Here is a 54,531-nt window from a genome sequence, read left to right as displayed (position 1 = left end):
CCTGGACTTGGCATGACCTTTTAACCTATCCCACCCTTGTCTGATGCACAACCAAGTTTTGCATTTGATGATACTAGAAGGACATCAGGTTATGTGGGTTTTAAGTATAAGAAGCAAATTGAAGATCTTTTGACAGCATCAATTCACAGGCACCATAACCAACGAATTAAAAAAAGATGAAGAGGAAAAGAGCAGAGTACGATCGCGGCTCTTATAGGGTTCTTTAATGAAATGTGACACAACAACTCTTTGTTTATTTCTGGTCTGCTACCTACTCTGAGTAACGAAAGATTAAGCAGGTTGCCAAGAACAATTTAAGCTCAAACGGCTGAAGCATGATCAGCTTTCTCTAAACAAGCATTCAATTTTTCTGCTAACACTCGGATGTGAGGTTCGCAATGCATCGTAAAGTGATTGCCTGGAACATTGTGTAGGTTAATTCCATTTGCGATCAGGCTGTTCCAGCCCTGCGGTTGCATGGGGTCGAAGTGAAATCCTTCTGTCATACTCTTCTCGGCTGCCAAGTAAACAACCTGCCCGTAATAGACTTTCGGCGAGTGGTTAATTACGGCTTCAAGAGTTGCGTTAGAAAGCTTGGACAGAAGTTCAACATGATTCAGTCGCCAGAGTTCATCAACTTCTTTTGCCCAATCGGGGATTTGGAGCGCTACCTGTTTACGTAGTGTGTTTATCTCATGTTTTGTCAGGTACGGATTGGGAGTATCAACCATAACTAACAGTTGAACTTTTTGACCTTGCCTTTGTAACTGCTGCGCTACTTCAAAGGCGATGCTTCCTCCCGCACTGATACCTCCTACAAGATACGGATCTTCTGGCTGAACAGTCTGTATTTCTTGGATATAGTGAGATACCATCTCTTGCATGTCAGTGTGTGGAGTTTTTTGTGGGTCTACTCCGATTGCTTGTACGCCGTACATGGGACGATCTGAATCGATATGACGTGCTAGTGCAAAATTCACATCTGAATTGTAACCAAGTAAACCGTGTATATAAAAGAAAGGTCGCTTAGATCCACCAGGTTTAACTGGGACAAGAGATCTGATGCCTACGTTCTTGTTTTTCTGACACAGTAGGAATGCTAATTGTTCAATCGTCGGTACGGTTGCTAAAAGCGCTAAAGGCATCTCCTGCTTCAATAACATTTCGACTTCAGCCGTCACAACTGCCGCTTTGAGCGAATCTCCTCCTAGCTCAAAGAAGTTATCTTTAGTGCTGATAGATGAAACACCTAAAACTCGTTGCCAAATTTGCACTAACTGAGCTTCTATCTGATTCTGCGGAATAATTCCCCTTTGAATTGATGCACGATTGAGCTTCCAAATCGCAAGACTAGCCAAACTACCATTTAGAAACGCAGTTCGACAGGCTTGCCGCTGAATTTTGCCGCTCGAAGTCTTGAGGATGCTGCCTCGTTTGAGCAGCACGATGCCATAAATCGGTAACTCATAGTTTTCTGCGACGGCATTGCGAATTGCAGCAACTACTTCATCAATATTTAAATTCTTGCTGGCAGTGCGATCGACCTCAAACGCAATCACCACTTGTTCAACGCCATCAACTTCTACAGCAAATGAGGCCCCATAGCTCGATCGCAAAGCCGGATGGCTCTTTTCCACCACCCACTCAATATCCTGCGGATAGTAGTTCTCGCCCCGAATAACAATCAAATCCTTCAGCCGACCCGTCACAAACAACTCCCCATCTTTGAGGAAGCCTAAATCCCCCGTTCGCAGAAATGGACCTTCCCCCGTATCCGCTAAAGCAGCGCAAAATGTCTCCTGCGTGGCATCGGGACGCTGCCAGTAGCCTCGCGCCACTCCCACACTCGCTACCCAAATCTCGCCAACCTCAACAGGGGCACAACGAGTCAAGGTTTCGGGATGGACAATCACCACCTGGGTTTCTGCCAACAGCCGCCCCGATCCCGCCAATCGGTGTCCCGTTGGTGTCTCAACCAGCCGATTTTGTGCTGTCGCTTCTACATCAACCGTACAAAAAACCGGAGCATCTAATTTTCGGCTTGTCGTCACTAACAACGTGGCTTCTGCCAAGCCATAGGCTGGAGCAAACGCAGATTGACGAAACCCACACGGTTCAAACGTTTGGCAGAACTCTTCCATCACCTCTGGGTTAATCGGTTCAGCCGCATTTCCCGCTGCTTGCCAACGGCTGAGGTCGAGCGTATCTCGCTCTGCGGTTGTGATCCGTTTCAAGCAATAAGCATAGGCAAAATTCGGTGCTTGGCTATGGGTCGCGCCATAGTGGGCAATGGCTTTGAGCCAGCGCAACGGTTGCTTGATAAAAGCAGTGGGCGACATCAAGTAACAGGGCGTGCCGTTATACAGCGGTTCCAGAATGCCCTCCACCAGTCCGTAATCGTGGAAATAAGGCATCCAGGTAACGGTGATGCTGTTAGAGTCATACCCAACCGCCTGTTGCAGCGCCGCTAAATGACCCATCAGGTTAACGTGGTCGAGCATCACGCCTTTGGGTGTAGATGTAGAACCGGAGGTATATTGCAGATACGCCAACGTGTCACCACTGATGTCTGGCGGTTGCCAGTAGGTAGCAAGGTGAGTGGGAATAGTCTCGGTGGCTGTCCAGGGCAAAGTAGCAAGTTGCGATGTTTCTTGGGCGTTGTGCCGAACTGCCCTCACCCTAGCCCTCTCCCCAGGGGCGAGGGAACAGGAGTTGGAAGCCCTTCTCCCTGGGGAGAAGGGTTTGGGATGAGGGTGATTCATTCTTTCATGCAGCAACGCCGTCTCTTGAGCGGTTGCTGCCGCTGCCAGATAATAGTGGAGTAGGAGGGACGATCGCCCCTGAATCCGTCCAACAAAGCTCTTCGCCTGAAAGGTTAAGTTACCGTCTCGTTTGGTGAGCAGGCTTGCAGTGGTCAAGATCAACGAAGCGCCTGCATCGGCTGCGATCGCCTCTAATCTCGGCAACGTCCGCTTTAGCCGCGCGGTTTCTGGAGCAGGGGCAGGAATGGCAATCATCCCGGCATACAGGCAACCAAACAACGCCGCGATCGCCTCTAAGCCCTGGGGATAGACCAGCAAAACCCGATCGCCAACGGAGAGTTGAGCTTGCAGATAAGCGGCGATCGCCCTGGCTTTCTCATCTAGTTGTCGATAGGTGAGCGTATCACTCTCACGCTCCCCATCTTCCAGAAAGGTATAGGCGGTTCGATCGGGATGCTGAGAGGCGCGTTCCTGGAGAAGATTAACGAGAGTCCGATTCTTGTTCCGAGATGCTAGGCGATCGCTCATGGATTGATTTACTCATTCCTGTTCATCATCATCCGGCAGTGTTTCCATTTCCTGAGCGATCAGTGTCTGAAAATCCTCTCCACAATGCACATTCAAATGAATAGCAGCCGCTAGCAACTCCGCTAAGATCTCAGCTTGTTGTCGTGCGCTCAGGTGAGGCGACTGAAGCTGAGCGATGAAGGCGGTAACATTTTGACACTCTAAGCCTAACTCGGTAATTAATGTACTGAGAGTTGGGCTGGCAACCGGAAGGGTGCGATCGCGAATTTGCATGATTATTTCCCCAGTCGTTTGAGTGCTTGCTGAATACCCTTGTCAAAGGCTCGAATCTCAGCTTCCCAATGCCTGATTAAACCGTCATCGGGAGCATCCTTTTTGTACTCTAGTCTAATCTTTTCTTGATGTTCAGCAATGCGCCTGTTCAGTGAGCGAATCGCTTTCTTATGGTTTTTCTTACCCATAAAGTTGCTACGCTACTCTCTCAGTTGCGTTGCTTATCGACTCATGGCAAAAATCTGTTCAGCGGTGAGCGTTAAGTCGGGAAACAACCGAGACTCAATGCGATCGTGCCCTCTAAAGACGTTACCTGGCAGATATTCATCATTCTCCAGTTGGTAAATTGTAATCGTTGGCTGCTTCGGTGAGCCGATAAACCGAATGCCACCGTAGGCAGCATAGTCCACGATGATGTACTCTAAAACTCCTAAATCTTCGTATTCAGCGAGTTTGGTCAAATAATCATCTTTCCAATTAGTGCTCACCACCTCAATCACTCCTGGCGGTGGAATGTAAGCCGCCGCAGAGCTAGAACTGCCTTTCATTCGCTGCCACTCGTCTTTGGCAAAAATGACAATATCAGCTTTACGGCTTTTTTCTTTTTCGTCTGGTTCGGTTCTGAGCCGTACCTGTTTAGACTGCCTAGAAACATAGGGTAAATTTGCCTCCAAGCAGTGAGCTTCCAGGTAGGCACAAAGCCGCTGAATGAGATCCTCATGATTTGCATTAGGTTCGGATAATGGCACGGGCACTCCATCCAGTAACGCAAAGTCTCTACCCGAACCGTCATCCCAGGCGAGAAACTCCTCAAAGGTCAATGGCTTTGTCAGCGCTATGTACATGGCGATCGTTGAATCTTTTTAGTGGAGGGGGTTGACTGACTCAAAGGGATATGATTGTAGAATACCGCAAGATTTTGTTTTAGAAAGAGCGGCGAAACGTTGAGAAGAAGTATGGTAAAGTCGGTCGCAAAAATTCCGCTGGCAGAGTTTCTCGCTCAACCCAATATTGAGGCTTCTCCCGCATGGGAACTAATTGACGGGCAAGCCATCCAAAAACCAATGCCAACCCTCTTTCACTCACGATTACAGCGCAATCTGGTTAATTTCATCAATCGGCATACTGACCAGTTTGAGGCAGTGCAGGAATTGCGCTGCCTGGTGCCTCCCTACTCACCAGTACCTGATATTTCTGTTGTTCTTTGCGATCGCCTTCCCGCTGAGGACGGTCCTCTGGATGGAGCACCTGACTGGTTGATTGAAATTCGCTCCCCGGACCAAAGCACCCTGGATTTGCAAAATAAGATTCTTCATTGTCTTAGCAACGGTACTCAACTCGCCTGGTTAATCGATCTAGCTCGTCAGCAGGTTTGGGTGTGGCAGGGCGATGCTCTTCCCCTCGTTTATGCAGGTAAAGATATTTTGCCAACATTAGGGGTTCTGCCCGAACTTACTGTGGATGCTCTCGTTGCGATGACTTGCCGCTAGTGAAAGGGGCTGAGGTATGTGAACTTGCAGTCCTGCTTTCCAGCCCTCACCGACTCCCGCGATCGCCTCTTGCATGTATTGCAGCAGCAGCGCAACGGGAAGGCGATGCGTTAGTTTGAGGCGCAGAATTCTGAGCAGGCAGCGGTAAAGCAGAAGGGACGCAAGACGAGCTAGAAAAACTGGCGAGTACGCGCACTTCTGACAGCCATGCTTCAGGGCAAAGTAGGTTGTATTTTTGGCAAGGGCATACCAGCAGGTCAGATGGCGGCGATCGTGCCGATTATGGCTGGGCTGCACATAATGATCAACAGTGATAGACGTGTGATGGATGGTGTAGCCTGCATCAAGCAAGCGCAAACAAACGTCAGTTTCTTCTAAAAAATATTCAAAAAACTCATCAAAGTAGCCAATCTGCATCAGCGCCGCTCGTTTGTAAGACGCATTCGCACCCATCACACCCGAAAACCAACGCGGGTTAGACAGGTAGCGTTGCTCCGCCGTCTGCGATAGCACCGGGCGAGACTCACTCAAGCGGCTCTGCACGCCCCGTGAGAACTGCAACGGTGCATCCGGTCTGGTTTTATCTGCTACGGCTCCCGCCACACAGCCACAGCGCGCCCCCTGCTCCTGGTGTGCCCTTACATGAGATTCGACCCACTCAGCCGAAGGAATCACATCATCATCCAGATACAAGATAATCTCTTGAGCAGCGGCTCTCAAGCCCAGATTTCTCGCTACACTCACGTTTTTAAGCGTTGTAACAATTACGTGATCAATCAGATGCTTGTTTTCGAGCAGGACAAACTCTGTGTCATCTTGGGTGGGTCCCACAACCACAATGAGTTCTTGAAACGACGATCGCCAGTCTGCGATCGTACCCAGGACTCGTCGGAGAAAACACCCTCTGTCTACCGTACAGATGATCACAGACACAGAAGGTTTTGATATTCCCAATGAACTTGTCCTTGAGCGTTACAGGCAGCAGTCAAAACTATTGTATGGTAGGTTGATTCTGCGAGAAGCGAAAAAATACTGAAACCTGGCAGCGGGTGAGCCAAGACCGCTTAAGCTTCTTAACAAAATGCAAACAAACGTCAAGAGCTCAACATTAGAACCATGATTTTTCTTAAGGCTTGTTCCAATTGCTAAACTGTCATCCTTTCACCGAGAAAAGGCTTAGCCATGCGTAACGTGTTTCAGTCGGCAGCGCTGCAACAGGAATTTGAACGGAATGGCTATGTCATCATGCCGCTGTTGTCTGCTGAGGAGATCAGTCTTGTTTTGTCAGAATTACAGTTGATGACACCCGATGACAACTTTAATCCTGATAGATTGCTTGATCAACCTAGCTATCACTTAACCGATATAGATACCAATATCGAATACAAACAAACAGCCAAAAACTTCATAGCAGGTGTTTTAGCGCCTTACATTGAACGGGTGTTTGACGATTATAAAATACTTGGTGCTAACTTTATTGTCAAACCCCCAGGCAAAGGGAGATTTCTTGTTCATCACGACTGGACATTTGTTGCTGATCCGAAAAAACATACTTCATTAACCATTTGGTGTCCTTTAATAGATACCGATGAAAGTAACGGTACGCTTCAAGTCGTAGAAAGTAGCCACAATATTGTTTCTGATATTGCCACCAGCACAGTAGATTTTTACTGCAAAAATATTGAATCTACAATTATTGAGAAGTATTCAAAGCCCCTTGATCTTAAAGCTGGTAACTGTGTAATTTTTGATCAAAGCCTGCTGCACCATTCTGATATTAATAGAACGGCTCAACCAAGATTTGTAATGCAGGCGATCGTTGTGCCTACTGAAATCAATCCTGTTTTTTATTACTTTGATCGAAACTCACCCGAACAAGGGTTTGAGGTTTTTCAGATAGACCCAAGCTTCTTTATTTATGCGGATTTTTCTCAAAGACCTGCTAATGCTAAAAGTTTAGGATTTATTGAAAATAGAAATAAATATCTGACTGAAAAAGAGTTTGTCGAGAAAATGCAAAAAGGGCAACAGAGCAAGGAAGTTGTCTCTAAATCCCTTATCCCGGTTAAACCAAATGGATGCAAGCGTCCTTTCTTTTATATACACGCAGCAGATGGTCACACCGTAGATGCTGTGTTAGGAAAATATATTGATACTGAACGTCCTTTTTATGGCATACGGGCAGTCGGACGAGATGGACAGGGAATTCTCCACACTTGCATCCAGGAGACGGCATCTCACTACATTCAAGAAATTCAAGCCGTTCAGCCTGAAGGACCTTATCTGTTAGGAGGACGCTGCACAGGTGGAAATATTGCGCTTGAAATGGCTCAAGCACTAAAGAAGCAGGGACAACAAGTCTTATTAGTGGTGATGGTAGATAGCCCAAAGCCGTTACTTACAGAAGAAGAGAAAACTGAGTATCCGATCGCATTAGCCCGCGACCAAATCAGGTGGAGCGGAAAGCTAACAAGCAGCGACTCCGACCTTAGCCCAACTGAGATTCACTTCAACCCCAAGGTTTTTGAGTATAACCTCCAAATTCCAGCCAATCATGTCCCACAAGCGTACTTAGGGCGAGTTGCTTACTTTGCTGCTCAGGAAAAGAGCAAAGATTGGTTCATTTCTAATCTATTAGAACCTGATGCTTGGAATTGTTGGGTTGCCAATGGAGTGGAGATTTATGAGATTCCAGGCGATCATTTATCGATGACTAAAGAGCCGAATGTTCAGGTTTTAGCGAAAGAATTGAGTCATTGTTTAGATCAAGCAGACCGTGAAGAGCAGAAACCAATAGAGGAAAATCTTTATCTCAATAGCCCAATTCATCTAGAAATTGAAACCAAGGGATATGCAGTTATTGATTTTCTCGACCAAATTGAAGTGCTAAATCTTCTCGACTTCTACAAAAAACAATCCCTTCCTAAAGACTTAGCGGAATTCGAGTTGGCTTTCAGTATCAATAGCTCAGATGCATCGTATCGAAAATTTGTTACTCATGAAATACAGAAACTTTTCACTTCAAAACTAACATCTTTAACCCCTGATCATAGAGTAGCTTTTTGTACCTTTGGCAGAAAGAAGCCTAACGCAGTGCATAGTGACATGCCTCTACATCAAGATCCATCTGTAGTAGACGAATCACTGCTAAAATCTTTTGGGCTTTGGTGTCCGCTTGTCGACGTTAATGAGCAAAATGGATGTCTTCAGGTAGTTCCAAAAAGCCATTTGCTCAATTCAAAAATGCGCCCACTTTTTGTTTTTAATGGCTTTCCATATACCAAAGAAACCCTATCAATTATCCAACAGCAATATCTTACTGCTGTACCAATGAAAGCAGGACAAGCATTGATATATGACAGGCGGCTTCTGCATGGCTCTCCTTCAAATTTAACTAACTCTGAAAGAGTGGCAGCGATAGGTATTTTGGTTCCTAAAGATAATCCAATCCATTTCTGCTATAGAGAGACTCAAACCCTTAATAAAATAGAAGTATTTGAAGTAGATGATGAATTTTATAATCAATATGTTGTAGGCCGTGCTGGTGGTCAACGACCAGAAGGCGTGAAAAGTTTGGGTGTGTTTGATTATGAAGTTGAACCACTCACACCAGAAATACTCATCAAAAAACTAGGAGCGGGAAATTCTGCCTTAAACATTCCTGATTGGACAAAGTGTCAGATTAGTTTTAAGCCTGAATTCTTAGAGAAATTCAACCCATCTGCTCAAAAGATTGCGGTTCTGATCAGCAATGAATTTGAAGGCTTTTCTAAAAATGGCGGCATTGGCACCTACACTGCAACCCTTAGTCAAAAACTGGTAGCAGATGGCTGGACAGTCATGCTCCTCCTGTGTCAAACCGACACTGAATTTCAGGGAGACGCGAGTTTTGAGAGCGTCCATCACGTATTCTCAACTCACGAAATGGCACAGATTTTAACGCTCCAACCCATTCATCAGCAAATTCTGTCTCAAACTCGACAAGATGATCTTGCGAATAGTTTTGACCATCAAAGTTTCTGCTGCCTCTACTTCATCCAGGCGATCGCATCCACCTTCCCTGATGCCGTCATCTATGCCGAATTTCCAGAGATCTGGGGCTTTGGCTACCGCACCATTCAGGCAAAGCGATCGGGTCTGTTAGGCAATAGTTGTTTAGTTGGTGTCACGGCTCACGGCTCCTTTGAGTGGCTGCATGAGGTGAACAGCCGCTACCGATTAGAGCAACCCCACTGGCGATCGCAGGCATATCACTACGAGCAATTCTCCTACGAGCACGCCGACATTACCTACTCACCCTCCCATTTCTTGAAGTCCAAGTTTTCCGGGTATGGCTGGAAAACAGCTCATGCCAAGCACTTACCCTACTTTGTCCCATCGCTAACCTTACAGCCGTTCTCATCTGTAAGCCCCCTCAATCCCCCAATACTGGGGGACTTTGGCTCTTGTCCCCCCCCAAATTGGGGGGCTAGGGGGGCAAAAACTGCTGTAACTAACGACGGTCAACCCGCCCCGCGTAACGAGACAGGCTGCAACCAAATCTCGATCGTATTTTTTGGTCGGCTCGAAGAACGGAAAGGGCTGTGTACCTTTGTAGAAGCCGTGCGGTTACTAGATCCCGCAATCGCCCCCCAAATCCACCTTACCTTCATCGGCAAAATCATTCCCCTGCAATCCTCCCAACTGGAGCATCTCAACAGCCAGCAGTACATCGATCGCGAACTGGGCAATGCTTTCACCTCCACGTTTCTGTCTGACCTCTCCAGTCAAGAGGCAATGCAAGCGATCGCGACTTTGCCCCATCCCATCGTTTGCCTCACCAGCCTGCAAGAAAACTTCCCCAACACCGCTTTAGAAATGGGACAGTTACCCGTGAGCCTTGTGGTTTCAGACACCGGAGGCTTTCGAGAAACCCTGGCTCTGCTGCAACGGTCTGAAGCCGTGCATTGGTTCCAACCTGGAAACGCTCATGCGTTAGCGCAAGCACTTACCCAAGCCATTCATGCTTATCCTGAAAAGCCAACTACGATTGAACAAACTGCGATCGACTCAACTAATCACCATCTGCTGAACCAAAGACTGGAATTTATGAGCCAAGCGTTTTTAGAGGCAGCCCCCAAAGAACCGACCACACCTAGCGTGACGATCGCCCTCGTCTGCTGGCACTCTGCAACCACTTTGCTGGAATGCTTCACCAGCTTGGCAGCCCAAACCTATGAGCCGCTTGATGTCATTGTGTTGTCTTCAGCCACCGATGCATCGATTCAAAGCGCGATCGTCCAGGCACAAACTCAGTTTCCCAGTCACAAATACCTCACCGCAGAGGCACATTGGAGCTTAGGTGAAGCTTACAACCACCTGCTTGAACAATCCAGTGGGGAGTATATTTTACCCTTCTCACCCGACCAGATTGCAACTCCCAATATGGTCGAGAAGATGATTGCAGCAGCACACGAAGCAAATGCCGTTGCTGTAGTCTGCCCTCAGCTGGTCGTTGCAGGCGAAGCACCGGAAGCCATTACAACCGTTGACGGTAATCTGCTCAAATTGTTGGAGTTTAATCACCAGTACGATCTAACAGCCTTATTCTCCAAAGCCTTGCTGAAAGAGTTTCGCTATGCTCAGGAACGTGGCTTGCAGGCGTTGAACTGGCAAATTTTTGCTGCCACGATCGCGACCGACCAGGCGATCGCCTATTATCCTTATCCCCTCTATGCCATCCGCCCCGATTCTGCCTCCACGATTCCGACCACCAAGCTTGCCCAGGAGCGATACTCCCTACGTCAGTATCTCTTTCAAATCAAGCCGGAGCAGTGGAGCCAGCGTCAAATCAACCTCTTGCTGACTGAGCTTGGGCAACTGGTGCAAGCGCCATCGCCAAGCCAACGGCAAAACTGGCAACCCATTCTGCCAGCGAACCAACCTTCATCGCCTCAGGATCAAGCCTGGATGATCACGGCTCAGCAGATGCACAATGAACTGACTCAGAGCCAAAACCGACTCAAAGAGCTAGAAGACTGGAACCGGGTATTGCAAGCCGGAAAAGATTGGCTGGAATCGCAGTGGCAAGCCTGGATGCTGCGAACCCAGAAAGCGGAAGTAGCAGGGGAGCGATCACGGTCTTTAATTCAAGCAATGCAAGGCAGCAAGTTTTGGAAGCTCCGGCAAACCTGGATTAAAATCAAGCGCAAGCTCGGCAAAATTAGTGCTGATCCGCTTCAACCTACCGATTACACGTTCACCCTTGGCGTGCAAGAATTTGTGGCTCGTGTTGCGGGTCAAAAAATCAGATTCTTCAAAGCCGCTGCGACACAAGCGCCCGTTGTTTCCATCATTTCATCCTGCTTTCAGGAGTACCAATACATTGAAACGACGTACCGCAGCATCATTAACCAGACCCTCCAGAATTTTGAATGGCTCATTGTCGATGATGGTGCAACTGATCCTGAAACTAAAACCTTACTCGCCTCTTTGCCCCAGAGAACCGCCAAGATCCGCGTACTGTCCCATACGGCTTATCGTGGCGTAGCCGCCAGTTACAACACTGCCATTGCTCAAGCCAGCGGCAAACACCTGTGCTTCGTTGATATGGGTGGCATTCTCGACCCCACCTATCTTGAGAAGTGCGTTCTCTTTCTAGAGACCCATCCCCAAGTATCCGTCGTCAATGCCTACTCGATCGTCTTTCAGGCACAAGAACACTGGTGGCATTCCCATCTGAACCAACCCACTTCCCTGTTCCGTCAAAATGGAGTGATGAGCCATCCCCTCTATCGCAAAACCGACTTTGACCAACTGGGCGGTTTCGATGAATCGCTGCACGGGTTTGCTGCTTGGGAACGCTGTCTGAAAGCACTTGCTCAGCACCAAAACGGCTGGACCATTCCTGAATACCTGGATTGCTATCGTGCCACCGACGAAACGGCACCCACGATCGCTCACAATCTTACAGCCGATGTACAGCAAACCATTGAAACCATCCACGATCGCTATCAAGTTCTCACCGAACCTCTAGCAGCGATCGCTCTAGAGCCACAGCCGCTCACCTTGAACACGCTGAACGTCAGACTGAACGTAGAAAATCAGCTAGAACGCTTCAATGCTGGCAAACGGCTCTTATTGTTTTGCAACGCTCTCGACAATAGTGACGCAGCGAAATGGAATTGTGATTTGGTCATTTGGCTGGAGCAATGTGGCTATGATGTGACGATCGTTACCACTTCCGCCTCAGACCATTCCTGTCAAGAGTTCGTCTACCGCGCCACTCCCGATATTTTCCATCTGCCCAACTTCTTTGATCAAGTACACTGGCTAGCCTTCATCCGCTACATTCTGGCATCACGTCAGATTGATGGCGTACTCATTGCTGGCTCTGAAATTGCTTATTCCTTCTTACCCCTGTTGCGAATCGAATTTCCCAGCGTTGCATTGATTGACTATAGCCATGCTCATCCTGCTACTGAGCAGAGCGATCGTGCTGTCAACTTCTCCTGTCAGTTCACTGAAGACCTCGACTGTCAAATCGTGCCTTCCCAGCGATCGGCGAAAGCTTACAAAAGTTTTAATACCACCGCTCACACAGAGATTCAGGTTTGCTACACCCAGGCTCAAGTTGAGGCTATTTTGACGGATGTGATCAGAACTCACCAAACCGTTGTTCCAGCAAGCCCATCGGTTGAAGTAGAAACTGAAGCCTTACTGCTCATCCTGGAATCTTTGCAGCGTGAGTAAAGTCAGAGAGATAGGTCTTCACAGATGATTGTCAGGAAGAAATTAGTGAAGCAAAAACTTTCGATATTAGCGCCTTTGGTATCCACCAGTTTAACGATAAGGGATGAACCAGTCACCTCGCTCTAGCCATTCCTCAACCTCAACCAGATTCATCCACTCTGAGCGATCGTACTTCGTTCTGGCTTGGCTAAGTTCTGCTTTTGCTCGTTCCACATCGCCCATTTGAATAAAGTACATTACCTTGACGGCTGCCACATTTGGCTTCAGTTTCTTGGGTGTCAAAGCCAACGAGTAAGCAAAAGCTGCTTCTGCTTCTGCTTCTGAGAAAGAAGCCAGGGAATAGGGTTGCAATAATGCTTCTGGAATTGCCTTGACGTATCGAAAAATCTTGGAGCTATAGAGGAAAGGATGCTCTTCAAGCGGCACTAAATAGTCTCGCAAGCGATACATAATCAGATGAATCCAAACACAGTAAAAATGAGCGAAGTCTTGATGGACTACGAGCGAGAGACCCGGCACTAAGGATGGGAAAAAGCTCTTGTGAATGCTGGTTGCTAAATCCCAACTCTTCATCGCGTCGATAAACAGAAACTCAATTGGGCGTTGATCCCAGCCAATGCGATTCAAATCTCCTGGGTAAACCTGAATCGAATGACTCCAGGGATGAATGCGCTCAACAAACTCCTCAACAAAGCTGTCTCCTTCTTTATACTTTCCTTCGGAAGCCGTTCCCAGAAGATGCTGATCCATATAGGAGGGTCGCCAGATGAAAATGTCATAGGCATGAATGCGCTCTTCCCTTGCTTCTACCTTGAGATTGCTGGCTAAGCCGATCGCTAGAGGAATCGTGGATGAACCAAGCCAACAACCCAGATCAACAATCTCTCCGCTGCCTGTATACTCATTCTTTGCATAGCTCTGAAGATAAAAACGCTCCTCAGATGACAACATACTTAGCTTGTCAGAAGCTAAGGGAAACAATTCCTGATCGCTTGCTGATAGTTGCTCTTGAGGTCTTTCTAGCTCAGATAGATTCTGTAATGATTGAGAGACTTGTCCACTGTTACGAGTAATAGAACTAATAGTTTTTGCTTTGTGAGTGACAAGATTTAAGTATTTAAGTCGTCGATAGAGCAGTAATTGATTCGTTTTATAAATGGAGTCTTTGCTTGGAGTTGATGGAGTGTCTGAGTGGGTCGCGATCGCTTGCTTGAGACTTTGTGCCAACGAGTTCTCATCACCGGGCGCAAACCAACGCACGTCGTGCGATCGCTTAATCAGTTTTAAAGTTTCTCGAAAGCCACCTGTATCTGAAACCACTAAACTAACGGGTAACTGTCCCATCTCCAATGCCGCATTCGGAAAGTTTTCTTGGTGGCTGGTGAGACAGACAATCGGATGAGTTAGCTGACTAATTAATTGAATTGCTTCTCGACTGTACAAGTCAGCAAGAATGTGATAGGAATAACTGCTTCCCAACTCCTGCCGAATGTATTGACCACTATCTAAATGTTTGAGCGCTTCCACCTGAAGCTGCACATTTTTACCAATGAAAAGAATCTGAATTTTCTCAGCGATCGCAACATCCAACAACTGAAGCGCTTCGATAAACGTGATTAACCCTTTTCGTTCTTCCAACCTGCCAAAGAAAATGACCGGCATCCTATCCGTCTTGAGCGCCTGCCTTAGGTCATCTCGCAGCGGCTCTAATGCCAACGACTGTTCCACTTCAGGAACAAAGTAAGGCAAATGTAGCGCATGATCTGTTTTCCAGCCGTAGCGGGCTACTTTGGCTTTCAAAAAATGGGATGGGAAAAACGCCAGGTCTGCCTGCTCAAAAGATGCTTGTTCATAATGACTAATCTGCAAACTCCAAGCAGGCACGGGAAAGGTGTACTGCCGATGCGCTTCCAGCAGCCACTCCTGTCCACTGTGCAGGGTGACGGCAGTAAAACAATGCTTGCCCAAGACACCTGCTCGTTTGGCTTGAACGGTGCGGTGTCCCAACCCCAGTGTTTCTGGGAACTCGATATAGATGAACGAACGCTCAAAGGCAACAGCGATCGCCTGAGCAAAGAACAGCGCACAGTAGTTTTCGCGATCGACCCACTCCCACTCTTGGAACTGAGACAGGATTGCCAGATGCATGGGCTGTAGCGCCAAAACATCCTGACACTCGCTAGTGGAGAAGATATGCTTCAGCGCCGGGAGATGGGATTCCCCGCCAAACCTCTCTTGACTCTGGCAAAGCAGCAATACCACAGTCCACCCTTCTGCTGTCAGTTTTTCGCTCAGAGTCCGGTAATAGGTGCCAATGCCTCCATTCCTGAAAATGCCTTCGTATTCAGAGGTTACGAGTAACGCCACCCGATGAGCGACTTTTGGAAACTGAGCCAGCAGCTTTGGGTTAAAGCAAACCTCAAAGCTCCCAGAACTAGATTTGAACGTTAATTCTCTCGTCATATCTAAAAAGCTCTAAGTTTAAGCAGCTACTTTGAACCAATTTCTCATGCTGTTGCAATCACATCTGGTATACATAGCCTGAAGTGCTAATGCTGCTTGATTTTCTAGCAAAAATGAACACCAAGAATGACAGCCACTTTAGCGGAAGCCCTTGAGCATCAATGTCAATGTAAAAACTTAAGCGCAAAAGTTTACGTAGCTTCATACGATTCAGCAACGTACAATACTTGAGGGGTATTGGCAGTGGGCGATCGCCTCAACGTTAAAATCTGTCAGACAAGAATGATCGCTATGGTTCCGAAGGCAGAACTTCAGATATTGCTCAATACTAGTTTGAGCTTGCAACGTCTTTCGCACTTTTGTATAGCCGCTCACCCCAATCTTCTGTTGAGCTATTCGTATGTTTAGCCCACCGAAAATTGAATTTTGCGATCGTCTCAGAGAATTTTTTCAACGGTTTACTATTCCAACCTCCCTCAGGCTGCAATGCTTCATCTACTATTTTGTTGATAACCGCTTCGAGCGTATTTTCAACCTGATCTTTAGTAAAGGTAAAAATCAGTGTAGAAATAGAATAATTGTCTGGTCTACCAAACTCTAAGATCCAACAAGGAGGAAATCCTTGAGTCTGTAGCGTGACTAGAGCATACTTTCTAGGGCGATCGGCTACCTTAGCAAACAGCGTTTCTTTCGTAAGTTCGTGTACTTCCCACTTAACCGTCACATCCCAATGCATTTCTTCTAAGAACCGGATTGCTTCAGCAAAATCATCCAGTCCGTCATCGGGTGCAACGAAGATATCAAGCGGCGATCGGAGAGCAAACTCAGCCGCAGGGTTCTCTCCCCCTTGTCCTGTATCGGCGAAGTTAATTTGCTGGCTTTTTAAGAGTGGTTCAGCGGAACTTTGACCGTCATCCTGCTCCGATTCGTCCTTAGCTCGCTTCGTAGTGATGACCGAGGTCAAACCTGTCTGGCTGATTTTTAGTTTCTGCTTTTCAATAATTGCCATGCCCAAGCGAGGCAGCCTCCGAATCGGCTTTGGATTTTTAGGTGGTTGAGCTTCGCCCTCGACCAAATACTCCTTAACAACCTTCTCTTTGGGCGGCCGCTTAGTGGCAGGCTTTTCCACATACTCACGCTTTTTGATACGAGGGTGGGTGAATTCAAGTTCGCTGAAAGGCAGCGATCGCGTCGGTCTAACTTCAAGAATCTGCTGAACTAGCAGAATTTGCCCTGTCAAAATCCCTCTCACATGCCACGTCGAAGCAAATTTGGGCAGATTCGTTGTCAAGGGAATCGAGGTATTCCAGGTCTCTTGGGTTGAACGACTGAGTCGATCGCGGTACACCCTATCCCAGGCGAGACGAAAGGATGAATCATAGAGCAGGCGAGCAATACGAAAGACAAGCGATCGACTCAAAATTTTCTTCGGCACATCGCCTGAAAAATCTAAAGCCAGCTTCCCTTGACTGATTTCGTTCCGGGTGATCACTCGCTCAAAATAATTCGGTTCTAGTAACCCAAAGGCAAGTGTTTTATTAGGAAGCAAAAACGCCCGAATACATTCCAGCACTGGAATCACAATGGTAACGGTTTGCTCAGTCTGAAATCTGACGCAGTACTCTGCCAAATTGTTTTCACCCTGAAGCAGGTAGTTTGCCAGTGTTGGAATAGTACTTGCTCTAGCTAAGGTTGCAGTAGACGAATCAGGAATCACCAGCTTAAATACTTTCCCTTCCGCTTCATTCCATACAGGTTGCCCCATCTGAAACACCTGCCCTAATCGTAACCAGGGCATAAGCCCCCACGGAAAATCAACTTCTCTGAACTCACCTGACTTTTGCTTGAACACTGCTGTCGTTCGCCATTGTCGGTACATAGATTCCCGCCAGGGCATCGTAACCACCAGAGAGTGACTTGTTCATCGTCATCAAAGAGCCATTCGTTGAGGCGGACAATCTCTGTCATACTGAGATGAAATGTGTTCTAAAGATACTAGTGCTCTACTGATAGCATTTTCTACTGAAGGTAGCAATTCGATCTCTGGACGTAAACCGGCTCGACGGGTAAATCGCCATCTTAGGGGACAAACGCCTTCTTGCACATAGCACTCTAAAACCCATTGGATGCGTCGAAGCGCAAATGCTTCTCGTGTTTCAGCTAGCTCACTCAATGCCTTCGATGTCCAAGGGAGTTTGTCAGCGTGCTTTTGAATCAGTGCTAATTGTCCAAGTTCTCTAGCGATCGCGGCAACTGTTACCTGACACGGTTTCCCTGCCTGCTTGTATAAATTAGTCGCAACAGATTTCACTGCTTCTGCGAGTTCAATATCTCGGTGCTCCCAGTTAACCCGCAGGAACGGTGAGGCTGCTTGTTTTTTGGCTGGCATATTAGCTTCCAACCATTCACGATCATTGCGTCGCAGCCATGCGTAAACTCTCTGAAATTGGTTTTTCAGTATAGTTCTTCCTGACGCAGGATTGTCTCTTCGCGCAGCTAGCCATTCTGCTCTGTAGTCCTCCAAGCTAACCTTTGAGACTGTTTTCTGAGTCTTTAAGGAAGAAACAAGTACCCGATGACTTTTGTTAGTCTGCCGCTTGCTCTGACGTGGGAAGGGCAATTCCAGTGCCGCAGCGTGTAATTTGACAGTAGTTGGATCAACGCCAAGCTGCCGTGCCATTGCTCGCAGACTGACGGTTGAGTCTGCCCAAAGGTTCTTTAGCTTCTCTTCCCAAATGGAGCCAAAAGCTCGAACCTTCGTTATACGGAATGGATCTTCTTGGGTTTCATCTGGGCCAGTACGGCAATACATGAAGCCACAGGAGCAATAAAATGTACCCACTGGTTTTCCATGATCTTGAGTGTAAGTAATTTCACAAGTTTGGATTACAGGTTGATGAAAATGAGGAGCCGCTTGATTTAGACAAAGCCAGGGTCCCTTACCAAAGGGCTTAAACTGATGAGGAACCTGGAAGAATGACGCGGCTACGTGGTTCAGGAATTGGATCAATAACAGGTGATGTAAAGGATGCTGAGATCCTTTGGGCGATCGTACCAACCGAAACAACCAGCTATGTTGGCTTTCAGTATCAATTTCACATTGAAGGCTTTGTAGGAAATCGTTTGGATAGAACTGACAGAACTCTCTGAGTAGATCGCTAACCCGTACCCTACCGCTATAGGTAGCAAGCCCTCGCTCTGCAAGAAGCTCGCGATAGCGTTTCGACAGCACCTCTAATCCCGGTGGGGAGGTGGTCTGTTTTAGCAACCAAGCAGCATCCTGAGCTATTTTCAGTAGAATCTCATGATGGGGATTCAGCAGACTGAATGAGCGTGACTTTGGCAATTGAATGCCCTGCTCTGCTGCAACAAACTCATGCCGCGTTTGAGGATTCTGAATCCGAACTTGGCTATCCAGCAGACGAACGTTGTGTTCGGGGCAAACCTCGACTCCTGGTAGTTGGTGAAGACGGTGCCAATAGGGCTCACCGAATTCTTGTTTATCTTGCCGCACGCAAAGAGGACAAAACCTGAGCCACTCTGGAGGCTGAACGGTGCTTGCCATGACACCAGAACGCATCTTAATGGCGGGTCCTCGTGCTCCTTCCATATCAGCCAAAAGTTGCTGCGCTTGTTCGGGATGCAAGAAAGGTGCGAAGAACGGGAAAAGCGTATGACGATTGATTAAACGTTCAACTGTGTGTGGGCTACCAGGCGGTAAGGCTGAAACGAGACTGCCAACGTTACTGGGTAAATCAACAACCGCGATCGCTGCCTCATCTCCAAACAACTCTCGTATGGTTCCCTTCTTGTTGGGATACTGCACCCGTTGATGAAAACGAGCACAAATGCTGTACAGCAACTCATCTGGATAAGGATTGGGAAAGCATCCGATCATCAAGACGCCTCCTCCAACAGGTATTCAGTAGCAGGACGAATGAGTCCTGCTTGCCGAAGGGCTTCATAGGCACTAAGCTTTTGCTTTTCTCCCGATGCCGCGATCTCAGGTAAACTTCCTTCCAAGGGAGCAGTTTTTTTACGTCTTCTAGAAACTTTTTGGACGGCTTCAGTGGCCGCTATCGGCGCTTCTGTTGCATCAACGGCGGTTGGTGGCAATTGCCTGTCGAGATTGTTTATTCGCGTAGCGGTTGATGCTTGACCTTGTTCAGCTCTACTTAATTGATTTTGGGCATCCTGCAAAAACTGATCGATGTCAATGGGATGAACATCCTCAACGCTGGTAAGAAGCCGAGTGTCTTTGTTTTTTAGGGCTTGTAGAATAGGGTACGCCAACCGTAGGCTCTCTTTAGCCACTAGTCGAATTCCTTGCTCGGTTACAGCTTCTTCGCCATTTGTGATCGCCCGAATCTGAGCCAGCATGTAGACCTTAATGGCAAAGTCAGTAATACCTTGCGTTTCCTCATACAGCGCATCGCGCAGTTCCTGTGTCGAGCGAGATTGCTTTTTAACATACTGGTATCCCCATAAACATCTCACAATCCATTTCCAATCCTTGTCATTCTTCATCCTGTCCCAGACAAGGTCACCCTGCCCTGTACCTCTACGGGTTTGTCGAAACTCTCCATTAAGCACAGAAATTGCTTTATAGGTGCCGACAAGCACGACTGGTAACCCAATCGTGTTGATTAACTGAACAAAAAAGTTCAGCATTTTGCTGGAACCGCCACTTTTAGCTTGGCTAAGGTGCTGGATTTCATCAATGACTAGTACACCGATCGAGTGAAGAGACGCAACCAGAGCCATACGTGGGAGCAGTTCGTCTACTGTTTTACGACCCCCCGCATAGTTGTCGTAGTAACGAGTGCCGAGCAGGTCATCTACTGCCTGGAAAAAGTTTAAGCATAAGCCCTTGATTGAACCATCGAATGGGCAGTCTAGCTTGAGCCAGACAATTTGTGTGAAACTGAAATCGCGATCGTGATAGTGACTATGGAGGATAACCTGCGGATACAAAGACAGAATCGCTTCTATCGCCGTGGTCTTACCAACTCCGCTAATACCAACAATAGTAAATCCTGTTGCAGTTGAACGAGGGGATTGGCGAACTGTGCCTAAAGAGTGAACCCGCAACTGCACATCTCCCCAAAAACCTGTGATTGCGGGATTCCGTGCCTGGTATCCTAGCCGAATCATCCGGGAAAACCGTTGTTCCAGATCAAAATGAATCGGTAAAGGAGCAAAAAACTGCAAAGTATTTTGAATCAAATGTAGCCGAAGATAGGCAGGCATCTTACGATGCTCTTCGTCATACTCTGGATAGAATGCAAGACGTTCTGCAGTTTCATCCTGGGTGAAGATAGGAGGGAGAGCTTCAATCAGGGGATTACCTTGATAGTTTGGAATGACCGGGTCTAGGTAAGTTGCCTGTTCAACTCTACCCTTTCCTACCAAAAGAGACGGGATGTGTTGGCTACTCATCATCATCGCTCCACATTTTTGGACGCAGTTTATGCAGTTTTTCGATTAGTTGGGATTGCGAAACATGGGTTGAGTCCTCTTGATTATCAATTGTCTCAGCGTCTGAACCTTCATACTGAGGCTCTTCAGCATCCTTGTCTGGTTCTGGTTCTGAAGCTTCAGTTGGCACAATCAGAGGAATCACCTTACCGGAATGAGCAGGAAGTGGCTTTTCTCCCAATTTCCAGGCTTGGGCTTCGCGTTCCATGTCGCGTTCTTCTTGGCGATTCGGACGGATGCCTTTGATGCGCGATCGCTTACTCTGCCCTGTCACCTGCTCCAGCGCTGTCGAGGTTTGTTCCTGACCTTCATTCATAATCTGCTCCATTTGAGCATTCAGGGCAGCGCTAGATTGCTGCTTGCGGCTTCTAGACAACTCCTTCTGCTGCTTACGGATTTCAAAGTAGTCAAGAGTTTCGTACCAATCCCGTCCTCGGAAGGCATGTTCTGCGTCAATCAACTGGCAACACTCCAGACGTTGTCCTCCATCAAGACGCAAATAGATATCGGTTAGGCTACGAGGATCATAAGCCACATCAATTTTCCAGCCTCCTCGTTCTCTAGCCCTTACAAACCACTGCTCTCGTAAAGCCAAGTCGCAAGAGTAAAATAAGCCCTGAAACCGAATACCGCGATAAGTAACAGAAACTCGCTCAGAAGGTAAAAGGTTCAAGCGCAGAATGTCACGGGACTTAACCCTCAGGTGTCCTGCCCGGTTACGAATACCCCAGTTCCATAGGTCTAGGGGATATGGCTCAACGTGCTCTTGGATCATGAACTCATCCATGCGATACCAATCCATCCGGTGTTCTTTGTTATGGTCTAAAATCGCAAGAATCATGAGCTTCCGGAATTGATGCAAATCCAGCACAGCATCAAGGCGGTAGTCATTCTCTCCACGTTCACGCGGTTTATAAACAGCCCCTGGCATCCAATGAATGACTTTGTCATTACTCAAGCGGAAGTTGCGCTCTACGATCCCTTTCCAATCTGCACGGTAAGGAGGGGTATTGGAAATAGTTACATCCAATGCTTTAACGAGGTTATCAGCGTTGTAGCCCTCTAGCTCTCCCCGATCAGCAATGATGACTTCCGACAAATGATGGCAAGGCCAGTCTTCCTCCGTAATCTCAACTCCATATTCTTGACAGAACGCGACTTTGTCTACCGCCGCATTTTCTAACGCCTGCATTGCCCCTAGCCAACTTGGACCTTCCAAGGTGACACTTAGCCCAGTAATCATGCGGCTAAAAACGTCAATCAGAACGTAAATAACAGGGCGACCGATAATGCGGGTGCGATCAAGCGAACTGACTAGATAAATGTCTCCAATCGTGGCATCTATCTGGTAGATGGAGCCTGGACCGAAAGCCATCTGAGTTGAATCTCCCAGTACCTCACGATGGCGCAGATTATAACGGCGTTTTCCTTCTCGTGAAGTCAGAGCATGGGTTGCATCCCGCTCTTTCTCATACCAATAGCGAAATTGACCAAACGTAGGTAGTTCATGAGCTGGTGGCAGACAAGGAATCAAGGCCCCATCAGAAGAAAGCGTGTAGCCTTTATGAAAATGCTTCTCCAATGTTTTCTGAAATGCATCCTGCAGCGTTCGTCCCTGAGCATTCTCATAGAATTGGCGAATGCCTCGATTAAACTTCTCTCGTATTTTGCCATCTACATTTACCCCTACGGGCATTTGAGTGACTTTACTGATTTTGCTTGGGCGTCCTCGCTTTTTCTGTCGGCTTTGACGTTCTTTCCCAGGCGCACCGCATTTATCAAAGAGAGGTAAGAGCGCATTTCTGGTCTGTCCTCCCTGCCAGTAACGCCTGAGATACTTATAAAGAGTCATTTTTGTGCAGCCTGTCTTTTCCACCCAGGCATTCAAAAGTGTTCCACGACCGTGGGAAAAGAAGATACGCCCATCTTTGTCCCCTACCAAAGGGGCAATGACCTCCCACGCTTGGTCTCTCCGTTCTCGGTGCTTTTGGGGGATAGTATCCTCAGGCTTGAGGAGAGAAGCATAAGGATCAATCTCTAAAACATGAGCTTGCTGTGTCGCGATCGCCTCTTCCAAATCTGTACATTTCTGCCAAATAGGAAGTGCTTTAGGGTTCAACAGCTCAATTGTGGCTACATCTGTGTAGGAAGGATCAATCCAGAGTAAGCGTTCCACACGCGAAGTTTCAGTATCGTCCTGCCATTCCAGAAGCATATTTACAAAAAGCTTCATCCCACACCTCCGATCGCCTCGTGCAAGCCTGTTGACAGGGTCGAAAGGAGTTTGAGTGTCTTGCTGGGTTGGATACGCTGGCTTAGATCAATATGCCATCGTCGATTAGCAATCAAATAACGCACAATTGACAGGCTAGTACCAGGAGAGAGACCTAGCTGGTCATCACATGCGTTTGTAATCTTAGTTAGTGCTATTCTCCCTTCCAGAACCTGAGGCGTTAGCACTGTTTCGATCCGTGTGGTATCACCTTGAGTTAATGGAGCAAAAGCTTCAAGCCAGTAACACGAGCGCAACCATTTGAGGTTTTCAACCAAGGTTTTAGAAATTTCTTTCTCAGTAACAACTCCCCAATCGATGTTTCGGTGCTTCCAGTAAAGTCGCTCAATCTCCAGCTTCTCTAAAGTGCGTTGTGATTGCAGGTCAGCAGCAGGTTTGATGGCACGAGCTTGTTCTATCTCACGATCGCTCTGCTTTAAGGTGATCAAAAAATCCGTGGTCATCACTACGGATTGTTGAGTTTCAGGATCAGTAGGATGAGCATACCCGCATTGTTCTGCAATTTGCTGGGTTTCCTCTAACGGCAGCAAGGGAAACTGCTCCCGGATATCTACCACTAGTTGCGACCAATCTAGAACGAAGAGGTAGCTAGCCTCCAGTTGGCTCATCAGGTGATGATCTCTGCCGGTCTTCCAGCCTTTGGCTCGACTAGCTAGTCCTTGCGAAGGAACATCCTGAATTCGCAGCCAAGGTTGGTAGTCAGCCCTTCTCCCCTCCCCTCGGCCTCCCTTCAGTCGTTTTTCAATCTTCTGCTGGTCAGTACCGCGATTACGTTTAGCCATTGGATAAAGTCATTCAGCAAATCTAGAAACTCTGAATGTGGGAAATACTCCACTCCTACAACGTTTCCAGCTTACAGTAAAAGTATAAGACTTTATTTGCTAGTATCCAACTTTATTTCTCAGTCTATGACTTTATTTGCTAGTACCCAACTTTGTTTGCGTTTTACATATCCATGAGCGATGCCCGTAGGGTTTACTCAACTGTAACGCTCTTTGCCAAGTTTCTTGGCTGATCAACGTCTAAGCCTCTGCGTGCCGCAATGTGATAGGCCAGCAGTTGCAGGGGAATCACCGTGACGATCGGCGATAGCAGTTCATCCACATTAGGCACTGGAATCAACGTATCGAAGGTTTCAGCGGCTTCGTGTTCATCCATCGGCGTGACCCCAATGAGTCGTGCATCCCGCGCTTTGGCTTCCTGCGCGTTGGAGAGCACTTTTTCAAATACTGTTCCTGGCATGGCGATCGCGACGACTGGCACCTTGGCATCCAGTAGCGCGATCGGCCCGTGCTTCATTTCACCAGCCGGATAGCCTTCCGCATGGATGTAGCTGATTTCTTTGAGTTTCAGCGCACCTTCCAGGGCGATCGGGAAGTTGATGCCCCGTCCCAAAAAGATGAAATCTTGCGTTTCGGCAAAATCGTGCGCAAGTTGCTCAATGTAGCGTTCCTGACCTTCAAGCACCACTTCAATATGGGCTGGGAGTTGCTGCAAGCCCTCCAGTAATTGTGCAAGCTGGGTAGGCGCGATCACCTGACGATGCTGTGCCAGATCGATCGCCAGACAGTAAAACGCCATCAATTGCGCGACGAACGTTTTTGTAGCGGCCACACCGATTTCAATACCCGCATGGGTATCAATAATATGGGGCACCAGATGCCCCAAGGAACTCTCTGGACGATTGGTAATGCCTAACAGCCGCGCTTGAAAATCGGCTGAGTGCCCCGATCGACGTTCCTTTTCCATTGCCAGTGCCGCCAATGTATCGGCGGTTTCACCCGATTGTGTGACGCCGATGGTGAGGGTGTGAGGGGTGAGGGGTGAGGGGGCATAGCGAAATTCGGATGCATACTGCACAGAGGTGGGAATCTCAGCAATTTGTTCTAGCAAATACTTACCAACCAGTCCGGCATGCCAACTGGTGCCACACGCTACGATCTGAATATGTTGCAAATCGGTATACAGGTCAGCAGGCAGGTTCAGGCGAATGGGCGAATGGGTGTGATCAGCGGCTGTCCAGGCAGTATCAAGGTAGGCTTCCAGGCACGATCGCACGACTCCAGGCTGCTCGTAGATTTCCTTCAGCATGAAGTGCTTAAAGCCCTGCTTCTCCACCATCACAGGGTTCCAGTTCAGCGTCCGGGGTGTTTTTCGCAGCCGTTGTCCTTCAAAGCTATAGACTTCAACGCCCAGGGGTGTCATCCGTGCCAGTTCGCCATTATCCAGAGTGAGCACTGCACGGGTATAGGGCACGATCGCAGGCGTATCCGACGCACAGTAAAACTCGCCCTGCCCAAAACCAATCACCACTGGAGCCTGTTGCCGCGCCACAATCAATTCATCGGGGTAATCGGCAGAAATAACGGCGATCGCAAACGCTCCTTCCAACCGATTGACCACCTGCCGCACCGCTTCTAAAAAGGGCGATGGTTGAATCGAAACTAAAGGGCTGGTTTCCAGGCTCTCAGCCTGCTGTAATACTTCGGCAATCAAGTGTGGCACGACCTCTGTATCGGTATCAGAGCGAAACTCGCAGCCACGCTCTTTCAGCTCTTCGCGCAATTCGCGGTAGTTTTCAATAATGCCGTTCTGGATGACTGCTATCCGCATCGACATATCCATATGAGGATGGGCGTTATATTCTTCTGGCTTACCGTGAGTAGCCCAGCGCGTATGGGCAATGCCAATGCGCGCTGGATTCTCTTCGCCTGCGAGTTTTGATTCGAGGTTGTGCAGTTTCCCTTTGGCACGAACACAGTGGATCTCGCCTTCCAGCACGGTAGCAATGCCCGCAGAATCATATCCGCGATATTCCAGCTTACGCAGCCCTTCGAGCAAAATACCGCTTGCTGCTTGGGTGCCAATATAGCCAACAATTCCGCACATCTGGAGTCACTCCTGCCGAGCCTACATAAGCGCTAATATACTCCGTTTTCTTAACCTCTAGAGGAAGAGGCGTAAGGGGAGAGGCGTGAGGGGATGAGGATGAGGGATGAAAGGCTATAAGGATGAAGGGAAGAGTTTTGAGTTTTGAATTGCGCCCTCTGCTTCCCCTGCCTTCTTGACCCGACACCTAACGGTTGCTTGAGCGGCTGTAAACAACCTCGAACTCAGAACCAGCCAGTTAAGCAGTGCGCTCCAAACGAACGATTATGCACGTTTGCAGGCGGAGACAGCAGAGGGCGCGAAACTACCAAACGTGACTGCTTTAAGCCCTAAATCTCGAATTGAATTGTTATGAAGCTGAACGTTTGTCATGCCATGATGCTCAAAATAGTTTGCATATTCAACTTGATAGACGATATCTGACAAAACGACCGTACCATTTGGTTTGAGGACTCTGACAATTTCATCGAGTGCTTTTCTGCGATCGCTTTCGGCTTCTATGTTATGAACCGCCCAACTTGAGAGCACTACATCAAAGTAGTTTGCTGGAAAAGGTAACTGACGCATATCGGCTGTTTTGACTTCAACACGCTCTGTAACCCCTTCGGTCGCCGCATTTGATAGTGCAGCAGCAGCACTATTGCTAGCTTGATCATGCTGTTGCCATACGTCGATACCGATAGCCTTGCCAGTCGTAAGGCGGTTTGCAGCCCCGATCATCATTAAACCTCGTCCGCAACCGACATCAAGCACAAGCTCATAACCTGACCACTGCACAAGATTCAGGAGTTTATCTCTGTCTTTTAACTTCATGACCTTACTGCCATACAGCATGAAGCAACCCATGCCAAGCAAGTAGGTGGCTGTCATACCCAATAAAGTACTGACGGCTATTTTGGGAGTTTGCCCTAAGATTGATGAGAACAGTACGACAAGTAAGAGTACGAGTGACACTGTACCAGCGCCAAAAAAGAAGCGCACAAGACCGGGCGCATCAATGCCGTAATCCGGGTTGCTTTGAACACTTTCAGCCGCCATTAGCTTTGTGTCTCATTAGAAACAACTGAGATAAAAATAGTACATTTGCTCACATTGTTCAAGTGCTATCAGACGCGATTTCTACCTGGTTTTTCAAATTCTTGCGGCGTAACATCTGTACGATACTTCACTCGGTTTTAATCCCAAGCACCAGCGTTGTGGATGCCATATTCCGATCGCAGCGATGCCAGATCACGATCGAGCACCGTTTCAGGATCGATCGCGGCATCGATTTTTTTGTGTACTGTAAAACCCTGCTTGACTCCCTTCAGGTACAGTTGGCAGACCTGCACAGGATTGTGATAGATGCCGCCCCAAGCTTTTCCTTGAATTGATTGCCACAACAGTTCTAAAAACACCACAAAGCTTTGGGCGTAGTAGTACCAGGGACGTTTCCAGGTCAACGAGGTGAGCAAAAAGCCGATGAGTTGGAGTTCTTGTTCTAGCGCCGTGCTGTAGCCCGTAACGACGTGCATGATGTCGTGCCGTTGCATATCGCACCAGGGAATACACATAATGCCAACCCAGAGATCCTGGTCGCGCACAAAGTCGGGGTTTGCCTGGTAGTAGCGTTCTAGCCCCTGTCGTAATGTGGTTGCTTGTTGAGGTGGTTCAATGGGCAAACTGAGGGTATCGATCGTGTCCATTGTCTGATTTTAATTGAGCATTATGATTAGTCTGCTCAAAATCAGTTGAGAAGTCATTGCATTTGTGACAGCGGATAAAACTGGCACAGATTTATGTCAAGATCTACGCAGAATTACTAGAGTCAATTTATCGAATTTATGGTTAAGTTAGAGCTTTTTGAAAGCGATGAAGCTGGTTTTTAGGCTTCACCGATCAGTCTGTTTTACTTTAGCCATCTTTGGGCATCTTTTCTACAGGATACTTGATTCACTGGCTTCCAAAAAGTTCCGAAGTAATCAGACCTGTTGGCGATGCCATGTAGAAGTGAGTGTTTCAGACTTAGAGAAACTTCTGAGTGTTTAAATTGGGGCGCGATCGCCCCTGAAACTTAACCTTTTCACAAAACGAGTCACATATGCACGGTGTATTCATTAATAGCATCGGCAAGTTTTTGCCTGGAAATCCGATCACTAATGACCAAATGGAAGACTATTTAGGAAAGGTGAATGGTCGCCCTTCCAAAGTCAGACATCGCATTCTCAAAAGTAATGGTATTCAGCAGCGCTATTATGCTCTGGATCAGCAACAGCAAACCACTTACAGCAATAGTCAGATGGCCGCGATCGCCGTTCGTGATGCGATTGCAAGCGCTAATTTGGAACCCGGTGCGATCGACCTCCTAGCGACTGCAACCAGTTGGTCAGACCTGCTCGTTCCTGGCTTTGGCAGTATGGTACACGGCGAATTGTCGGAGTTGCTGCCCATCGAGATTACGTCTAACCAGGGTGTGTGCTGTGCAGGAGTAGCAGCGCTGAAATATGCGGCATCACAAGTGAAATTGGGTGAAAAGAGAGCGGCGATCGCGGTTGCATCTGAACTGCCATCGCGTCTTTTCAAACACACTCATTTTGAAGCAGAAGCAAGCGTTAAAGCAGGAAAACCCCTTAGTTTTGATACCGAGTTTCTGCGCTGGATGCTGTCGGATGGTGCAGGTGCTTTCCTGATTCAAAGTCATCCAAATACTTCAGGAATTAGTTTGAAAATTGAGTGGATTGAACTCATTTCCCATGCCAATGCTTACCCTGTTTGCATGTATGCTGGAACCGAAAATGAGACCACTCAAAAAAGTTGGATGGACTATCCATCTTATCTGCAAGCGGCGGCGGCGGGCGCCATAAACCTACGCCAAAATATTCGACTCTTAGATAATGTCATCAAGCTGGGTGTGGAAGGTTGGCTGAAATTAATCGAACGGGGTCGCGTGCAGCCTGATGAAATTGATTGGCTTCTGTGTCACTACTCCTCTCACATTTTTCGAGGGCAAATCGTTGAGCTGCTGGAAAAAGCAAACTGCATGATTCCTGAAGAGAAATGGTTTACCAATCTCTATACTCGCGGCAATACAGGCTGTGCATCCATTTATTTGATGCTGGAAGAATTGTTTCACTCTGGCAAACTGCAACCGGGTCAAAAAATCTTCTGCTTTGTGCCCGAAAGTGGACGGTTTACGACGGCGTATATGATGTTGACGGTAGTGGGGCAGAAGGCAGAGGGGACAGGGGAAGCAAGGGAAGCAGAGGAGGCAGGGGAAGCAGAGGAAGCAAGAGAGGCAGAAGATAACAACATTAGAAGGAATCAAGATTCAGGAGTCACTCAAGTGTTAACAACTAACAACCAACAACTGGCAACTACATCCCCCACACCCCACACCCCATACCCCATACCCGAAGAACCCGTCTCCGCCTACCTGTTGCGTCAACTGGCTCTCATCTGGTTGGAGTTTGAGCGTGAGATTCGTTCTGTGCCCATTGTGCGCAAATTGCATCGGGGTGAGTTTACGGTAGATGACTACAAAGCGATGTTGCGAAATCTGCGTCCGCAGGTAGTGGAAGGAGCACGGTGGATTGCCCGTGCTGCATCGAATATGACGGATTTTCGGTTGCGATCGACCTTCATTGGTCATGCTCAGGATGAACACCGTGACTATCAAATGTTAGAGCGCAATTACGTTTCGGTTGGCGGAGTGTTGGAGGAGATTGTGAATGCGGAAAAGAACATTGGCAGTGAGGCACTGTCGGCGTTTATTTTCCATCAGGCATCGCGCGAAAATCCGGTAGACCTGTTGGGCAGCATGTTTATCATTGAAGGGCTAGGCAATAACTTAGCCGCGAAGTGGGCAGAGCAGATCAAAGAAACACTGGGGCTAAAGGATGAACAAGTGTCGTTTTTGGGCTATCACGGCGCAAATGACGAAGCGCATCTGGGCAAGCTGAATGAATTGATTAACGCGGAATGGATGACGCAGGAAATTGCCGATCGCATTCTGAAAACGGCGCGAGTGACTGCCCGACTCTACCGACTGCAACTTGAGGAGATTCGCTAATGGAACCGGAGTACTGGCTGACACCGTTTAAGCTTTGTCTGGCTATCAGTTGTACTCTGGTGCAGCCTGAGGTTGGGCGATCGCAACGCCCGGTGCTTAAACCACCTTCAGTCAATACTCCTGGAACGATTGCAGTCCCTACCGAGGTCGTTGAACTGAGCAATGCTCGCAAGGAGTATCAACGCTACCAGCAGTTATATCAGGAAGGTGCGGTTTCTCGTCAACAGCTTGATCAAGCCGAAAGTAATTACAAAGCGGCTCAGAGGCGATACAACCAACGACAGCAGTCTCAACGTCTGCAACGCTCTGAATTAGAGCGGGCATCGCTTGAAGCCGAATTAGCACAGGCAGAAGCCTACTTTCAAGAACGACAACGTATTTATCAGCGTGCTCAATCGTTATATCAGGAAGGCGCGATTGAGCGTCAGCAGTTGATACGGGCGGAGCAGTACTACAAAGACGCGTTGACCAGCCGCGAAACGCTACGCCAAAAGCTACGATCGCAACCTTAATTCAGGTGCGTCTACTAACACCTACTTCTACATTTTTTGATCACTGCTATGAGCCAAGCCGAACTGATCTCACAAGCGTTAGATACTGCCGTCTCTTCGCAGGCTGCACAACCATATATCCCAAGACCGCACGATCGCCAGAATCCCAATGCGTGGGATGCGCTCTATGTGGATCAGGCAATTCCGGTAGACCCGATCGCCAAAGGTTACATGATTCGGGATTTGCGAAATTGGACGCGCAGTTATTTATTAGTGCCGATCGCGTTTATTGCAAATGTGCTGCTGGCGATCATTATGACGGTAAAGCGACTGTTGCCCTTTCAGTTCAGCAACTATACGCTGATGCATCGATCGGCAGCCTGGTTTCTCAATACCTTCGTGTCGCCGGAAGCCTGCTATCTCATCGTGCGGCATATCTGCCTCGGTTCCAATATCGTCAATTTCTTGATTGACAATGGCCCTGATACCAACATTGAAAAATCCCAATTGTATCCCTGCACTATTGATGATTTGGCAAACAATGCGTTTTTAGAACACGATCTGATTCTCTACAACTTCGTGCTGGATTACAGCAAGGCGCAGCGCGAAAACCCTCATTGGATACAGCAGGTACAGGCACGCGGATTGAATTTTGACAGCATCAAACCCGTCCAGGTAAATGTGTATTTCACAAAGCGTCGCTGGTTACGCATATTGGATCTGGAATCAGCGATCGAACTGTTCAAGGTCTTCTATTCGCTCTGTCTCACCAGCGATGAATTTGAACGGGCTGTGCTGTCTCTGGAATTTGACGAAAACTTTGGTTGCTACATCAGTGCCCTCACCGGGGACTACAACTGGAACCACGTCATCACCAACCGTCATCCGCTAGCTCCCGAAAGCCCCTTTGCAGCAGCACGCAATCTTTTACTGCACGGCATCATTTCAGAATATTTGCACCGTTACTTGGAGTTAAGAAAGGAGATGGCGCAAACGGCTAGCGATCGCTAATCGCTCCGTCTGAGTCGATCGCTTGAACCTCGATCGTTTGTTTCACATTCTCCAACTGGTCGTTTCGCTCTTTCAACGCCGCATTTTCTTGCTCCAGCGATGTTTTCAAGCGTTCAAGCTCGCGATTGCGCTCTTCTAAACCAGCTAATTGTTTATTCGCCCGCATACGGCGGATGCCGCGTCGTGCACTGTTCCACAGGCTGAGTAACCCGATCAATGCTGCGCCAACGAGGGCAGACACCACAATGACCAGAGACAGCGAGATGTTACCGCTTTCGAGGGTGAAGAATCGGACATTCACAGGCTGGGGGTTTTGCACCCCAAAGAGAACCATGATGATGGAAAGCGCAATCATCAGAATGAGTACGAGAATGCCCATAGCAGCGACTTAGTGAGGACTGAGGATAGAGTCGATCGTACCACTCTGTGCTAAAGGCGTTGGTTAAGCAAACAACTCTGCAACGGGAATGGTGAAGCCTTGCAGGATGGTTTGAGTGTTCACAGTTTCAGCTTCGGTGAAGATCAGAGACTTCTCGGCTGTGATGATAATGACGATCGCATTCTCAGGAAACAGTAACCAGACCTCCTCACAGCCCGATCGCAAATACTCCCGCGCCTTGCTAAATAGTTCTTCTGCCTTGTCATCTGGTGAAGCGACTTCTCCAATCAATGGATAGCTCTGAGGAAAAATATTTGGTTGTCCATATTGCGCTAGCAGTTCAGCCGTGAGATATGCCACATCGGGGCGGCGCTTTTGCTGATCCGTTCGGCAAGGTGCTTCTGGATAAGGCTTTCCACCTTGTCCACTGGAAATGATGTAACTTCTCCAGGCATAAACCAGATTTCCCTGCGCGGCTGCATGATTTATTGTCACGTCTGTTTTCTCAACTAGCTCCCCATCAACTTTTTCCATACCTTCTGGTACTTCGTCGTAGCGATCGAGCGGTAACGCTGGAGCATCAAAGTCTGCTTCGTCGATCGCGGCAGAGGTGGTCGGAGTTGTCGCCATGTTCTAGACCTGCATCGCTGAACTCTGTCCCTCTATTATGTAAGGTGCAGTCAGTGAATAGATGACAGTGGTAAGCAATCCCGTTTCAACCCCAGCCGATCGGCTTTCAGAAGCCATTACGCAACTCCGTAGCCTTACCCAACGCAGCATTCAAGCCGATTGGCGCTACTGCGATGACGATCTCCCGATCGCCCAGGCAACCCAACCTGGCACCTGGCAGAATTGGTCGATCGCGCCCCTCAACGAGAAAGACCACATCGTTTGGGCGAAGGGCAAACACGTCCGCTGGCTCGGTCAAGTTATTACGGTGCCCCATTATTTACAGCAGTTTTCAGATGAATACGCCACGCTTGCAGATTTTCTCAGCCCCCTAAATCCCCCAATTCTGGGGGACTTTGACTCTGATTCCCCCCAGAATTGGGGGGCTAGGGGGGCAAAAGCGGCTATGACAGGCTACCCACTTGCAGGGCTGACCCTCCGCCTCGCTGTCACCTGGTGGGCAAACAAAGCCGCACTCTTCGTCAACGGTGAACTCGTTCAGGAAGGCGACATCTTCGATTGCGTCACTCGCATCCTGCTCAGCGAAGCCGTCACACCAGGAGATACCTTCGCGATCGCCATTCGCCTCGTCAGCCCCGGACACGACGACGGTGCCCTCGTGCGATCGGTCTGCCATTACGAGTCCTCCACCAACATTCCTGAACCCAGCTTCATCGCCGACGAACTCAACATTCTCCGCCTCTACCTCCAAACCTTCGCCCCCGAAAAACTCAATCTCCTAAACGAAGCCATCACCACGATCGACTGGTCATCTCTCCTCCCCCACACCCCACACCCCACACCCTACACCCCTTCTCTCTTCGATCAATCCCTGGCAAACTTACGCGATCGCCTCCTCCCCCTCTCCCCCCTCCTCAAACAGCGCCGCATTCGTCTCCTCGGACACGCCCACCTCGACATGGCATGGCTCTGGACAGTCGCCGAAACCTGGAACGCTGCCGAACGCACCTTCGAGTCTGCCCTGAACCTGCAAAACGACTTTCCCGAACTCACCTTCTGCCATTCCACCCCCGCTCTGTACGAATGGATCGAGCAGAATCGCCCTGCAATGTTCGAGCAGATACGACAGGCGATCGCAGCCGGATGGTGGGAACCCGTCGGCGGACTGTGGGTCGAGCCAGAACTCAATATCATCAGCGGTGAATCAATGGTGCGGCAGGTGCTCTACGGTCAGCGCTACTTTCAGGAGAAGTTTGGCAGCATCAACCGTATGGCGTGGCTACCCGATAGCTTTGGCTTCACCTGGCAGCTCCCGCAAATCCTCAAGCAGGGCGGCATCGATTACTTCGTCACGCAAAAACTACGCTGGAACGACACCACAAAATTCCCCTACGAAGTCTTCCAGTGGCAGGCACCCGATCGCACCGAAATCTTCAGCCTCATGTCCGCCCCGATCGGTGAAGGCATCGATCCCATCAAAATGGCAACCTACGCCTGCGACTGGGAAACCAAAACAGGCATTCCCGACGTTCTGTGGCTCCCCGGAGTCGGCGATCATGGCGGCGGACCCACCCGCGATATGCTCGAAATCGCCCGTCGCTGGCAGCGATCGCCCTTCTTCCCCCAGCTAGAATTCTCCACGGCTCTCGACTATCTGCAAGACCTCGAAGCACATTACACGCCTAGTGTAACCACAGACTTGAGGGGTAAAGCGCAACGCGCGATCGCTCAAGCTCAAACAGTCATAAACGAGCCTCTAATACTCACTAACGAGTCTTTGATACTCTCGAACGAGCCTTTGACACTCTCAAACGAATCTTTGAACCTCAACCACGAGGCTCCAACACTCTCCAACGAGGCTCCAACACTCTCGAATGAGTCTTTACTACTCTCGAATGAGTCTCCAAACCTCATTAACGAGTCTTTATCACTCAATCAGGAGGCTTCAACACTCTCGAATGAGTCTTTAACACTCTTGAATGACTCTCAAATACTCAACGACGAGTCTCAAACACTGACCAACGAAGCTCAGAACTCCAACGCCCAACCTCCCCACTCCCCACTCCCTACACCCCACTCCCTCCCCCTCTGGCACTCCGACCTCTACCTCGAATTCCATCGTGGTTGCTACACTACCCATGCTGATCAAAAGTGGTGGAATCGACGGTGCGAACAATGGCTTTACTGGGCAGAACTCTATGCATCGCTGGCGACGATCGCCACTCATGCTCCCTATCCCAAAGCAGAGATAGAGACGGCATGGGAAAAAACTCTCTTCAATCAATTCCATGACATTCTCCCTGGTTCCTCAATTCAAGCGGTATTTGAAGATGCGAATAAAGCATGGGCTGACGTTGCTAAATTAACAGACATCAGAGAAGAGGCACTGAAAGCGATCGCATCCCAAATTTCTCTGCCATCACCACCACACCCCAGCGCTAGAGCAATTGTTGTTTTTAACCCTTGTAATTGGGAACGTTCCGCGATCGTTCACACCTCACTTTCAGAACGATTCACAACAGATGAGGAAATGCTGGCAGCGTATGAAAAGTATGGACAGGATAACGTTTATCCCTGGCAGATTTGTGATTTAGACGGTCAGAAAGTCGAAACTCCCTACTGTTCTTTTCACAAAAATCCTGATTCCTACGGTTGGGGGGTAAACTTTCTGGCTGAAGACATTCCCGCGCTTGGCTACCGCTGCTTCTGGATGTACCCTTGCTTCGATCGACGTACTGGCAGACCGCTTGACAAACGACGGACTCTAGAAAATAAATTTCTACGGATTGTCATTGACACAAGCACAGGTGATTTAGCCAGTGTTTTTGACAAAATCAATGAGCGCGAAGTTCTTAATGGGGCAGGAAATCAGTTACAAGCCTTTTGGGATGAAGGGCAATATTGGGATGCCTGGAACATTGACCCAGATTACGAGAAGCATCCTTTACCACCTGCCGAACTCTTACACATTAGTCCTTCTGATGAACTGCGCGTAGGCGGAACAGCACTTCACAGTTCATTAGTGGCAAGCATCACCGTTGAGCGCAAAATTGGTCGATCTGTTTTTATGCAAACCTATATTCTCGAACGAGAATCTCCCGTTCTGAGAATCAACGCATCTGTCGAGTGGCACGAGCGACATACCTTAGTCAAAGTTGCCTTTCCGTTAAATCTGGAAGCAAACCACGCGACTTACGAAATTCCTTGCGGAGTGATTCAGCGAACCACGAAACCGGAGACTGAGGCTGAAAAAGCCCAATGGGAAGTCCCTGCCATGCACTGGGCAGACCTCAGCGACGGCAACTATGGCGTGAGCCTGCTCAACGACTGCAAATACGGCTACGACGCAAAACCCAACCAGCTACGACTTACCCTACTGCGAGGCTCCGAATTCCCCGATCCAGATGCAGACAAAGGGCAGCACTCGTTCACCTATGCCCTCTATCCCCATGCAGGCGACTGGAAAGCCGCTCAAACCGTTAAGCATGGCTACGAGCTAAATATGCCGCTCATGGCACAGGTTATCCCTACGAACGGAGACTCTAGCGCTAAAACCTTGCCACCCACAGCCTCCCTTCTAAACCTGGGAGCCGACAACCTCGTACTGATGGCATTCAAGCAGTCAGAAGACTCGCCCGATGAGTGGATTCTGCGCTGCTACGAGTCTCATGGCGAAGAGGCACAGCTAAACCTTCAGAGCGATCTGGGTTTGAAGTTAGGAGAGCGGGTTGATGTGCTGGAGCGATCGATGGACTCCGATCTGTCCCAAATACCAGATACAAGGATACAGCCCTGGGCGATCGCCAACTTCAAAGTCACAACTCATTCAGCCGATGCTGACTGCTAAATTAGACCTGAGATCTGCTCACTTAAAAGGAGAAGGGCTGTGATCACGATCGAAGCCATTGCAACCGTTACACCAGAGGGCAAAGTGACGATTCAACTGCCAGCCACCGTTCCACCGGGGAACCACAAGCTGGTGCTGGTCATTGACGAACAACCCGTTACCGCTGAGCAACGCCCACCGTTTGATTTTCCAGTGCATCACGTTGGGGTCTGGCCAGAAAATCTTTCTCTAAGGCGTGAGGATATGTACGATGACTGGGGACGTTAAGCCAGTCTTTATCGATACCAATATTCTGGTCTATGCCAGTACAGCACGATCGCCCTTACACCAGGTTGCCCGACAAGCCCTTCAGCAACAGTATGATGCTGGCGCAGAATTGTGGATTAACCGCCAAATTTTGCGTGAGTATTTAGCCACGCTGACTCGAAGCCAGTCTTTTACCGATCCACTACCGATCGAAACATTGCTTGAAGAAATTCAGCTATACCAGTCTCGCTTTCGGATAGCGGAGGATAACGCCCAAGTAACAGCAAGCTTGTTGGCGCTGACGCAGCAAGTATCAGTGGGCGGTAAACAGATACACGATGCCAACATTGTGGCAACGATGCAGGTGTATAGCATTGACCAGTTGTTGACCCGTAACACGATCGACTTTGCACGCTTTGCTGCCTTCGTCACGATTCTGCCGCTGGTGAAGCTCAGGCGTAAGTTACGTGCTCATACCCTACACGTTGGTGCGTTAGCGATCGCAAACTACCGCCTGAAAGCTAAAAGCTGCCTTCTGACCGCTCCTAATCTTCGTGATCTTCAAATGGGTCATCCAACGCCTTCGACGGTGGCCCAAACGCCGTGTAGATGGCATATGCCGTCAGACCAACCAGCGTCGCGCAGATCGAAATATTAAGAGCTGTTGCGGGTTCCATATGCGAGAAAAATTATGAGTGCGTTGCCATATAATGTTACAAACAATATACATGTTCTGTCGAGCTAAATATAGGTGACTCATGGCACAGCGGACTCGGTTAGGAGACGTTCTTAAACCCCTGAACTCTGAATACGGTAAGGTTGTACCCGGTTGGGGCACCACAACGTTGATGGGTGTTTTTATGCTGCTTTTTTTGGTATTCCTGCTGATTATCTTGCAGATTTACAACTCTTCGCTTCTGCTAAATGACGTTGACGTGAATTGGACGGGACTGGGCGGCTAACGACGCTCGATTAACCAATCCGAATGACACTTCGGTTTCCCGGCTTGACCGGGATTTTTTATAGCAGTCTAGACTGAGCAGCACGGAACGGAGTAGCACAGAGGACTGAGGACGATAGACTAGACGTTGTAGGTTACGTAATGATGGCGTGATTCCTACAGGTCTATTTTTAATGCTGTAGAATCTACTCTCTCAGTCCAGCAAGCATTTGCAGGAGGCGGTACGGTGAATATCTTTGGAATTGGGTTGCCAGAAATGGCAGTAATTATGGTTTTGGCGCTGCTTGTTTTTGGACCCAAGAAATTGCCAGAAATTGGTCGCAGCATGGGTAAGGCGATTCGTGGCTTCCAGGATGCCTCCAAAGAATTTGAGGCAGAGTTTAAGCGCGAAGCTGAACAGATCGAACAGGCGGTGAAAGCCTCGATGGAAGCAACCCTCGAACCACCCTCTCAGCCGACCCTATCGCCAGCATCAGAGACAACGTCGATCGCAGAACCAGACTCGGATGACCACACAACCGTAGCTGAAGCAGAAACGCCTAGAGAAGCTGCTTCAACCGAAATTGCAAGCTAAGCTCGATTGATCTGCCTGGACGAAGCCAATGATAGAGGCAACCACTGTACAACCCGTTATGCCTCAGTTAATCGTCGGGTTGGGCAATCCCGGCGCAAAGTACGATCGTACTCGTCACAATATTGGCTTTGAGGCGATCGACGCTTTGGCAAAAGTCTGGCAGATCAGTCTGGCAGAAAATCGGAAGTTTCAGGGATTCTTTGGCGAGGGCATTGCAGCGGGACAAATCAAGATCCGTTTGCTCAAGCCCACTACGTACATGAACAACTCTGGGCAGGCAATTCGCGCAGTTACAGACTGGTATAAGCTGCCACCGGAATCTGTATTAGTCATCTATGACGACATGGATCTGCCTGTGGGCAAATTGCGACTACGCTTGTCTGGTTCGGCGGGTGGGCAGAATGGGATGAAGTCAGCGATCGCCCACCTCGGCACCAAAGCCTTCCCCCGTTTGAGGATTGGCATTGGCAGTGCTAAAGGCAATGAAGCGTCTGATGAGGCCATTTCTCACGTACTGGGGCGCTTTTCAGCGCGTGAAGCTGAGACCATCGCAGAGGTAATGCACCTTGTCGTTGGTGCGGTAGAACTCAGCCTCAAGCAAGGCATAGACAAGGCAATGAGTTTGTACAATAACCGGATGATTACGCCTGCTGACTGACGTCTGCAAACTGAAGATTAGCGTATGGTGAGACTTGAGCGTTGAGTTTTGAGTCAAGAGGTACCATTGCTGCTTGAAAAATAAGATAAGATGCCATGCAATTGCTTAACGAGCAGGTCTATGACTGGGTCGCCATCTTCAGACAACCAACAACTACTCACAACACTGGTGCGAGCAACTGCCGAACTAGCGCAGTTAAACAAGCAGTACAGCCAAAAGCTCGACACAGTAGAGACAAGAGTCGAAATCTTTAACGCAAAGCTCGACACGGTAGAGACAAAAATCGACACCTTTGGCACAAAGCTCAGTAATTTTGACGCGAAAATTGAAGCCATTGCAGACCAAATTGGTAAGTTGTCGGAGTCTATGACTGCATTTCGCTTGGATCTTGATGAGATTAAAGAGACAACGCGACAGCAAGCTGAAACTGCAAAAGCTCAAGCTGAAACTGCAAAAGCTCAAGCTGAAAGCGTTTCACAATTGATTGCGCTGCTAGGGAACAAATAAGGGATGCCATTAAGGTTCGATCGCGCTCTGTCACAATGCACTTCTAGCCAACCGATAATACTGTGGGTTCTCGCCGCTTACCTGAAACTACCGCCTATGTCCGCGTCCTTCGTCAGTCCTGGCAACAGGGCATACTGGAAGGCGAGGTAATTGCCAACCAATTTGAATGGCAATTTCAATGGTGCTTTCAGCGCGGCGAATTGTCGGTCGAACCATCTCTTGGTCGCGCACTCATTAAAGAACCGTTGGGTCGTTTCTTAGAACAGCGTGATTATCAATTGGAGCCTGGAGCCGACTATTCGTTTACGATTCGAGCTGATGTTTAGCGGTCATGAGGCTTAGCAATAACGTAAAAGCGCGCTTTCTGCGAGGGGCTATTCGAGTTTGCATGAGAGCGCTAGGCTATGAATGGTTCGTAGATAGATGTAAGCTACTTGACACCTGCTGTATCAGTAGCTAAGCCAAGGTTTGCTATAGGAGCGATCGTGCCATGTTTGGCTTTGTGTCCAGATTCATCCGTTATAAACAGCGCCGCTTCCAATGTTCCTTAGCGAGAACCTATCAGGCGCTTAGTTCCGCCTCAGTAGACGATCTGTGGCAGAAAATTGTTGATTTAAGGGACGTATCGTGGCATCCGCTACTTGCAAGCACAAACGTCCCTCGTGGGCTAGTGGCGAAACCAGGGCTGATTTATCAAGCCGTAACGCGGATGAGTCCCATCCCGATTCAAATTTTTGTGGAGCGGGTGCGCCCCGGTGAGTTGCTGAGTGTACGCATTTTGGTGCTACCAGGCTTAGAAGAGCAGGTCACTTATCAAGTGAAATCAACCGTCTGCGGCACTTGTGTGTCCTACTCGGTAACGCTAAGAGGCTGGCTTTCACCCCTTTTCTGGTCGTTTATTCGTCCCTATGCAGCACGAGTTGCTTCTGATTTGGTGCAGGCAGCCGAACAAAAAGCCTTGCAAGCGGTGCCAGGAAAGTTGGCACGATCGGAGCAAAGCTGTCTGGATTTCTAAGTATTTAATTTTACTCGTGCGACGGGTGTGATCGCTTAACGGTAAGATCGTCCTCATACCCATTGATTTTTTGCGCTGGAGCCAAGGGTTAACTATGCCGACATGCCTTGATACCAGTTCTGTTCTTGAAGTCCTCAGACCTGTACAAGACCCTGAACTCAACAAGAGCCTGGTGGATCTAAATATGATTCGCAACGTGGCGATCGCCGATGGCAACGTGAGTTTTACGCTCGTATTGACTACCCCAGCTTGCCCCTTGCGCCAATTCATTGTGGATGAGTGCGAACGAGCGGTCAAAACACTACCCGATGTGAAAACTGTAAGCGTTGACGTGACGGCAGAAACACCGCAGCAGAAGAGTTTGCCCGATCGTACAGGTATTGACCGCGTTAAAAACATTCTGGCGATCTCCAGCGGTAAAGGTGGCGTGGGCAAAAGCACCGTTGCAGTGAATGTCGCCGTTGCCCTGACGCAGTCCGGGGCAACGGTTGGGCTGATTGATGCGGATATTTACGGCCCCAACGCGCCAATGATGCTGGGGCTTGAAGGTGCTCAGGTGATGGTACGGCAAGCGGGGTCTCAGGGAGAAGTGCTGGAGCCTGCCTTTAATCATGGCGTGAAGCTGGTATCGATGGGCTTTTTAATTGACAAAGACCAGCCCGTCATTTGGCGCGGCCCCATGCTGAATGGGGTGATTCGTCAGTTTCTCTACCAGGTGGAGTGGGGCGATCTGGATTACCTGATTGTGGATATGCCCCCCGGCACAGGTGATGCTCAGTTAACGCTAGCGCAAGCCGTGCCGATGGCAGGTGCCGTGATTGTCACGACACCTCAAAGCGTGGCGTTGCTTGATTCTCGTCGGGGCTTAAAGATGTTCCAGCAGCTTGGCGTACCTGTGCTGGGCATCGTCGAAAACATGAGCTACTTCATCCCACCTGACATGCCAGACAAGCAGTACGACATTTTTGGCTCTGCTGGCGGCGAAAAAACCGCCCAAGAACTTCAGGTGCCGCTGTTAGGCTGCATTCCGCTAGAGATTTCGCTGCGTGAAGGCGGCGATCGCGGCGTTCCCATTGTTCTAGCCGCACCCGAATCTGCTTCTGCTAAGGCACTGACAGCGATCGCTGAGCGGATCGCGGGCAGAGTTTCGGTGGCAGCGTTAGCATAAGCAAGATAAAAGGGAATCGAGAGTCGGGAATCGGGAGTCGGGAAGCTGATAGCTGGTAGCCAGTCATATCTCATTCTTTACCCCTCACTCCTCACTCCTCACTCCTAACCTCCTTCAAGCATGTTGCAAAAGTCACCTCGTCGTATTCGTTGGAAGTCGTTAGTGCAGCCTTGGCAGCATACCGATTGGTTGCTTTTTCTGCTGCCTGTTGGCTTAACGGCGTTTGGGGGCTTGATGATCCGCAGTACGGAGCTTAATCAAGGCTGGACTGATTGGTATCAGCACTGGATTATTGGCGCGATCGGCTTTGTGATGGCTCTGGCGATCGCGCGGGTGCGGTACGACAATTTGCTTCAGTCTCGCTGGATCGTGTACGGCATCACCAATCTTTCGCTGCTGGCAGTCATCTTTCTTGGTACCTCAGCGTTAGGAGCACAGCGTTGGATTACGATCGGCGGCTTCAATATTCAGCCTTCAGAATTTGCCAAGTTGGGTGTCATTATTATACTGGCAGCCATTTTGAGTGATCGAGCAGCCTCGACGCTTCCCGTTTTAGTAAGAGCCTTAGCCATTACTGCGGTACCCTGGGCCTTGGTCTTTATTCAGCCAGACTTAGGAACATCGCTGGTTTTCGGCGCGATTACGCTAGGAATCCTCTACTGGGGGGATGCCAATCCAGGCTGGCTACTGCTGCTAGTCTCACCGCTGTTTTCAGCCATCTTGTTTAATCTCATCGGGCTGTCACCCTGGTTTATTGGGTTACTTGCCATTTGGATTGTGCTAACAGGGGTTGTTGGCTGGCGGACGTTGCCCTGGCATCGGTTTGGGGCAGCAGGTGCGCTGGTCGTCAATCTGGTTGCAGGCGAACTAGGGCATCTCGCTTGGGGCATTTTAAAGGACTATCAAAAAGATCGGCTCACGCTCTTTCTTGATCCTGACAAAGATCCACTGGGTGGTGGTTACCATCTCATCCAATCACGTATTGCGATCGGGGCAGGCGAACTCTGGGGACGGGGACTCACACAGGGCACCCAAACTCAGCTAAACTTCATTCCTGAACAGCATACTGATTTCATTTTTTCGGCAATCGGCGAAGAACTAGGCTTTGTAGGCTGCCTTATCGTGCTGTTGGTTTTTTGGGTCATTTGCCTGCGCATCATCATCATCGCTCAGAATGCGCGAGATGATTTTGGCTCTCTGCTGGCGATCGGCGTACTGTCGATGCTCGTTTTTCAAGTCGTCGTTAACGTTGGCATGACCATCGGCCTCGCCCCGGTTACAGGCATTCCCCTGCCGTGGATTAGCTATGGCCGCTCGGCTCTGCTCACAAACTTTGTGGCGATCGGACTGGTGCAGTCTGTTGCCAACTTCCGCCAGCGCTTGAACTTTAGAGATTAAGGTGAAAGGATGAGGTATAAAGGCTAAAGGATCAATTAAGAAGTTTTAGCTTTTAGCCTTTATCCTTAAACCTACGTACCCCATCACAGCGTAAACCGCCATGATTTTGCCAGGTTCAGCCGTTAAAGTCATTAATGCCGAAGACACGTACTACGCGTTTCAAGGTTTAGTCCAGCGTGTGAGTGACGGTAAAGCTGCCGTTCTCTTTGAGGGCGGCAATTGGGATAAGCTTGTGACTTTTCGTTTGGCAGAGCTAGAAGAAGTTGATGTCACGGCTGGTAAGAAAAAAGGAAAGTAAGGCAATGAAAGTTTTATGTGTTGAGTTATGAGTTATGAATTAAAGACAGCTCAAAACAACTCGAAACTCAACACTCAACACTCATCACTCTTCATGCGTCTTCCTCTGCCTCAATTTGCCGGTCAACATCGTCCACCAGGTCACATTGCGGAAGTCATTGAGACGGCAACAACCGAGTTCCTGGCGCAATGTTTAGAACCGGAGAACCTGAGCTTTCCCGTGATGCCACCATTTGGTAGCTGGGTTAAGTCGGTGGATGAAGAGTCGGGCAACCAGATTTATGCGGTGGTATATCACGCCACTACCAGCCCGATCGATTCAGTTCATCGGGCACGGGCATTGGGTCTATCGCTGCAAGATCTGCGCGAACAGCAACCCCAAATTTTTGCCATGCTGAAAACAGAGTTTCGAGCCGCGATCGTGGGGTTTCAGCCACCGCCTGATGGTAGAGCCAACGAACTTACCGAGCCAGCCACCGTTTATCAGCATTTACCGCCACGACCACCGCAAATCCATCAAGCGGTTTATGTCTGTGACGTGGCTGAGATTCTTCACTTCAGCGAGCAACTAGATTTTCTACGAACCTTGCTGCAAATGCCTGGTGCTCCAGTAGATGCCCTTGCCGCTGCCACAATCCGCGAAATTTATCAACTGCGGCAGGCCGATCGTTCCTGGTTAGTGCAGGCCGGACGATCGCTCAGCTTGCTGTTAAAGGACGATTACGATCGTCTACGCATTATCCTGAGCCAAATTCACCTTTAAACCAAGGCTGAAAGCCACTACGGGCGCTTAACGCCAAAATCCAACGCCCGCTCAGGTTGACGCGATGACGGCCTTGGTAGCAGTGCGCCTGTGAGTGTGGCCGATAAAAGGTTCACACCGTATAGCTCCACTTGTCGTAAATCAACATTGCTCAAATCCGCGCCTTGAAGATCGGCAAAGAGTAAGGTTGCGCGTTGTAGGGCTGCATTCTGCAAATTTGTGCCAATGAGACTACTTCCACTCAGATTTGTCGAGCGTAAGTTCGCTCCCATCAAATTAGCATTGGTCAAGTTACTTAAACTCAAATCCGCCTGCTCGAGGGTTGCCTCTGCTAAATTACTACCCTGAAGATTCGCCTCACTCAAACTCGCCTGACGCAAGTCCGCCGACTGCAAATTTGCGCCCTGTAAATTAGCTCCAAATAGGTAAGCCCCTTCGAGATTGCAGTTTGGACAGCTTTTGGTGAACAGCAACCAGGCAACTAATACCTCTCGTCGATAGTGCAGCATTAACCAGCCGACAAGCAAAGTAGCGGCAAGTGCAACCCACTTTAGTTTCACGGCGTTTCCCCTTTCATGTCCTCCCTACTCTAACGATTCGCGTTCCTGATGCTGGTTGAAACCGCTCGTGTGATCAATGCAGACTGTTATCAGGAAGTGTGAAAGGACACTGGGCGATCGCGCCTTCATTGGTCTGACGATCGCAGGGACAGTCTTTCATAGCGGGTGGAAGACTCGGAGCACGAGCGAGCGTGAAGAAGGAGGGCGTCTAATGGGATAGCTTAAACGCCCCAAACACGCTAGGTTAAATTCAACGATCGTTTTGCTCATCCCTGCTGACGTTGCTATGCGCTTACTTCGTCGTCTTCGGCATACGCTGGTCTTTTTACTGACAACCCTTTTGTTCTGGTTTGCCGCGATTGATCATTCTCCCCTCTTGGCGGTTGAACTACCCACCCTCAAAAATTTCCCTTCCGCCTCAGACTTGATCGCGCCAAGCCGACCATTGATTGATCCCAGTAGCATTCCCTCAGAGAAAGTCAGCGAATTTGTCCACGCATGCCTTCAGGTGGTTGCTCTGATTGAACGCCGCGAAGGAGAACTCCAGGGATCGGAAACCGAGACAGAATCGTTGCGGGTTGAGCAAGAGATTGAATCTGAGGCCCTAGCCATCATCGAAAAAGCAGGCTTAACGCGCCAAGAATACCTACAACTCCTGGGGCTAGCCAATACTGATCCAGAATTTGGTGAGCGCATTGCTGTGCAGCTTCAAGAAGCGACGAGTTGAGAGAAAGGAGAAGGGGGAAGGAGGGGAGTTTTAAGTTTTGAGTTAATTCTGCCTTCTGCTTCCTGTCTTCTGCCTTTTACCTCCTGCCTTTTATCTCCTGCCTTTACCTTCCGCCCCTTACCTTCTACCGTCCTAACGAATTGCCAAAACAGACTTGCAGAAATGGGGATGAGTGATTAAATGGAAAGCAGCAAAGCGACTCGGTTGCAAGTCGAATCAAGCATTTGAGGTATGCGACTGTCATCGTTAACTGTGAGGTTGATGCGTCGCTTTGAGGATGGTGGTTCTCAAGCTGCTTGCAAGGTCAGCAACGTTAGTAAAACCTTAAGCATTGCCGAGATGGTTCGTCTCCAAAATCGGGTATCTTAAGAGACTAATTCGATCGCACGCAGAATTAGTAAACAACTATTTGGATGACTAGCAGTATCGCTTCCGTATCCCAAACTGAGTTAGCACAGCGGCGACAAAAACTTCGCCAGCGCAGGCGTGTCCGCTTTTTACAGGCGGGCTGGAGGGTGCTGGCCGTTTGTGGGTTAACGGCTGGGGTCGTTTGGGCGGCCACATTACCCACCTGGGTCATTCGGCGTCCAGAGCAGGTGCAGATTGAAGGTAATCACTTGATCCCAGTGCGGACGCTGCGATCGCTGTTGCCCATTCCTTACCCGCAGTCGCTCTTTCGAGTGGAGCCACAAGTGATCGCACGCGAACTTCAAGCCAGAGCGCCGATCGAAGACGTGATTGTAAACCGTCAGCTTTTTCCGCCAGGGCTGGTTGTGCAGGTGAAAGAGCGCTTGCCTGTGGCGATCGCCCTGATGACCGAGGGCAATTTACAAGGAACCGCCAAGACCACGCCTAATAACGGCCTGCTTGACGAAAACGGCATGCTCATTCCACTAGAAAGCTATACAGCGCTAGATCAATCGCTCAAGCTGCCTTCCCTAAAAGTCATGGGCAATCCAACAGCCTACCGTCCGTATTGGTCAAAGTTGTATCACGAGCTGACTCAAGGGCCGCCTGTAAACGTCTCTGAAGTTGATTTGCGCAACCCAAGCAATATGATTTTGAAAACAGACTTGGGGCTGGTGCATCTGGGTGCCTATAGTGCCCGCTTTTCGTCACAGCTGCAAACCCTCGATCGCATGCGCAGGCTCTCCACCCATTCGAGCTTTAGCCAGATCACCTATATTGATCTCCGTAACCCAGAAGCACCAACCATTCAGGTGGGCAAACCCAAAGACCTTGTAAAATCTGGTACGCCTTAGCTTTATAAGTATGAGATTATGAATAACCAGCAACCAGGCAGATTAGATTTACCTAGATGAATTAGAATTTCAGTCTGTTGTCTATCTGTTCCTGAAGTTGGTTTTTTGTATCGCTTCCTTTATAGTTGACCCGCTGAGCACTGAAACTTAGTTTATAACCGCTGCAATTCCAATGACTCTTAATAGTAATTCGGCTGCAATTCCAATGGCGCTCAATGAAAATTTGGGAGAGTCTCACGATGGCTCTCATCCCGAAGGGCAGAATAACTTTTCACGGTCAGTGGAAACGTCAAACCCCTTTGGCAACTCCGGACTACACTTAAGTCAACCTGCAAACGCAAAAGGTCAACCGGGGGAAGATTCCAAGAGGGGTGATATTGTGCCAAGTAGCGTAGCCAAAATTAAGGTGATTGGTGTTGGCGGTGGCGGTGGCAATGCAGTCAACCGCATGATTGCCAGTGATGTGGCAGGCGTTGAGTTTTGGTCGATTAATACAGATGCCCAGGCGCTGACCTACGCAACCGCTATCAATCGTCTGCACATTGGGCAAAAGCTAACGCGCGGTCTAGGAGCAGGTGGTAACCCAGCGATCGGCCAAAAAGCCGCCGAAGAATCGCGTGACGAAATTGCGACAGCGCTGGAAAATTCGGATCTGGTGTTTATCACAGCGGGTATGGGCGGCGGCACAGGCACGGGAGCAGCGCCGATCGTGGCAGAAGTCGCCAAAGAAATGGGAGCGCTCACGGTTGGCGTTGTCACTCGTCCCTTTACCTTTGAAGGCCGACGACGCACCAGTCAGGCAGAAGAAGGAATCGCCGCGTTACAAAGCCGAGTTGACACCTTGATCGTGATTCCCAATGACAAGCTGCTGTCGGTGATTTCAGAGCAAACGCCTGTTCAGGAAGCGTTTCGCGTTGCGGATGACATTCTGCGTCAGGGCGTACAGGGCATTTCAGATATCATTACGATCCCAGGGCTGGTGAACGTTGACTTTGCCGATGTGCGTGCGGTAATGGCAGATGCAGGCTCCGCACTCATGGGCATTGGCATCGGTTCTGGAAAGTCTAGAGCGCGGGAAGCAGCCGTCGCCTCAATTTCGTCGCCCTTGCTGGAATCGTCGATCGAAGGGGCGCGTGGGGTCGTCTTTAACATTACTGGAGGCACCGATCTGACGCTGCATGAAGTGAACGCAGCAGCGGAAATTATTTACGAAGTGGTTGACCCTGAAGCGAACATTATCTTTGGCGCGGTGATTGACGAGCGGATGCAAGGCGAATTGCGGATCACGGTGATTGCTACAGGCTTTACCCATGAGGTCAGACAGCAAACGTTGTCTAAGCCGACCACAGCACGGCGACCCATGACACCACCTCCCGTAGGCAATCCGTCACCGCCAACCGATCCTAAAAACAAACCGACAGGCTTAGACATTCCTGAGTTTTTGCAGCGGCGCAGACCCCCTCGCTAAAAGGGTTTCTTGGCCAAGCTCTTATGGCTAAACACTCAAAAGGCGCAGAGCATTAAGCTTTTGCGCCTTTTGCATGGATGTTGTCCAGAAATGAAGCATCCTTGGTTCAAGCAACGACTGGGGTTCAAGCAACGGCTGGGCTGATTTGAGTTTCTGTTGTAGATGAAGTGATTTCTAATGAACTTGCTTCAACTGCATGAATCTCGATCGTCCCTTGGCTTTCGTCGTGCTGGGTATCGTGGCTAGCTTCACCCGACTCGACCGTTGCCTCTTCTTGAAACACTTTGAGATCAAACCAGAATGTCGTGCCAATGCTCACTTCGCTGACAAGGCGGACACGGCTCCGATGCTTCTCAATGATGTTTCGTACAATGGATAGCCCCAAGCCAGTGCCTTCAAGGGTATGCACCCGATTTTCGACGCGAAAGAAGCGATCAAAGATAGCAACCTGATCCTCGATATCAATGCCAATGCCCGTATCGGCTACCTCAATGCGAACCTGTTGGAAGTCAGTTGGCGCGTCTGCGATCGCAGCTTTATCAACGGGTGGGCAGAGAAACGGGCGCGACTGATGGTTGTCAGTCAACACATCTGCGTTCAGCAAATAGGCACGGATCGCCACTTTGCCGCCTGTTTCGGTAAATTTCAGCGCGTTACCCACCAAATTGGTGAAGACCTGAAGCAGTAAATCGTAATGACCAAACACAGGGGGCAGATCGGGTTGAATCTCTTGAATCAGTTCAATGCCCTTATCCCGTGCATTTAAGCGGTAAGTACGCAGGGTTTGCTCGATCGGCTGCGCCAGATCCACCGATTCAAAATTGTAGAGTTTGAAGGACTCTAACCGCGACAAATCCAGTACGTCGTTGACCAGACGCGTGAGGCGATCGGTTTCACGATTAGCCGTTTCCAAAAATTCGCGTTGTTCTGTCACGCTCAGGTCTTCGCCGTACTCGTGGAGCGTTTCGATAAAGGATTTGATGTTAAACAGCGGCGTTCTCAGTTCATGAGAAACGTTGCTAATGAATTGGCTCTTCGCTTCGTTGAGTTCGGCTTCGCGGGTAATGTCCTGCACCGTCATCGCAATGCCTTTGATATTCTCCCGCGAGAGGTCAAGCACCGTCGTCAGCAGAATCCGCACGGTGCGATCAAGGGGTTCCTTCAGCGCAATGCGAAATTCTGCCCCTTCGCGCAGTTCATCCCTGGCAATCTGATAAAGCGGACGGGTGATTTCGGCCTGCACGGGTGAGGGCAACAGGCGCAGCAAGTTGGCTCCTTCCAGGGGCTTTCCCTCCCAACCAAAAAGACGACGCGCCGTGGGGTTAACCAGGACAATTTGCATGTCCATATCTAGCAATACCGCGCCATCGGCGATCGTCGAAACGAGGGTTTCAAGCTTGGCTTTTTCAGCCGTCAATTCTTCAATATTTTGCTCTTCGTAGCGCTCTAGCTTTTCCGTCATTTCGTTAAAGCTAGCAATCAGTTCACCCAGTTCTCCGCCTAGCGGCAGGTCAACCCGTTGCTTAAAGTTCCCAGACGCAATATTTTTGACCCCAACCAACAGTTCTTTAATGGGTTTGGTAATGGTCAGTGCATTGAAAACGGCACCCAAAATCACCATTACCCAGATAGAGACAAACACGGCGATCGTCACATCGCGCGTCAGGTGAGAGGATGTAACCACCGTGGGATTAGGGTTCGTGCCGATCGCCAGCACGCCTTTGTAGAGGCCTTCGTCAATTAGGGGTACAAAGACATCTGTGACTTCACCATCCGGCGTCATGTGCTGCCGTACCATCGGCACGTCAGTATTTTCAGCGTAATTGTCGGGCAGATGAATTTTACGGCGAATCGTCAGTGAGTTTTGCACCTCTGACTCGGAAAACGGAATGCCGAAAAAGATGTTCCCTTCTGCATCGGCGTACAGCATGTAGCGAATGCTGGAGGTGCTGCTGTAAAAGCGATGGGAAAATCGCGCCAGCTCGGTACGATTTTCATCAATCAGCGGAGCCACATTCGCTGCCAGCAACAAGCCCAGATCTCGCCCGAAGCGCGTATCGTTGAGGCGAGCATCAGCCTGAATCGTGTTAACTGCCCAAAAGGTTAGCCCACTCATGATTAAGGAGACAACCAGCGTTGCCGCTGCCATCAGTTTGGTCTGGAGTGTAAACTCTGACCACCAATTGACAATAGCGGCGCGGATTTGGCTTAAGAAGGCAAACAAGGGCGTGAGATTGGTTAGTTTTTGGTTGTTAGTGGTCAGAGTCTGGCTATTTTTGTCTAACAACCAACCCCTAAAAACTAACAACTGTTTTAACTATAAGTTAACTAGAGGCTGACTCGGCAGTTCTCACTCGATCGCCAATGTCGTGGCGGTAGTAAGCTCCTTCAAAATGAATGGCGTTAACAGCGGTATATGCCTGGGCGATCGCGGCATCAAACGTCTCGCCCGTCGCGGTTACGCCTAACACACGTCCACCATCCGTCACCAGAATTTGCTGCTTGAGTTGAGCGCCTGCATGAAACACCACAGCCCCTTGTTCTTCTGCGTCACTGATGCCCGTGATGCGATCGCCCTTACGGAACGCTCCCGGATAGCCGTTAGCCGATAGGACGACGCAGGCAGCGGCTCCCGCTTTCCAGATGATCGGGGGCTGGGCGGCTAGCCGTTTCTGGACACAAGCTAACAACAGTTCATCCAGTGGGGTTTCCAACAGCGGCAGGATGGCTTGAGTTTCGGGATCGCCAAAACGGCAATTGAACTCAATCACTTTTGGGTCGCCTTCGGGCGTGATCATCAAGCCCGCATATAGCACGCCACAGTAGTCGATCTTGCGGTTTTGCAACGCGGCGATCGTCGGCTCAAGAATTTCCGTTTGAATGCGCTGCATCAGAGCAGGCGTGACGATCGGTGCGGGAGCGTAGGCACCCATACCCCCCGTATTCAGTCCTGTATCACCATCACCAATGCGTTTGTGGTCTTGGGCTGGCAAGAGTGGACGAATCGTGATGCCATCCGTCAACGCCAGCACCGAAACTTCCTGTCCGGTCAAGCATTCTTCAATGACGACGCGTTCCCCTGCTTTGCCAAACTGCCCCTCAAAAATGGCGGCGATCGCGGCTTGGGCTTCTACAACTGTGGCTGCAACTATGACCCCTTTTCCAGCCGCCAGTCCGTCTGCTTTAACGACGATCGGTGCACCTTGAGCCTGCACATACGCCTGAGCCGCTTCTTTTTCCGTAAAAACGGCTGCTTGTGCAGTGGGGATATTGGCTTCTTGCATCAGCGCTTTGGCCCAAGCTTTACTCGCTTCAATTTGGGCACCTAAGCGTGTGGGACCAAACACTTTGAGATGTTGATGCCGCAAATAGTCTGTGATACCGGCTGCAAGTGGGGCTTCAGGCCCAACAACCACCAGGGCAATGCCGTTTACTAAGGCAAATCGTCCAATGCCTTCAAAATCTTGAAGGCTCAACGGCAAGTTGTGGCAGTGTGCTAGCGAAGCGGTTCCTCCATTGCCAGGAATACACGTCACCTGCTGAACTTTAGGAGATTGCAGTAGCTTCCAAGCCAACGCATGTTCACGACCACCATTGCCAACGACCAAAACTTTCACGATTTCTTTCACCCTTAGACTAGCTGAACTATAGCCAAACGTTGAAGTCCAAAGCGACATCAAATTTTAGAACCACCTTAAACCTTAGGTGGGAGACAACCTATCGATAGATTGCTACTACCACCTCAATGGGGACTATTTTCATAGCGCCCGTAGTTCTAAAGTGTCTGGTCTCACGTTTACACCAAGGCACACAGCTAAGTGCAACTCATTATGCCACCTTCGATTACGTAATTGTTATCAAGTGGACACAAACGCCGCAGGCACTTTATAACAGAGGCGTTAGTCAACGACACGATCGCCAAAATCGGCGCGATCGCAACGTTAGATTTCTGTAAGGTTGTTTAGTGAGTGCCATTGCTGCGATCGTCATTGCAGCAAGATCAGGCGCTAGTTCAAGCGTTGATGCAGTCGGTTTGTGGAGAAGTAGGTATGCCAGCACCTGGAGACGCTACGCAAGGATGGGAAGCACCGCGAGTGGAAAGCAAGCAGATGTCACAGATTCAGGTATCCTGGCTTACCTCTCCCTTTTTGTTGCTCGTGCTGCCGTTGCTGATGGGCAGCGGTTTGGCATCGCGAACAACAGCACAAACGACACCAACAGCACCAGCCCTCGTTCTAACAGCACCTGCATCGGCGAACCCATCTGAGCCTAAACCAGCCGCGCCACCATCGCCACGACGCAATCCTGACGAGTTTCCCCCCAACCCATTGGAAATTAAGGCTCCAGACCCGCTGCTGCCCCAGACGTTGAATCAACGTCCGCTCTCTGAGGCAGAACGTAAGCAGTTGGCGATCGCCTTAGACGGACTCAACAGTCAGGCTGCCGAAAAGCTGAAGCGACGCGATCGCGTTGGAGCCTTTGACCTGTGGTACCGCGAGCTACGATTACGACGATCGCTCGGTGTCCTGGAAGAAGTGAAAGCGCTGGGACGAGTCGGCGAAATTGCCTGGAAGGAAAACCTCGCGCCTAACGTGCGCTGGATCACTAAACGGCTTGATGCCATCCTGACGGAGAACCAGCTACCAGCCGCCACTACCGACCCAGCTAGCGATCCCGCTTCCCAAATAGCTTCACCCCTCTCATCCACACCAACCGCTTTGAGCGCCAGCGATCGCGCGAGCCGCATTGCGATTTTAGAAGCACTGGGGTTGGCGTACCAGCAAATCAGGCTGCCGCAAACTGCCACCAGCATTTACCAGCAGATTTTAGCGGATGCAAAACAGCGTCGGGATGAACGCAAGATCGATGCCACGCTGATCACGCTCGGTCAACTGTATCTCAACTGGTTGAATTACCCCAACGCGGCCTCAACCTATCGGGAACTGGCAAACCGAGCCAAAGCACGGAACGATCGCCCCAATGAAATCATTTATCTGACCCAACTGGCTTACGTCCACGAACAGGCAAAGCAGCCCGAACAGGCGATCGCTGCCCAACAGCAACTCGTCGCACTCTACGAAAAAGTGCCCAATCCCAAACTCATTCCAGCTTTAAAAATCAGAATTGGCGATAACTATCAGTTGCTTGCACGCCCTGACCAGGCAGAGCAAAACTACCAGTCTGCCTATCAACTGGCGCAATCGATCCTCCAGCTTGCCTACGCTAGCGAAGCGCTGCAAAAGCTCGGTGCTCTCTACCGCGCCAACGATCGCCTCGATGCTGCCCTCAAAGTCTTCGCTTACCTGGTCAGCCTTGAACAGCAGTCCTACAACCTCTACGGCATGATGAATGCCTATGACCAGATCGGACAAATCCAACTCGCCCGCAAGCAAAATCAACAGGCATTAACTGCCTTTCAAAAAGGGCTTGGCTTGGCAAAACAGCTTAAATATCGACAAGACTACTTCACCGCGCAGATTCAGAAGATTGGTAAGTAACGGTGGGAAAGGCAGGAGGTAGTGACCAGTTTTCAGTCGTCAGTCTTCAGCCAAGCCATGTTGATTCACTAGCGACTGGTTCACTGAATCACTGGAGACCGATCACGGCTCAAAACGTCCCTGCTCCCCCTACCTCCTCCGCTCCCCCGCCGCCTCAGTTGGAGTCAAAGCTAAGACAAAAAGGCTGGCTGGGACGATGCTTATCTTATCCAGGTACTCACTCAACCATAATGCGTTTGCCCTAGTGCACCACTAAACTGCTTGACCTACGGCAACGATTAGTCGGAAGCTATTTCAGTAGGATATGGCAAGCATAGCTGGAAGCCAACAGCGGCTCAACGAGCAGGGATTAGCTCTTCAAGCTCTTGGTTCAATAAACTGCAATTGTCCCAACAACAAGATGCTTTACTTTGTTCGGCAGTTAGCAATAAGATATCGATCTTATTGCTAGTAACTACTGTTGAGAATAATATGGGTACAGATCAAGAATGGGAGAAATGGGGTCAGGTAGATCCTTACTTTGCAGTTCTTACTCATGCTAAATTCCGGACTGGAAACCTCACTCAAGAAGCAAAAGCAGAATTTTTTGAGTCTGGCAAAGACCACATCAGACATGTACTAGAAGTTTGTAGGCAACATCTTGATCAGGGATTTACCCCCAAACGGGCTTTAGATTTTGGATGCGGCACCGGGAGGATCGTCATACCGCTTGCAAAGATTGCTGAGCAAGTTGTTGGACTTGATGTCTCCGACTCAATGCTGGGTGAAGCATCTCAAAATTGTGAAGAATATTCTATGAACAATATTATCTTGATCAAGTCTGATGACAGCCTTTCATCTTTGAGTGGAAAATTTGATTTTATTCATTCATTTCTTGTCTTTCAACACATTGCTCCTAGTAGAGGAAAGCATATCTTAATAAATCTTCTTAAGCATTTAGAGGATGGGGGAATTGGTGCCTTACATTTTACTTATGCCAAGCTAAAATATGAAAAAAATTATGGATTAGAGACAACGAGAGAAAATTTGTTGAACCCACTCAAAAAATTTGTTAAAGCTTTTTGGCTCAATAGGTAATTCAGGGAGTTAAGGGAGAAGAGTGTCCAATAAAGCACT

General features: G+C 49.2%; 43 protein-coding genes and 1 pseudogene. 23 read left to right on the top strand and 21 right to left on the bottom strand.

Annotated features, from left to right (window positions below; all coding sequences use genetic code 11):
* Window positions 1-320: 320 nt before the first annotated feature.
* Genes AC5JLP_RS19015 through AC5JLP_RS19000 form a run of 4 tightly spaced genes read right to left on the bottom strand, consistent with a single transcriptional unit; the run spans window position 321 to window position 4,408 of the window.
* On the bottom strand, window positions 321-3,290 hold the full coding sequence (locus AC5JLP_RS19015) for an alpha/beta fold hydrolase (RefSeq protein ID WP_496069511.1): 2,970 nt from the start codon (window positions 3,288-3,290) through the stop codon (window positions 321-323).
* Between the two features lie 12 nt (window positions 3,291-3,302).
* Window positions 3,303-3,563 carry a hypothetical protein gene (locus AC5JLP_RS19010; RefSeq protein WP_496069510.1) on the bottom strand — a complete coding sequence of 87 codons (261 nt, stop codon included), beginning with the start codon at window positions 3,561-3,563 and terminating at the stop codon, window positions 3,303-3,305.
* A gap of 2 nt (window positions 3,564-3,565) precedes the next feature.
* Complete coding sequence (locus AC5JLP_RS19005; RefSeq protein ID WP_496069509.1) at window positions 3,566-3,751, bottom strand: hypothetical protein; 186 nt, start codon at window positions 3,749-3,751, stop codon at window positions 3,566-3,568.
* Window positions 3,752-3,784: 33 nt separating this feature from the next.
* A complete protein-coding gene (locus tag AC5JLP_RS19000; RefSeq protein ID WP_496069508.1) occupies window positions 3,785-4,408 on the bottom strand; it encodes a Uma2 family endonuclease in 624 nt (207 codons plus the stop codon).
* Window positions 4,409-4,519: 111 nt separating this feature from the next.
* On the opposite strand from AC5JLP_RS19000, the gene AC5JLP_RS18995 reads away from it, so the two are divergent.
* Window positions 4,520-5,053: a Uma2 family endonuclease gene (locus tag AC5JLP_RS18995; protein ID WP_496069507.1), complete on the top strand. Its 534-nt coding sequence runs from the start codon at window positions 4,520-4,522 to the stop codon at window positions 5,051-5,053.
* Here AC5JLP_RS18995 and AC5JLP_RS18990 read toward each other — a convergent pair.
* A complete protein-coding gene (locus AC5JLP_RS18990) occupies window positions 4,997-5,986 on the bottom strand; it encodes a glycosyltransferase family 2 protein (protein WP_496069506.1) in 990 nt (329 codons plus the stop codon). The genes AC5JLP_RS18995 and AC5JLP_RS18990 overlap by 57 nt on opposite strands.
* A gap of 249 nt (window positions 5,987-6,235) precedes the next feature.
* Here AC5JLP_RS18990 and AC5JLP_RS18985 point away from each other — a divergent pair, with 249 nt between their 5' ends.
* Window positions 6,236-12,784: a glycosyltransferase gene (locus AC5JLP_RS18985; protein WP_496069505.1), complete on the top strand. Its 6,549-nt coding sequence runs from the start codon at window positions 6,236-6,238 to the stop codon at window positions 12,782-12,784.
* 90 nt (window positions 12,785-12,874) lie between these two features.
* Here the strand turns inward: AC5JLP_RS18985 and AC5JLP_RS18980 are convergent, their stop codons facing one another.
* The 9 genes from AC5JLP_RS18980 to AC5JLP_RS18940 all read right to left on the bottom strand — a co-directional run bounded on the left by AC5JLP_RS18980 (window position 12,875) and on the right by AC5JLP_RS18940 (window position 27,592).
* Window positions 12,875-15,247: a glycosyltransferase family 4 protein gene (locus AC5JLP_RS18980; protein ID WP_496069504.1), complete on the bottom strand. Its 2,373-nt coding sequence runs from the start codon at window positions 15,245-15,247 to the stop codon at window positions 12,875-12,877.
* Between the two features lie 328 nt (window positions 15,248-15,575).
* Entirely contained in the window at window positions 15,576-17,045 is a 1,470-nt protein-coding gene (locus AC5JLP_RS18975) for a Tn7-like element transposition protein TnsE (protein ID WP_496069503.1), read from the bottom strand.
* A 132-nt stretch (window positions 17,046-17,177) separates the two neighbouring features.
* Complete coding sequence (locus AC5JLP_RS18970) at window positions 17,178-19,145, bottom strand: TnsD family transposase (protein ID WP_496069513.1); 1,968 nt, start codon at window positions 19,143-19,145, stop codon at window positions 17,178-17,180.
* Entirely contained in the window at window positions 19,145-20,692 is a 1,548-nt protein-coding gene (locus AC5JLP_RS18965) for an ATP-binding protein (protein ID WP_496069502.1), read from the bottom strand. The genes AC5JLP_RS18970 and AC5JLP_RS18965 overlap by 1 nt, the downstream gene beginning before the upstream one ends.
* Window positions 20,679-22,958 (bottom strand): Mu transposase C-terminal domain-containing protein, encoded by a 2,280-nt coding sequence (locus tag AC5JLP_RS18960; protein WP_496069501.1) that lies wholly within the window; start codon window positions 22,956-22,958, stop codon window positions 20,679-20,681. Before AC5JLP_RS18960 ends, AC5JLP_RS18965 begins: the two co-directional genes overlap by 14 nt.
* Window positions 22,955-23,800, bottom strand: a complete 846-nt coding sequence (locus AC5JLP_RS18955; RefSeq protein WP_496069500.1) for a TnsA endonuclease N-terminal domain-containing protein — start codon at window positions 23,798-23,800, stop codon at window positions 22,955-22,957. The genes AC5JLP_RS18960 and AC5JLP_RS18955 overlap by 4 nt, the downstream gene beginning before the upstream one ends.
* A gap of 193 nt (window positions 23,801-23,993) precedes the next feature.
* Entirely contained in the window at window positions 23,994-25,907 is a 1,914-nt protein-coding gene (glmS, locus tag AC5JLP_RS18950) for a glutamine--fructose-6-phosphate transaminase (isomerizing) (RefSeq protein WP_496069499.1), read from the bottom strand.
* A gap of 264 nt (window positions 25,908-26,171) precedes the next feature.
* On the bottom strand, window positions 26,172-26,945 hold the full coding sequence (locus tag AC5JLP_RS18945) for a class I SAM-dependent methyltransferase (protein WP_496069498.1): 774 nt from the start codon (window positions 26,943-26,945) through the stop codon (window positions 26,172-26,174).
* Window positions 26,946-27,082: 137 nt separating this feature from the next.
* Window positions 27,083-27,592, bottom strand: a complete 510-nt coding sequence (locus AC5JLP_RS18940) for a hypothetical protein (protein WP_496069497.1) — start codon at window positions 27,590-27,592, stop codon at window positions 27,083-27,085.
* A gap of 395 nt (window positions 27,593-27,987) precedes the next feature.
* Here AC5JLP_RS18940 and AC5JLP_RS18935 point away from each other — a divergent pair, with 395 nt between their 5' ends.
* The 3 genes from AC5JLP_RS18935 to AC5JLP_RS18925 are packed head-to-tail and all read left to right on the top strand — an operon-like array spanning window position 27,988 to window position 31,457.
* Entirely contained in the window at window positions 27,988-29,955 is a 1,968-nt protein-coding gene (locus AC5JLP_RS18935; RefSeq protein WP_496069496.1) for a StlD/DarB family beta-ketosynthase, read from the top strand.
* Entirely contained in the window at window positions 29,955-30,467 is a 513-nt protein-coding gene (locus tag AC5JLP_RS18930) for a hypothetical protein (protein WP_496069495.1), read from the top strand. Before AC5JLP_RS18935 ends, AC5JLP_RS18930 begins: the two co-directional genes overlap by 1 nt.
* Before the next feature lie 48 nt (window positions 30,468-30,515).
* Window positions 30,516-31,457, top strand: coding sequence for a DUF6999 family protein (locus tag AC5JLP_RS18925; RefSeq protein WP_496069494.1), 942 nt, complete (start codon window positions 30,516-30,518; stop codon window positions 31,455-31,457).
* Here AC5JLP_RS18925 and AC5JLP_RS18920 read toward each other — a convergent pair.
* Window positions 31,444-31,836, bottom strand: a complete 393-nt coding sequence (locus tag AC5JLP_RS18920) for a LapA family protein (protein ID WP_496069493.1) — start codon at window positions 31,834-31,836, stop codon at window positions 31,444-31,446. The genes AC5JLP_RS18925 and AC5JLP_RS18920 overlap by 14 nt on opposite strands.
* A 63-nt stretch (window positions 31,837-31,899) precedes the next feature.
* Window positions 31,900-32,466 (bottom strand): Uma2 family endonuclease, encoded by a 567-nt coding sequence (locus AC5JLP_RS18915; protein WP_496069492.1) that lies wholly within the window; start codon window positions 32,464-32,466, stop codon window positions 31,900-31,902.
* 61 nt (window positions 32,467-32,527) lie between these two features.
* On the opposite strand from AC5JLP_RS18915, the gene AC5JLP_RS18910 reads away from it, so the two are divergent.
* From AC5JLP_RS18910 to AC5JLP_RS18900, 3 genes and pseudogenes are all read left to right on the top strand, one after another.
* Window positions 32,528-36,313: an alpha-mannosidase gene (locus AC5JLP_RS18910; protein WP_496069491.1), complete on the top strand. Its 3,786-nt coding sequence runs from the start codon at window positions 32,528-32,530 to the stop codon at window positions 36,311-36,313.
* Window positions 36,314-36,352: 39 nt separating this feature from the next.
* Entirely contained in the window at window positions 36,353-36,580 is a 228-nt protein-coding gene (locus AC5JLP_RS18905; protein ID WP_496069490.1) for a hypothetical protein, read from the top strand.
* Window positions 36,564-36,968: pseudogene (locus AC5JLP_RS18900) on the top strand (type II toxin-antitoxin system VapC family toxin); the annotation flags it as partial. The gene AC5JLP_RS18905 and the pseudogene AC5JLP_RS18900, both read left to right, overlap by 17 nt.
* A 136-nt stretch (window positions 36,969-37,104) precedes the next feature.
* On the opposite strand, the gene psbN reads toward AC5JLP_RS18900, so the two are convergent.
* On the bottom strand, window positions 37,105-37,236 hold the full coding sequence (psbN, locus tag AC5JLP_RS18895) for a photosystem II reaction center protein PsbN (protein WP_106254766.1): 132 nt from the start codon (window positions 37,234-37,236) through the stop codon (window positions 37,105-37,107).
* Between the two features lie 81 nt (window positions 37,237-37,317).
* Between psbN and psbH the strand changes: the two genes are divergently transcribed.
* The 10 genes from psbH (at window position 37,318) to AC5JLP_RS18845 (ending at window position 43,900) form a co-directional block, all read left to right on the top strand.
* Window positions 37,318-37,521, top strand: coding sequence for a photosystem II reaction center phosphoprotein PsbH (gene psbH, locus AC5JLP_RS18890; RefSeq protein ID WP_496069489.1), 204 nt, complete (start codon window positions 37,318-37,320; stop codon window positions 37,519-37,521).
* 225 nt (window positions 37,522-37,746) lie between these two features.
* On the top strand, window positions 37,747-38,094 hold the full coding sequence (locus AC5JLP_RS18885; RefSeq protein ID WP_496069488.1) for a TatA/E family twin arginine-targeting protein translocase: 348 nt from the start codon (window positions 37,747-37,749) through the stop codon (window positions 38,092-38,094).
* Window positions 38,095-38,152: 58 nt separating this feature from the next.
* On the top strand, window positions 38,153-38,752 hold the full coding sequence (pth, locus tag AC5JLP_RS18880; protein ID WP_496069487.1) for an aminoacyl-tRNA hydrolase: 600 nt from the start codon (window positions 38,153-38,155) through the stop codon (window positions 38,750-38,752).
* Window positions 38,753-38,872: 120 nt separating this feature from the next.
* Window positions 38,873-39,259: a hypothetical protein gene (locus AC5JLP_RS18875; RefSeq protein WP_496069486.1), complete on the top strand. Its 387-nt coding sequence runs from the start codon at window positions 38,873-38,875 to the stop codon at window positions 39,257-39,259.
* 62 nt (window positions 39,260-39,321) lie between these two features.
* Complete coding sequence (locus tag AC5JLP_RS18870) at window positions 39,322-39,585, top strand: DUF3146 family protein (RefSeq protein ID WP_496069485.1); 264 nt, start codon at window positions 39,322-39,324, stop codon at window positions 39,583-39,585.
* A 164-nt stretch (window positions 39,586-39,749) separates the two neighbouring features.
* Window positions 39,750-40,274 (top strand): SRPBCC family protein, encoded by a 525-nt coding sequence (locus AC5JLP_RS18865; protein WP_496069484.1) that lies wholly within the window; start codon window positions 39,750-39,752, stop codon window positions 40,272-40,274.
* A 94-nt stretch (window positions 40,275-40,368) separates the two neighbouring features.
* Entirely contained in the window at window positions 40,369-41,442 is a 1,074-nt protein-coding gene (locus tag AC5JLP_RS18860) for an Mrp/NBP35 family ATP-binding protein (protein ID WP_496069483.1), read from the top strand.
* A gap of 120 nt (window positions 41,443-41,562) precedes the next feature.
* A complete protein-coding gene (rodA, locus tag AC5JLP_RS18855) occupies window positions 41,563-42,840 on the top strand; it encodes a rod shape-determining protein RodA (protein ID WP_496069482.1) in 1,278 nt (425 codons plus the stop codon).
* 100 nt (window positions 42,841-42,940) lie between these two features.
* A complete protein-coding gene (locus AC5JLP_RS18850) occupies window positions 42,941-43,138 on the top strand; it encodes an NAD(P)H dehydrogenase subunit NdhS (protein ID WP_496069481.1) in 198 nt (65 codons plus the stop codon).
* 27 nt (window positions 43,139-43,165) lie between these two features.
* Entirely contained in the window at window positions 43,166-43,900 is a 735-nt protein-coding gene (locus AC5JLP_RS18845; RefSeq protein WP_496069480.1) for an HAS-barrel domain-containing protein, read from the top strand.
* Between the two features lie 17 nt (window positions 43,901-43,917).
* Here AC5JLP_RS18845 and AC5JLP_RS18840 read toward each other — a convergent pair whose 3' ends face one another.
* Window positions 43,918-44,460 carry a pentapeptide repeat-containing protein gene (locus AC5JLP_RS18840; RefSeq protein WP_496069479.1) on the bottom strand — a complete coding sequence of 181 codons (543 nt, stop codon included), beginning with the start codon at window positions 44,458-44,460 and terminating at the stop codon, window positions 43,918-43,920.
* A gap of 286 nt (window positions 44,461-44,746) precedes the next feature.
* Here AC5JLP_RS18840 and AC5JLP_RS18835 point away from each other — a divergent pair, with 286 nt between their 5' ends.
* From AC5JLP_RS18835 to ftsZ, 3 genes are all read left to right on the top strand, one after another.
* Entirely contained in the window at window positions 44,747-45,187 is a 441-nt protein-coding gene (locus AC5JLP_RS18835; protein WP_496069478.1) for a DUF4168 domain-containing protein, read from the top strand.
* Between the two features lie 413 nt (window positions 45,188-45,600).
* Window positions 45,601-46,449: a cell division protein FtsQ/DivIB gene (locus tag AC5JLP_RS18830; RefSeq protein WP_496069477.1), complete on the top strand. Its 849-nt coding sequence runs from the start codon at window positions 45,601-45,603 to the stop codon at window positions 46,447-46,449.
* A 172-nt stretch (window positions 46,450-46,621) separates the two neighbouring features.
* Window positions 46,622-47,917, top strand: a complete 1,296-nt coding sequence (gene ftsZ / locus AC5JLP_RS18825; protein WP_496069476.1) for a cell division protein FtsZ — start codon at window positions 46,622-46,624, stop codon at window positions 47,915-47,917.
* A gap of 124 nt (window positions 47,918-48,041) precedes the next feature.
* Here ftsZ and nblS read toward each other — a convergent pair whose 3' ends face one another.
* From nblS to AC5JLP_RS18810, 3 genes are all read right to left on the bottom strand, one after another.
* Entirely contained in the window at window positions 48,042-50,066 is a 2,025-nt protein-coding gene (nblS, locus tag AC5JLP_RS18820) for a two-component system sensor histidine kinase NblS (protein WP_496069512.1), read from the bottom strand.
* Window positions 50,067-50,241: 175 nt separating this feature from the next.
* On the bottom strand, window positions 50,242-51,546 hold the full coding sequence (gene purD / locus AC5JLP_RS18815; protein WP_496069475.1) for a phosphoribosylamine--glycine ligase: 1,305 nt from the start codon (window positions 51,544-51,546) through the stop codon (window positions 50,242-50,244).
* Window positions 51,547-51,820: 274 nt separating this feature from the next.
* On the bottom strand, window positions 51,821-51,976 hold the full coding sequence (locus tag AC5JLP_RS18810; RefSeq protein WP_496069474.1) for a hypothetical protein: 156 nt from the start codon (window positions 51,974-51,976) through the stop codon (window positions 51,821-51,823).
* Here AC5JLP_RS18810 and AC5JLP_RS18805 point away from each other — a divergent pair.
* Together AC5JLP_RS18805 and AC5JLP_RS18800 are read left to right on the top strand one after the other, a co-directional pair.
* Window positions 51,967-53,415: a tetratricopeptide repeat protein gene (locus tag AC5JLP_RS18805; RefSeq protein WP_496069473.1), complete on the top strand. Its 1,449-nt coding sequence runs from the start codon at window positions 51,967-51,969 to the stop codon at window positions 53,413-53,415. The genes AC5JLP_RS18810 and AC5JLP_RS18805 overlap by 10 nt on opposite strands.
* Window positions 53,416-53,886: 471 nt before the next feature.
* Window positions 53,887-54,492, top strand: a complete 606-nt coding sequence (locus AC5JLP_RS18800) for a class I SAM-dependent methyltransferase (RefSeq protein ID WP_496069472.1) — start codon at window positions 53,887-53,889, stop codon at window positions 54,490-54,492.
* Window positions 54,493-54,531: the final 39 nt, after the last annotated feature.

The organism is Stenomitos rutilans, from assembly GCF_059505485.1.
This window is presented reverse-complemented; position numbering and strand designations above follow the sequence as displayed.

Excerpts from the sequence above, each read along its gene's own strand:
- AC5JLP_RS19015 (WP_496069511.1), bottom strand. The coding sequence starts at position 3,290 with ATGAGCGATCGCCTAGCATCTCGGAACAAGAATCGGACTCTCGTTAAT.
- AC5JLP_RS19010 (WP_496069510.1), bottom strand. The coding sequence starts at position 3,563 with ATGCAAATTCGCGATCGCACCCTTCCGGTTGCCAGCCCAACTCTCAGT.
- AC5JLP_RS19005 (WP_496069509.1), bottom strand. The coding sequence starts at position 3,751 with ATGGGTAAGAAAAACCATAAGAAAGCGATTCGCTCACTGAACAGGCGC.
- AC5JLP_RS19000 (WP_496069508.1), bottom strand. The coding sequence starts at position 4,408 with ATGTACATAGCGCTGACAAAGCCATTGACCTTTGAGGAGTTTCTCGCC.
- AC5JLP_RS18995 (WP_496069507.1), top strand. The coding sequence starts at position 4,520 with ATGGTAAAGTCGGTCGCAAAAATTCCGCTGGCAGAGTTTCTCGCTCAA.
- AC5JLP_RS18985 (WP_496069505.1), top strand. The coding sequence starts at position 6,236 with ATGCGTAACGTGTTTCAGTCGGCAGCGCTGCAACAGGAATTTGAACGG.
- AC5JLP_RS18980 (WP_496069504.1), bottom strand. The coding sequence starts at position 15,247 with ATGACGAGAGAATTAACGTTCAAATCTAGTTCTGGGAGCTTTGAGGTT.
- AC5JLP_RS18975 (WP_496069503.1), bottom strand. The coding sequence starts at position 17,045 with ATGCCCTGGTTACGATTAGGGCAGGTGTTTCAGATGGGGCAACCTGTA.
- AC5JLP_RS18970 (WP_496069513.1), bottom strand. The coding sequence starts at position 19,145 with ATGATCGGATGCTTTCCCAATCCTTATCCAGATGAGTTGCTGTACAGC.
- AC5JLP_RS18965 (WP_496069502.1), bottom strand. The coding sequence starts at position 20,692 with ATGATGATGAGTAGCCAACACATCCCGTCTCTTTTGGTAGGAAAGGGT.
- AC5JLP_RS18960 (WP_496069501.1), bottom strand. The coding sequence starts at position 22,958 with ATGAAGCTTTTTGTAAATATGCTTCTGGAATGGCAGGACGATACTGAA.
- AC5JLP_RS18955 (WP_496069500.1), bottom strand. The coding sequence starts at position 23,800 with ATGGCTAAACGTAATCGCGGTACTGACCAGCAGAAGATTGAAAAACGA.
- glmS (WP_496069499.1), bottom strand. The coding sequence starts at position 25,907 with ATGTGCGGAATTGTTGGCTATATTGGCACCCAAGCAGCAAGCGGTATT.
- AC5JLP_RS18945 (WP_496069498.1), bottom strand. The coding sequence starts at position 26,945 with ATGGCGGCTGAAAGTGTTCAAAGCAACCCGGATTACGGCATTGATGCG.
- AC5JLP_RS18940 (WP_496069497.1), bottom strand. The coding sequence starts at position 27,592 with ATGGACACGATCGATACCCTCAGTTTGCCCATTGAACCACCTCAACAA.
- AC5JLP_RS18935 (WP_496069496.1), top strand. The coding sequence starts at position 27,988 with ATGCACGGTGTATTCATTAATAGCATCGGCAAGTTTTTGCCTGGAAAT.
- AC5JLP_RS18930 (WP_496069495.1), top strand. The coding sequence starts at position 29,955 with ATGGAACCGGAGTACTGGCTGACACCGTTTAAGCTTTGTCTGGCTATC.
- AC5JLP_RS18925 (WP_496069494.1), top strand. The coding sequence starts at position 30,516 with ATGAGCCAAGCCGAACTGATCTCACAAGCGTTAGATACTGCCGTCTCT.
- AC5JLP_RS18920 (WP_496069493.1), bottom strand. The coding sequence starts at position 31,836 with ATGGGCATTCTCGTACTCATTCTGATGATTGCGCTTTCCATCATCATG.
- AC5JLP_RS18915 (WP_496069492.1), bottom strand. The coding sequence starts at position 32,466 with ATGGCGACAACTCCGACCACCTCTGCCGCGATCGACGAAGCAGACTTT.
- AC5JLP_RS18910 (WP_496069491.1), top strand. The coding sequence starts at position 32,528 with ATGACAGTGGTAAGCAATCCCGTTTCAACCCCAGCCGATCGGCTTTCA.
- psbN (WP_106254766.1), bottom strand. The coding sequence starts at position 37,236 with ATGGAACCCGCAACAGCTCTTAATATTTCGATCTGCGCGACGCTGGTT.
- psbH (WP_496069489.1), top strand. The coding sequence starts at position 37,318 with ATGGCACAGCGGACTCGGTTAGGAGACGTTCTTAAACCCCTGAACTCT.
- pth (WP_496069487.1), top strand. The coding sequence starts at position 38,153 with ATGCCTCAGTTAATCGTCGGGTTGGGCAATCCCGGCGCAAAGTACGAT.
- AC5JLP_RS18875 (WP_496069486.1), top strand. The coding sequence starts at position 38,873 with ATGACTGGGTCGCCATCTTCAGACAACCAACAACTACTCACAACACTG.
- AC5JLP_RS18865 (WP_496069484.1), top strand. The coding sequence starts at position 39,750 with ATGTTTGGCTTTGTGTCCAGATTCATCCGTTATAAACAGCGCCGCTTC.
- AC5JLP_RS18860 (WP_496069483.1), top strand. The coding sequence starts at position 40,369 with ATGCCGACATGCCTTGATACCAGTTCTGTTCTTGAAGTCCTCAGACCT.
- rodA (WP_496069482.1), top strand. The coding sequence starts at position 41,563 with ATGTTGCAAAAGTCACCTCGTCGTATTCGTTGGAAGTCGTTAGTGCAG.
- AC5JLP_RS18850 (WP_496069481.1), top strand. The coding sequence starts at position 42,941 with ATGATTTTGCCAGGTTCAGCCGTTAAAGTCATTAATGCCGAAGACACG.
- AC5JLP_RS18845 (WP_496069480.1), top strand. The coding sequence starts at position 43,166 with ATGAGTTATGAATTAAAGACAGCTCAAAACAACTCGAAACTCAACACT.
- AC5JLP_RS18835 (WP_496069478.1), top strand. The coding sequence starts at position 44,747 with ATGCGCTTACTTCGTCGTCTTCGGCATACGCTGGTCTTTTTACTGACA.
- AC5JLP_RS18830 (WP_496069477.1), top strand. The coding sequence starts at position 45,601 with ATGACTAGCAGTATCGCTTCCGTATCCCAAACTGAGTTAGCACAGCGG.
- ftsZ (WP_496069476.1), top strand. The coding sequence starts at position 46,622 with ATGACTCTTAATAGTAATTCGGCTGCAATTCCAATGGCGCTCAATGAA.
- nblS (WP_496069512.1), bottom strand. The coding sequence starts at position 50,066 with ATGGCAGCGGCAACGCTGGTTGTCTCCTTAATCATGAGTGGGCTAACC.
- AC5JLP_RS18805 (WP_496069473.1), top strand. The coding sequence starts at position 51,967 with ATGCCAGCACCTGGAGACGCTACGCAAGGATGGGAAGCACCGCGAGTG.
- AC5JLP_RS18800 (WP_496069472.1), top strand. The coding sequence starts at position 53,887 with ATGGGTACAGATCAAGAATGGGAGAAATGGGGTCAGGTAGATCCTTAC.